We start from the raw sequence: 42,285 nt of genomic DNA, 5'->3' as shown, positions 1-42,285 counted from the left end.
TAGGTCTAGGTATATTTGAAATAATTTATTTTGGGGAAACTCTAAATTCTCTTACAAAAATATTTCGCCAGATAAAATATCCAGCGAAATATTTATAGAATCTTTTCCACTTCTACATCATAATTTCCATCCGGCGACTCAACAGTTGACCTCTGACCTACTTTCATTCTAAATAAAGTTTTACCTAGCGGTGAGTCTATGCTTATCTTCATCTTCTTAACATCTGATTCTACCGAACTTACAAGAGTAATATGTTCAACTTCATCTACATCACAAAACTTTACTTCTGCCGTTTTATTTATATCAAATACATCTTCATCCTTTGAGCTCTCTATTATCACAGCATTCTTAAGCCGCTCCTCCAGTTCCTGTATCCTGGTCTCAGTCAATGACTGATCCTCTTTAGCCGCACTGTAATCGGCATTTTCACTAAGATCTCCCTGTGCACGGGCAGATTTTAAAGCAGCTTTTATCTCCACTCTTTTAACAGTCTTCAAATATTCCAGTTCCTTTTCAAGTTTCTTTTTCCCTGATTCTGTCAAAATTATATCCTGCATAAATAATTCACCTACTATTCTAAATTTTTTACAGGTCCATTGCCTTTCATATTCTTATTCATTCTACTTATTTATTATAATATTACCAATTGAATAATACAAGCCAAAGGAAGAAAACACAAATTACAGAAATCATTGAAAATAACTATGAGAACATATTGACATCACAATATTTGTCAGTATATAATAAAATTATGGAGTATTTAAAAGACATACACACAATAAATTTGTAATTTTTGTATGTATGAGAGCATATGAATCTGAGAGAACATTTACTTGGGTTTTTATATGCTTTTTTTAATGAATAAATTTAAGAACAGGTAACTATAAAATGAAAGGAGGCCATCTATGAAAATAAATCTTAAAAAAGCTCTTTTTATGCTGACTGGAACATTTCTTGTAGCCTTTGGGACCTATTTTTTTTTGGCTCCAAATCACATCGCTGCTGGTGGTACAAGCGGAATTGCCATAATTATAAATGCCGTGTTCCCAAACCTTCCCATAGGACTATTAATGATGGGAATGGAAGTCATATTATTTACTTTAGGAGTCATAATAATAGGTCCCGTATTTGGCGGGAAGACCATATTTTGCAGTTTTTTCATATCTGCACTAATACTTCTATTAGAAAAAATATATCCGCATATAAAACCCTTTAGCAGCGATATTTTGGTACAACTTATATTTGGCATATTGATATGTGGAATGGGAATGGGCATAGTATTCAATACAGGGGCTTCCACCGGAGGTACAGACATAATTGCAAAAATAATAAATAAATATACAAAAATAAGTATAGGTAAATCTGTGCTGATAGCCGATATCACTGTTACCATAATCGCAACTATAGTGCTCGGAGTAAACAAAGGCCTATACGCAATACTCGGAGTGATATTGAACTCCACCATAATAGATAAAGTCATAATAAGTTTAAATTCTTACAAACAGGTTTCCATAATAAGTAATAGTGGAAAAAGCATACAGGATTTTATCATAAATGAACTTGAAAGAAGTGCAACAATTTATTATGCTAAAGGCGCCTACAGGGAAGACAAAAAAGAAGTTATAATCACTATTCTAAACAGAAAACAGCTGTTAAAATTAAAGGAATATATAAAAAAATTGGATAACAGAGCTTTCATCACCGTAAATGACATAAACGAAGTCTTAGGAGAGGGCTTCAGCAACACAATATAAGGAGGATATTCCAAAAGGCAATAAATAGCCTTTAGGATATCCTTTTATTTATTTTTACACTTTTTAAGAATATTAACCAAAATTAATGGCTATAATTTAAAACAGTAACAAATACAAAGGGGATATGTACATGAAATTACCAAATCACATAGGTATAATTCCAGATGGAAACAGGCGTTGGGCTGTAAAACATAAATTGAGCAAGGAAAAAGGTTATATTTTTGGTTTATCCCCTGGCATGAAATTATTTAAATTGTGCGAAAAACTTGGGATAAAAGAGCTAACTTATTATGGTTTTACTACAGATAACACCAAGAGACCGCAAATCCAGAGAAAAGCCTTCACTGAAGCATGTATAAAAGCTGTGAAAATGCTTTCCAAAGAAAATGTCTCTCTGCTGGTGCTGGGAAACACTCACTCAAATATGTTTCCAAAAGCTCTTCTGCCCTACACCACCAGAAAAGACTTAGGCAGCGGTGGAATGAGGCTCAACTTTTTAGTAAATTATGGCTGGGAATGGGACTTGGGGAAATCGGGATATCTTCAGACCACAAATAGAAATTCCATTGTCTCAAGGTTAAATTCCCGCGACGTATCAAGAGTGGACCTTATAATACGTTGGGGCGGTAGAAGAAGGCTCAGTGGTTTTTTACCCGTTCAGTCAGTATATTCGGATTTCTATACAATAGACGATTATTGGCCTGATTTCAAAACTGAACATCTCATGAATGCCCTTGAATGGTACAGCAATCAGGATATAACTCTCGGGGGATAAATATGTCTGATATATTTTTATTCCACAATTTTTCAGTTTTTCCAAAACTGCAATTGTTGGCTGTAATTAGAAAAACTTTTCACTCATATAATATGCCTCTTTCGAAAATACTAAAATGGAGGTGAATGAAGATGTCAAAAAATAAAAAAAGTCATAGAAAAAAAATTATAGAAAACCATGAAACTGCCTCCTGGGCAAATATAGCTAAAACCAAACCGGTTTCTAAAGTGCCCATGCCAGATGAAAATGCGGCTGAAAGTTCCAAAAAATGGGTGGATACCAATGAAAAATAAAGCTTCAAAAATATAGATTAAATAACTGCGGATGGCTTAAGTTAAGCCATCCGCAGTTATTTAATCAGTACTTTATTTGAGATAATTTTTTATATATGTCATATCTGTCCATGGCATTTTTTTCTGACAGCTTAAATAATTTATCCACTCTTTCAGGGAATGTATTTTTAAGAGATGAAAATCTTATTTCCCCTTCTAAATAATCTCTGAAAGATAATTTAGGCGGTCTGGAATCCAAGATAAATGGATTTTTGTTTTCAAGTTTAAGCAGAGGATTAAATCTGTACAAATGCCAGTAGCCGGATTCCACTGCTTTTTTCTCCTCAGCTATACTTGTTCCCATACCGGTTTTTATACCATGATTTATACAGGGTGCATAAGCTATTATCAAAGACGGTCCTCTATAATTTTCAGCTTCCGTTATGGCTTTCAGAGCGTGGTTCATATTCGCACCCATAGATATTTGTGCTATATATACATAACCATAACTCATCACCATAAGCCCCAGATCCTTTTTCTTGAGAGACTTTCCTGAAGCCGCAAACTTCGCCACAGCACCGGTTTGAGTTGCCTTTGACGACTGTCCTCCTGTATTGGAATACACTTCTGTATCCATTACAAACATATTCACATCCTCTCCGGAAGCCAGCACATGATCCACGCCTCCAAAGCCTATATCATATGCCCATCCGTCACCGCCTATAATCCATTGAGATTTTTTTACAAGATAATCCTTCTTATCAATTATCTCCTTCAGCAAAGGATCCCTGTTATAATCATGGGACTCAATGGCTTCTATCACTTTTTTTGATGAAATTTTAGACAGACTTCCATCTTCCATAGTGTTCAGCCATTCGCTGAAAGCCTCTTTTACATCAGCATATTTACAATCTTTTAAATATGAGGTCATAAGGAGCTTAAGTTTTTCCCTCATTTGTCTCACAGCCAAAAACATACCATAGCCATATTCCGCATTGTCCTCAAACAGCGAATTCCCCCAGGAGGGACCCTTTCCATTTAAATTCTTAGTGTAGGCCATAGACGGCGCACTTGCCCCCCATATTGAAGAACATCCCGTGGCATTTGCAATCATCATCCTCTCTCCAAAAAGCTGAGTTAGAAGTCTTATATAGGGAGTTTCACCGCATCCAGGGCAAGCTCCGTTAAACTCAAGGAGAGGTCTTACAAACTGACTGCCCTTCAAGGTATTTCTGCCGATAACATCCTCTTTTGGAGTTATACCAACTGCATAATCCCAGTTTATCGATTCAAATTCCACCTTTTCTTCCAGAGGTTTCATCACAAGAGCTTTTCCCGGAGCCGGACATACGTCGGCACAATTTCCACAACCGGTGCAGTCCATAGGGCTTACCTGTATACGGAAATTAAACTTTTCCAGCCCCTTTCCCAAAGCTTTTTTACTTTTGAAACTCTCTGGAGAATTTTCAACTTCATCCTCATCCAAAAGGAAGGCCCTTATGGTAGCATGAGGACACACAAAAGCACACTGATTACACTGTATACACTTGTCAATCTGCCATTCAGGGATGGTTACGGCTATACCTCTCTTTTCATAAGCTGAAGTCCCAACAGGATAAATTCCGTCAGGCATATTCAAGAAAGAACTTACAGGTAAATTATCCCCTTCATTTCTCTCCATAGGCCTTTGAATGTTTTTTACAAAATCCGGTTCATCTTCTTCTGCCGTACCTTTTTCCTCTGCAGCGTCTTTCCATTTTCCAGGGACTTCCACCTTTACAACAGATCTAAGTCCTTCATCTACAGCCCTGTCATTCATTTCAACTATATTCCTGCCCTTACGGCCATAAGTCTTTTCTATGGATTCTTTCAGATATCCAATGGCATTCTCAATTGGTATAACATTGGCCAGTTTAAAAAATGCCGCCTGCATAACCATATTTATTCTCCCGCCAAGTCCAATTCCCCTAGCAATTTTAATAGCATCCACAATATAAAAATTTATATCATTTTGAGAAATGTACTTTTTCATGGAAGCAGGAAGTTTTTCATCCAATTCCTCCGGTTTCCAGGGACAGTTCAATACAAAAGTTCCTCCCTTTTTCAAACCCTTTAATATATCATAATTATTCAGAAAAGATTTATTATGACAGGCTATATAGTCTGCACTACTTACAAGATACGGTGATTTGATAGGTTCTTTACCAAATCTCAGATGTGAAATGGTAGTTCCCCCTGATTTTTTACTGTCATAGGAAAAATAGGCCTGGGCATAGAGATCTGTATTGTCACCTATGATCTTTACGGCAGATTTGTTGGCTCCCACAGTGCCGTCAGAACCGAGACCCCAAAATTTGCAACTTATAGTTCCCTGAGGTGTAGTCTCTATAGTACCATAATTTTTCAATGAAGTATTGGTCAGATCATCCACTATACCTATAGTAAATCTTTCCTTAGGTGCTTTTTCCCTCATATTTTCAAACACAGACAGTATTTGTGAAGGGGTAGTATCCTTGGAACCAAGTCCATACCTTCCTCCCAATATTAAAGGCGCATTCTGCTCACCATAGAACACCTTGCATATATCCAAATAAAGCGGTTCCCCAATAGAGCCCGGTTCCTTGGTTCTATCCAAAACTGATATTTTTTTGACAGTGCGGGGCAACACATCCAAAAAATATTTTTTTGAAAAAGGCCTGTAAAGATGTACTTTCACACATCCGACTTCCCTGCCTTTTTTCATCAGATAATCCACCGTTTCATCAATAGTGTCACATACGGAACCCATAGCCACAATCACACATTTGGCATTTTCATGACCATAATACTCAAAGGGCTTATAGTTTTTCCCCGTTATCCTGTTTATCCCCACCATGTATTTCTCAACAATTTCGGGAACTTTCATATAAAACTTATTGGAAACCTCTCTGCTTTGAAAATATATGTCGGGATTTTGTGCAGTTCCCTTGATTGTGGGATGTTCAGGATTTAAGGCTCTGTCTCTAAACTCCTGTATCGCCTTGTAATTCACCAGCGGTTTTATATCCTCATAGTCCATAACATCTATTTTCTGATATTCATGGGAAGTTCTAAAACCATCAAAGAAATGTAAAAAAGGCACTTTGGATTCTATGGCACTTAAATGTGCAACAAATCCCAGATCCATAGCCTCCTGTACATTAGAAGATGCCAAAAGTGCAAATCCCGTCTGCCTGCAGGCCATTACATCCTGGTGGTCTCCGAAAATGGAAAGTGCATGGGTGGCAACCGCTCTGGCACTTACGTGAAATACTCCGGGTAACCGTTCCCCTGCTATTTTGTACATATTGGGTATCATGAGCAAAAGCCCCTGAGAAGCAGTATAAGTGGTAGTCAACGCCCCTGCCGCCAGAGAACCGTGTACGGCACCTGCCGCTCCTGCTTCCGATTGCATTTCGGCCACTTTTACAGTCTGACCGAAAATATTCTCTTTCCCATGGGCAGACCATTCATCAACAGCCTCGGCCATGGGAGTAGATGGAGTAATAGGATATATGGCAGCTACTTCAGTAAATGCATAAGAAGCATAGGCTGCAGCCTGATTTCCATCCATAGTCTTCATATTCTTAACCATAAAACTTGTCATCCTCCTTTATTATTTACAGATAGATATGTATAATATTCGTAGAGTCTAAAAGGCTCTGCAAATTCTCTCCACCGACATTTTTCATGTCATTTTCATCAATCTCATGGCAGAAAGTTATATCCTCCTTAATTTATTATTTGAAATATAACAGTTCTCATACATAAATATTTCAAAAATATTGGATTTTCCAAATAATCACATTCAATCGTCTTTTACATATATACATATAATAGATAATAAAATCAGATTATCGGATAATATGAAAATTTTAAGATCGATTCTCTTTATCAATTGATAATATATATTATCTACGTTTTTCTATTGACTTGTACAATATTTTAGCCTATTATAGTAAAGATGCTTAATTATCATTTGATAATTATTGAATTTTAGGAGATGTTTAAAATGGATGAAAGAGTAAAAACTGCTTCGCTTTCCATAATTTCCAACAGCAGTTTAATAATCATGAAATTAATAGTTGGAATATTTACAGGTTCAGTAAGTATTCTATCTGAAGCCATACATTCCACCATGGATTTGGCTGCATCCATAATATCTTTTTTTTCTGTCAAAATATCATCCAGGCCTGCGGATAAAGAACATCCCTATGGTCATGGAAAATTTGAAGATGTATCCGGTGTGCTGGAGGCAGTATTAATTTTCGCAGCTTCCATTATCATAATAACGGAGGCTTTAAAAAGACTAATCAGTGGACAAGAGGTAAATTCCTCCACTCTAGGATTTTTGATTATGTTTTTATCAGCAGCCATAAACTTTTTGGTATCCAGCAAATTACACAAAGTGGCAGAAAAAAATGATTCCATGGCTCTGAAAGCAGATGCTCTTCACCTCAGGACAGATGTGTATTCTTCCGCAGGAGTTGGTTTAGGATTGTTTTTAATATGGATTACCGGTCTTCACTTTTTAGATCCACTGGTAGCTATATTCATAGCTTTTTTTATTTTAAAGGAAGCTGCAAATCTTTTGAAATCTGCTTTCAACCCTCTGGTAGATGTAAAACTATCAGACAGTGAAATTTCAATTATAACTGACACCATATCCAAATACAATCCTGGATACTGTGGTTTTCACAAATTGAGAACCAGGAAATCTGGAAATGAAAGATATGTGGATCTTCATTTGGTATTCCCCGGAAATATGCATATAAAAAAGGCTCATGATATATGCGATGATATAGAAAAGGAAATGAGAAAATCCCTTAAAAATACAGAAGTGATGATTCATTTGGAATCCTGCAACGACGATTGTGCAAATTGTGGACTTCCAAATAAATCAAAATGCAAAAATAGATAGGAATATGATAATTCCTATCTATTTTTGTAAAATTATTTAAATCTAAGAATTGCTTAATTCTGCTTCTGCTTTATTTAATGCCTTGACCAGCTTTCTTACATTTATTCCATGTACCATAGCTGCTTCTTCTACTGTTTCAGCCAATGATGCAGGACAACCTATGCATCCCATTCCAAAGTCTTCCATAAGTACTTCGGCATATGCAGGATTCATTTTAACTACATCGCCTATTGTCATGTCCTTAGTAATTTTAGCCATAATATCAACCTCTCTTTAACTTTTTTATTAAACATTCAGTTTAATCCAATACATTTAATGCTCTCAATAAATTGTCAACATCTATTCCATGTACCATAGCCGCTTCCTCCAGTGTCTCTCCCTGGGCCGCACCGCAAGCTACACATCCCATTCCAAATGCCATCAATGTTTCCACATGCCTTGGATGCAATCTAATTATTTCACCTATCGTCATATCCTTGGTTATCTCAGACATATTTCATACCTCACTTTATATTATACAATAATATAAAATAATTTTAATACTAAAATCATTTTACATCAAGCTTTCTAAAAACATTTATTTGATATTATGAATTAATTTAAAACCTGAATCAGTAATTTTAAAATTATTTTTCAATCCTTCCGTAACATACACTTTTTTGTCTTTAGTTACGAATATGGCATCCAGCCCTTTTATATTCTTTACATATTTTGCGCCTTTATCCAAGCCAAGATAAAATATATTTTTTGTCATGGCATCAGCATTTACAGAAATATCTGTAACCAAAGTTACACTGGCCAAATCATTATTCATAGGATAGCCTGTAAACGGATTTAATATGTGATGATATTTTTTTCCATTTTTTTCAAAATATCTTTCATATATACCAGAGGTAACTACTGTCTTATTAGTTACACTTACAGTTCCAATCGAATTTCCTCTTGCCTTGAAAGGATCCTGCACACCTATATTCCACGGTCTTCCATCAGGAGAATCATTTATAGTCAGAACATTTCCGCCCAAGTCCACAATGGCATGCTGGACTCCTTCTTCCTTCAGCACTCTCCCTGCCTCATCTGCCGCATATCCTTTTGCAATGCCTCCTAAATCCAATGACATACCTGGTTTCATGAGCATAGCCCTTTTACCCTTTTCATCAAGCTTAAGATCTCTATAATTAACCAATGATTTTTTCTCATCAATTTCCTGAATGGAGGGAACTCTCGCATGATCCGTACCTATGCCCCACAATTTTACCAAAGGTCCAATAGTTATGTCGAAAACTCCCGAGGACTGTTGTGAGTAATATTTGCCTTTTTTAAGGACATAAAAAGTATCCGGAGACACTTTGACAAACTTCTTTCCCGCCGCATCTCCCACACCATCTACTTCCGTACCCGATTTATTCACACTCATTTTATTTTCAATTTCCTTTATTCTAGAAAAAGCCTTGCCCAGAACTGCATCAGATTTATGGTCATACACAGTTATCGTACATATAGTACCCAGCATATATTCTGTTTTTGACAACGGTTCTGAATCAGCATTATCACAGGAATACAATGGAATCATACATATTATTGCAATTAAAAAAATAGCTATTCTATTCTTTTTGATCTTCACTTAATTTAACTCCTTTATCGAATTTTAATCACTTCAATTTCAATGGCAAACCACAGACAGTCAGATAAACTGTATCACTATACTTGGCTATGATTTGGTTCGACTTTCCCAAAATGTCCGAAAATACCCTGCCCAGTTTATACTCTGGAACTAAACTCAAGCCAACCTCGTTAGTCACAATCAAAACACATTTAGAACTTTCGTTTGCCGCGGAAATTATATCTTTAACTTCACCTATAATATAATTTTCCAATCTCTCTATTCCCTGGCTGTCTATTTTGTCCATATTAATATTTTTCTCAAAGATCATATTGGTTATCATGGTACCTATACACTCCAGCATTATGTACTGACATTCGCTTTTTCTTATCACATCACCCAGTGAATTATATCCTTCATAAGTTATCCAGCCCGGATCTCTTCTGGATTTATGTTTTTTTATTCTGAGCTTCATCTCTTCATCCGTAACTACAGCTGTTGCAATATAGAGAACTTTTTTCTTTTCTTTCAAGAGCTTTTCAGCAAAAGTGCTCTTGCCACTTCTGCTTCCTCCCGTTATTAAAATTATCTTACCCATATATTCGTACCCTCCAAGCAAATATCACAGGACATCTATTCAACGAATAATTACAGATATTATAAGCATTGTAATTATCTCTGCCATTTCATTATCCGCGCCGAACAGATCACCGGTGAGACCTCCTATTTTTCTATTACAATATAAATTAAAAACAGACGCTAGAATAAGGGAAGCCAGCAGTAATGCAGCTGTATATTCCGGATTTAGACCAACTATAAAGATTAAAAGAAGCGCAGTTATGCACACAGTGATAAAAAGCTGAAGTTTTCCTATATTGCCTATAAAAAGATTGCCCGATCCCGTACTTTTGGCCGTTTTCCCTATAAAAGCTATAAAGACTATAGAAAACCTTCCTATAACAGGTGCCGCTATCATTGCAAGAGAAAACCTGGGGACTATAAAACAAAGCAGGCTGTACTTTAAAAGTAAATCCATAACTATTGTAACACAGGCATAACTTCCTATTCTGCTGTCCTTTATTATCTCAATTATCCTGTCATTGCCTTTAAACGCAAAAAAACCGTCGCACATGTCTCCAAGGCCATCTATATGCAGTGCACCAGTTACCATTATACCCAAAAGCATTGCAATGGCCACGGAAACATTTACCGGCAATACAAGCACGGCTAATTTGTACAGTATCCACTGTATTCCTCCAACTATAAGGCCTATAACAGGCATGAAAATAGATGCTTTTCTGAAATTTTCCTTTTCACAGTGCAAATTCTTGTTTACTGGAATTCTCGTTAAAAACTGAACCATCAAAAGAAAATCATTTACAAACTCCCCCATAAAATCCCCCCTAATACTTTAAAGCCGCTGAAACAGGCAGTATAATCAAGCATCTACATGAGTTATGCTGTCTATATACAAATTACCATATTCATATTTTATCAGCGTAATATCTCCATTTCTGGAAGCAAATTTCCAGAAAAAATCTAGATTCCCACTTAATACATAACAGTAAACAGATCGCACCACGCCTCCGTGGGTGACCACAAGAATATTCTCCTCATTTAATTTTAAAATGTCATCCATAAATTCATGTACTCTCGAATAAAATTTCATGTAACTTTCGCCTTCCGGCGGTGATTCATTTTTCCAGTCACTGCACCATCTATTCCACTGGCTTGGATACATTTTCTTTATCTGTTTATAGTTCTTGCCTTCAAATTTTCCAAAGTCCATTTCATTTATCCTACTGTCTATATTGACTTTTTCAAAATCATGTCCTAAAATTATATGAGCCGTTTCAGAAGTCCTCTTCCTCTCACTTACATAGACATTGTCAAATTTAACATGTCTTAAAAAATCAGCTGCTTTTTTAGCCTGGTTTAAACCCTTTTCATTTAAACATACATCCAGTTTCCCATAATAGTATTTATTGTTATTTTCATTTGTCTGTCCATGTCTTACAAAATAAATATTCATACAAACCTATTCCTTTACACAATCAATGCTTTTATTATATAGCATTAAAATAAAATATACAAATCGAAGGTCATAAATATACAATTTATTTCTATATATTAAAATAATTACTATAAAATTGTTTTTGACAAGTAATAATTTTTATTATATAGTTATAATTGATTATATAATAAGGGTGGTGTCTATGGATAATTTAACTAATATTTTCAGAAATAAAAAATTAAAGCTAACTCCTCAACGTATTGCAGTATATAAATATTTACAATCTACTAAAGAACATCCATCAGCTGAGACGATATACAAAGCTTTACAAGCAGATTATCCCACTATGAGTTTGGCAACGGTGTATAAAGCTCTAAAGACTCTGGTTGAAGTTAATCTAATACAGGAGATCAACGTGGGAGAGGGAAATTTTAGATACGATGGAAACGTTCATCCACATTCTCACATCCAATGTATAAGGTGTGGAAGAGTGGATGACATAGAGGGAATTTGCTTTACAGATTTAAATGACAAAGTCAAAGATTACGTTGACTATAAGGTACTGAGTAATCAAGTTTATTTCTATGGTATATGTAAAGATTGCCAGGAAAAAATGAAGAAGACCAAATAAAAATGATGACAGCTCCAATTAACTGCGGCAGCTGTCATCTATATTTTAATAGGACTTCTCAACCGTTTCATTCCATTCGCTTCCACTGTATTTTCCTGAAAATATATCGTCTATCTCCTTAGATATATTGTATCTGAAATTTTTAGGCAGGTTATATATAATTGCCATATCATTTTCCGTACTATTTTTTAAATGTTCCATTACACTTTTATTTACATTTCCGCCGGATACATTTACTTTCTTGTCTCCCGTTACAAAACCTTTCTTAAATAATTTTTTCTGTACACCGTCACTCAATATAAATTTTATGAAATCATCCACTCCATCAGTATTTTTGTCGTTTACCGGTGTACTTATTATGACATCTGCCATAACTGGATTTTTATATTCAACGCATTTTATACTGGGATTTCTGATATCGCCCAGATAATAAGAGGATGTTATAATTGCAGGTATGTTGTCTTTTTCAAAGTTTTTTAAAGTACTTTTACTTCCAATCTCAAAAGTATCTTCATTTATATAGCCGTTTTTAACCATATTTTCCAAGCTGTCAAAACACCCCTGTATTTCTCCAAGAGATTTATATGCAGAAGGTCCGCTGTCATATATATTTTCCAGTTTTCTTGCAGTAACCAAATTATTTGATACCATAGAAAATAAAATTGTATTTATATCCATATCCTCATTTAAGACAACAGGTACGCTTTTCCCGGTAGAATTTATGACTTTTAAGCTATTCATAAACTCATCCATTGAATTTGGCACCTTTAAATTCAATTCACTAAAGGCCTTTTCATTGCACAGTATCTCTATAGTATATGGAAGCAGTGCAATTCCATAGTATCTGTCATTAAACCTACCATAGTATCTTGACGCACCATAATACCTTTCGTTTAAATTATTTTCCCTATATAAATTTCTCATATCGGACAAAATACCCTTTCTGGCCAAGCTCAACATATCCGTTCTGGAAATAAACGCTACATCAGTATTGCCATTGTCACTCATCCCTCCATCTATCTTTTCCCCTATGGAATTATTTATGTTGAATTTGGTTTGAGGATTGGCTTTCCTGTATTCGTCAACCACATAGCTTATCATATTCAGAGACTCTCTGTCCTTTACTCCAATATATAAATTCACCTGTCTATCATCACGCGTATTATTATTTACTCCACAGGCAGACAAACTGAAAATCAATATCAAAAAAAATACCATTGTTTTACTCTTGTGAAACATATATTTTTCATCTCACTTCCAATATCAATAACTAATATTTTATAAATTTATTTTGTACATAAATAATTAAATATATAATAAATTCATATAATTAAATGGAGGTGAAATTTATGAAGTTTAGAGTAATATTTCTAAATAGAAAACACATTTACTTTTTCATACTGTTATTCTTAATTATAATTTTATCCATAATTTTTATAGTATCTAGAAATTCCTCTCCTGCATTCAGTACAATTTCAAGCAGCAGGAAGATAAGAGCAGATCTCAATGGAGATGATAAAAATGATATACTTTTCATCATGAGGGATAAAGACAATTATTTAATAAAAGCAGATATAGGAGGAAGAACTCTTAATTTCAGCACCAATAAAAATTCACCAGTAATTCAAAAATATTCTCCATATTGGCCTTTGAGGATAACACTTATAGATATATCAAGAAATAAAGTTCCTGAAATATTTATACAGGGTTCAATAAAAGGCAGACCTGTACAGCGTGTTTTTATGTACAATGGTACCGAATTTAAAAATATTATGTCAAATTCCAATAACATATTAGGCTTTATGGACTGCAAAAACAATAGAACTCCAAAAATCATATCAGGCAAATTAAGCAAAAATTCCATCTATCTCTCCAATTACATATTTTTAAATAATGAATTTAAAAATTATAGCCGTGAATATGAAGGCACCCTAGTGGGTCAAGATACTATCTACACATTTGCGAAATTTATACAGAGCCTGCCTGAAAGTGAACCTTACAAACCAAAGGATATTTTCTCATCCAATATATCCAAAGAGGATATGGCTTTAATAGGCAACTTGACAGGTGAAAACAGCTCCTATGTATTTCAGGACGCCCTCTTTATGGAAAATAAATGCGATAAAGAGGGTAAGGCTTCCGAAATTTCCTGGTCTCTAAACTTTAAGGGCATTTCCAGAGTGGATAAAAATATAATAAAAAATTACAAGATAGATCTTATTCTGGTACCTGACAACAGCAGCACCAACAAGTATCACTTCAAAATTGTTTCAATGCATAAAAACAGATAAATAAAAAGGGACCGTATACGCGGTCCCAAGGGGGATGGGGGGTTATCACGTCAAATAATACAAAATATTGTTTGACGCTAAGGAGAATTTTATATCTCCTAGTTACATTTATTATATTGTCCTAATATAAATAATTTATTCATATAAATTAAAATTTTTAATATTTTTTACATAATTCCTCTAATTCCAATTTCATGTTTCTACGCAGTTTTTCAGGTTCAAGTATTTCTGCATCTTTTCCAAAACCCATAACCCACCTTTTTACTTCGTCGACATCATCCACGTAAAAGCTCAGAATTATATTTCCGTTTTCAAGTTCATCTACATGCTGGTCGGCATTCCATTTTATACTTTTTATAAACTGGGATATATTTCTGCTAAATTTTATTGTCACTCTTATTTTATCTCCCGTAAACAATCCCCAGTGATCATCCAAATAATCCTTCAATGAAAATGTATGAGGCCTCATGTAAACATCACTGCTTATCTTCAAGTTCTTAATTCTATCCAATTTAAAGATTTCCACGCTGTCCTTCATATGACAATAGCCTACTACATACCAGTTCCCCTGTTTAAATATCAGGTCATAGGGATCCACTTTCCTCATGGTTAAATTATTTTTATTTACAGAAAAATAATCTATATTAAGGCTCCTCCCCTTGCTCATAGAATAGTTTATCTGTGATATCTTGTCCTCTAAATTTTCCATACTGCCTATTGAATCTATAGAAAAATTACCTGTGTCATTCATATCCTTCAAATCAACATTTGAATTCAAAGAAACACTTTTTATTTTATAAACTGCATTTTTAAGTTCCCTTTCATATACAAATCCATTCTGTCTTGTAAGTACTTCCGAAGCCATAAGGAGTGCATCAAGTTCTTTTTCACTTAGATTTGCAGACTTCATATAAAAATTTTTGTCTATATAGAACCCACCATATCTACCCTTTTTAGTATATATAGGTATGTTAGCTTTACTCAGGCTGTTTATATATCTATATACAGTTTTTTTATCTACCCCTAAACTCTGAGCTAACTCTGAAGCTGTAGTCAATCCTTTATACTGTATAATCATCATTATTTCCAACAAATTAGAAATTTTAGACATGCTTTTAACCTCCAGTGTAAAATTATCATAATATTTTATTATATCGTCATCTTTTATATTTTTTTTAGTAATGCTTCGTATAAAATTAACTTTCACTTATAATTTTATACATTTTGGAGTTACATGTTCCAGTTTTTGTGTCAAATCTGTTTTTTATGAATAGTATATAATATGATTTCAGTTATAGAAACAAAAATGAGGTGAATGTAAAATGTCAAAACATCACAGGAATTATAATAACGGCTTCAATTTAGGTGATATTTTAAATAATATAGATATAACCCAGCTGCTGTCCATATTATCCGCTTTAGGTGGAAATAGAAATTTTTCCAATGAACAACTGGGTTCACTTATGGAAAATTTAAACTCTTTTGATGGAGGATCTCAGGGACATTCCAATTTCAGCGACTCGGATATAAAGACAAAACTGTCAGCATTGGAAAGCAGATTGTCCAAAATAGAAAGTGGAGGAACTATAAAAGAAGATCTTCTCCGTGCAATAAAGGAACTGGAGGATTCACCCGACGCAGCCAAAACAATAAACAATTATTTAAATTCCGTCAATTCCGGCAAAAATACACATAGAAGGTAATGAAAACTACATTAAAAAAGCACTATCAAAAATAATAATTTGCTTTAATTATTGATAGTGTTTTTTATTTTATGATTGAAAAATCAACTTAGTTTTTGTATCAGAAGTGCCGCCACAGTTATGGAATTAAATGCAAAGTGATTAAATACTGCATACCAATATCCTTTTTTATGTATTAAATAACAATTATAGAGTCCAATCCACAATATTATCGGAAAAGCATTTAAACTGAAATGAATAGCTGCAAATAAAAGGCTGCTCAAAAATGCTCCCATATAAACTCCAATTCTCTTCACAAATATCTTTTCAAATATGAGCCACCTAAATACAAATTCTTCTAACACAGGTGCAAATATTATAACTACGGGAATCATTAACATAAATTTACCCAGGGGCATATTCGCCATATGGGTAACTATCTCCTGCTGGCGTAATTCAACTTTGAAATTAGAGAGCACAGCCATTTCAACAGCAGATATAAAAAAAACAGTTACATAAAATATGAATACCATATTAAGGGCTTTAAAGATGTCAAAATTCTTAATATCAAATTCATGGGATTCATCTGTACCTTTCATATACCATAGACTTATTACCACAAAGATAAATGGAATAAGGTTTCCTGTAAATATGGCGAGAACTATATAAAGTACACTTATAATAAGTAAAACTATTTTACTCCTCTTGTCTTTTCTCCAGAACTTAGCAAATATCAAGAGAGGTGGTAAATAAACAAGTACAAAAACTAAAAGATCTTTCACAATATCCAATTTAAACATTACTAATTTCTCCTTGCCAATATTCCCTGCCCTTATCGATCATTGATTTTCAGAAGTTACATCAACTATGGAATCCAAAGTATCCAAAATTTCCTTTCTCCCAGCTTTATTTAAAGCGGAAAAAGTTAAAATTTTATCCTGAGTCTTCAAATTTAAAGCATTTCTTATTATTTTCAAATTACTATTTAATTTTCCTCTGGAAACTTTATCAATCTTGGTAGCTACAATAACAGCCCTGTAGTTGTAGTATTTAATCCACTTATACATAGTTATGTCATCTTCCGTTGGTTTATGCCTGCAATCCAATATAAGAACTATAGCTCTAAGCTGTTTTCTTCCCTGCAAATATTTTTCTATTATTCCTCCCCAGTTTTTCATTTCCATCTTCGAAACCCTGGCATATCCATAACCCGGTAAATCCACAAAATAGAATTTTTCATTTATCAGGAAAAAATTAATCAGCCTGGTTTTACCTGGAGTGCCGCTCACTTTGACCAACTTCTTTTTATTTACAAGAACATTTATAAGAGAGGATTTCCCCACATTGGATCTGCCTACAAAAGCAACCTCCTCTCTATTATCCCTGGGATATTGATGTGGATGTACTGCTGAAACAATAAATTCCGACTTTTTTATTTTCATAATACCCACCTAGTTCCTGTCCAAAAGTGAATTTTTCAATACTACATCTATATTGTCCGCCAATATATATCTTATCTTTTTTTTAACCGTATTTGGAATTTTCACTAGATCATTTTTATTTTTTTCAGGAATTATAACTGTATCTATGCCGGCTCTATAGGCTGCCAGACTCTTTTCTTTTAAGCCGCCTATGGGAAGCACCCTTCCGGTCAAAGTTATTTCTCCTGTCATCGCCACATTATGCCTTATTTTTCTCTTGCTCAAGGCAGACACCATAGAAGTAACCATGGTAACTCCCGCAGAAGGACCATCTTTGGGTACTGCACCCTCCGGAACATGTATGTGAAGATCATAATTTTTGTAAAAATCACTTTCAATTCCATATTTGTATGAATTGGCTCTCACATAACTGTAACCAGCTTTAGCTGATTCTTTCATGACATCTCCAAGCTGTCCTGTCAGCTGCAGTTTACCGCTTCCAGGCATGACTGTAGCTTCTATAGGAAGAGTATCTCCACCATACCCTGTCCATGCCATTCCCATAGCTACCCCAATTCTGTCTTCTTTATCTGCCTTATCATAGATAAACATTTCAGAACCCAGATAGGATCTCACTTTGGTCACAGTTACATTTACGGATTTTTTACCTTTTTCCATCATTTCCGACACAGCCTTCCTTATAATAGCTGCCACCTTTCTTTCAAGGCTTCTTACACCGGATTCCCTGGTATAATTATCTATAAGTTTATATATCGACGAATCGGAAAAGGTAACTTCATTATTTTTGATTCCATTTTCCTTAAGCTCTTTGGGTATCAGATATTTTTTGCATATGTGAAATTTTTCTTCAGAGGTATATCCGGACACCTCAATAACTTCCATTCTGTCAAAAAGTGGTCTTGGAATAGTTTCCAAAGTATTTGCAGTTGTTATAAACATGACATTTGAAAGATCAAAATCAAGTTCAAGATAGTTATCCCTAAAAGTATTATTCTGTTCGCTGTCCAGCACTTCTAAAAGTGCATTTGCCGGATCTCCCCTAAAATCACTGCTCATTTTGTCTATCTCATCCAATAAGAACAGCGGATTTTTTGATTTTGCCTGTTTAATGCCATATATAATTCTTCCGGGAATAGCACCTACATAAGTTTTTCTATGCCCTCTAATTTCCGCTTCATCTTTTATCCCTCCAAGTGACATTCTCACAAAATTTCTATTTAAAGCATGAGCTATGGACTTTGCAACAGAAGTTTTCCCTACACCGGGAGGTCCCACGAGACAGAGTATTGGACCCTTAAGAGATTTGTTCATCTTTTTTACTGCTAAATATTCAATTATCCTGTCTTTAACATCTTTCAGCCCATAGTGCTCCTTTTCAAGTATTTCTCTAGCTGATCTTATGTTCAGATTATCTTTGGTTTCAGTGTTCCATGGAAGACTCAGTATCCAATCCAAATAAGTTCTTATCACTCCACCTTCCGAAGAATAGGATCCCGTACTCTTAAGCCTGCTCAGTTCATAAGACGCCCTATCCTTAACATTCTTAGGAAGTTTGGCCCTGCTTATTTTATTTTTATACCTCTTTATTTCCCTTTTGTCCTCATCTTCTTCACCAAGTTCTTCCTGTATGGCTTTCATCTGTTCTTTCAAATAGTATTCCTTCTGAACCTTATCTATTTTATTTTTTACCTTAGTTCCTATTTTTCTCTCCAGTTTTAAAATTTCTATTTCATTTATCAATATGGAGAGCAATTTTTCAAGTCTTTCTCCGACGTCGTAACATTCAAGAAGTTCCTGCTTTTTTTCATTTTTCAACATAAGATAGGAACTCACAGTATCGGCCAATCTGCCGGGGCTATCCAATCCATCCAGTGAAATCGTTGTTTCAGCCGGTACATTTCCGGATAATTTTATATATTCATTAAACTTTTTTTCTATAATACGCATGAGAGCTTCATAATTTTTATTTTTACCATAGTCTTCATCCTTTATTATTTCAACTTTAACTTTAAAGAAAGGATCCTCACTTATACATTCTCTAAGTACTGCCCTCGATTCGCCTTCTACAAGTACTCTCACTGTATCCCCTGGCAATTTCAATATTTGTTTTATATTACAAACTGTACCTGTCTTAAATATGTCTTCTTTTCCAGGTTCTTCAGTTTTTGCATCTTTCTGGGCAGTCAAAAATATTCTTTGTTCTGCAAGCATAGCATCTTCCAATGCAAGTATTGATTTTTTCCTGCCCACATCAAAATGCAAAACCATATATGGAAATATAGTAATACCTCTCAACGGAATTAGAGGAAGATTCTTTAAATCTTTATCCATATGCCTCTCCTCCTTTTAAAAGATTTTATCCGATAGATTAATCTATTATAAACATAAAATATACTTTTTTCAACAATTCAATGTGAGTTTATTTAAAAAAGAGTACCGAAATCAGTACTCTTTTTTATAAGACCTATGCAGTTTCAGGACCCTTTCGTGTTCTGGATTTTTTTAATTTAATTGGAGGCCTTTTCCCGCTTTCAGCCTTTATGACTTTCGGTTTTCCCTCTAACACTGCATCTTTATCTATTATTACCTTACATATTTCTTCTTTAGATGGAATTTCAAACATAATGTCCTTCATAGTTTCCTCTATAATAGCTCTGAGTCCTCTTGCTCCTGTGTTCCTATCCAGTGCTTCCTCTGCTATTGCCTCTAATGCATCATCCATGAATTCAAGCTCTACATCGTCAAATTCAAAGAGCCTTTTATACTGCTTAACAAGTGCATTTTTAGGTTCTTTTAAAATTCTTATCAATGCATTTTTATCAAGTGCATCCAAAGTTACTATAATTGGAATTCTACCCACAAATTCCGGTATAAGGCCATATTTCAAAAGATCTCCCGGCATTATTTCCTTTAAAAGTTTTCCTATGTCCTTTTCCTTTTTAGACTGTATATTTGCACCAAAACCAATATTGCTTATTCTGGTTCTCTTTTCTATTATACTGTCTATGCCATCAAAAGCTCCACCACATATAAACAATATATTAGTGGTATTAATCTGGATAAATTCCTGATGAGGATGCTTTCTTCCTCCCTGAGGAGGAACTGAAGCCACAGTACCTTCCAATATCTTCAGAAGTGCCTGCTGTACACCTTCTCCTGATACATCTCTAGTTATAGATGGGTTCTCTGATTTTCTAGCTATTTTATCTATCTCATCTATATAAACTATTCCATGTTCGGCTCTTTCTATATCATAATCAGCATTTTGTATAAGCTTTAATAATATATTTTCCACATCTTCACCTACATATCCTGCTTCTGTAAGTGTAGTGGCATCTGCAATAGCAAAGGGTACATTTAAAAACTTTGCCAGAGTCTGTGCCAAAAGTGTCTTGCCGGATCCTGTAGGCCCGAGTAAAAGTATATTGCTCTTCTGCAGCTCTACATCGTCGCTTTCCTTATTGGAATTTATTCTCTTATAGTGATTATACACTGCAACTGCTAGAGATTTCTTTGCATCCTCCTGCCCTATTACATATTGATCAAGATAATTTTTTATCTCTACAGGCTTTGGAATTGAATTCATATCTATTTGTACATCTTCCTCAAATTCATCACTTATTATTTCAGAACAAAGCTCTATGCATTCATCACAAATATATACACCAGGCCCTGCAATTAATCTTCTAACTTGATCTTGTGTTTTACCACAGAACGAGCATTTAAGCTGTTTTTTATCATCATTATTATTCTTTGCCATTTCTACACCTCACTAAAGGTTATTTCTTTTTTGTAATAACTTCATCTATTAAACCATAATTTTTTGCTTCTTCTGCCGACATAAAGTTATCCCTCTCTGTATCATTTTCAACTCTTTCAAGAGGCTGACCTGTTCTTTCGCTTATTATGGTATTTAATTTTTTCTTTATTTTCAATATCCTATTTGCATGAATTCCTATATCGGTTGCCTGGCCCTGAAATCCGCCAAGAGGCTGATGTATCATTATCTCTGCATTTGGAAGTGCGAACCTCTTACCTTTTTCACCGGATGTAAGTAAAAATGCACCCATTGAAGCTGCCATCCCTATACATATAGTTGACACATCCGACTTTATATACTGCATTGTATCATAAATTGCCATTCCAGAGGTTATGGATCCTCCTGGACTATTTATGTAAAGATATATGTCCTTATCTGGATCCTCAGCTTCCAAAAATAGCAGCTGTGCTACCACAAGACTAGCTGTTGTATCATTTACTTCCTCGCTCAACATCACTATTCTATCCTTTAAAAGTCTAGAATAAATATCATAAGATCTCTCTCCTCTATTTGTTTGTTCTACAACTACTGGTACTAAACTCATAAATCTCTCCTCCTTTTATACTATCTTTTTGCAATTACATCTAGTATATATTAAAAAATAATTTATACAACCCTCTGTGAAAGATAAAAACTATTTCAAATTAATCCATAATCATTCCACTGCCTTGCTGCTATCCACCAGTATATTTATTACTTTACTATTTATCACATCAGTCTTTAAATACCCTTTTTGACTGTCCAGAATAAGTTTCGACATCTTCTCAATTTTATCCTCTTCCTTGCCGCCGTACTGCTTAGCCATATCCTTTGCTCTCTCCAAAAGTTCCTTGTCTTCTGCCTTAATGCCTTCAGCCTTAGCTATTTCTGCAATGACTAAATCCGTTTTAACCCTTTTTTCTGCTGTATCTTTCATGTAATCTCTAACTTTTTCCTCTGTATTATTGGTATATTTATAATAAGTCTTGAGATCCAGCCCCTGATATTTCAATTTCATCTCCAGATCCTTGAGCATGTTGTCAACTTCTTTTTTAATCATAACTTCTGGTATGCTCACCTCTGCATTCGAACAAGCTGCATCCACGACTGCTTCCTCATATTCCCTCTGGCTTCTCAACTTGTTTGACTCCTGTTTCTTCTTTTTTATGTCAACTTTTACCTCTTCCAGAGTGTCAAATTCAGATATCTCCTTTGCAAATTCATCATCTAAAGCCGGCAGTTCCTTATTTTTTATCTCCTTAACTGTAACTTTAAACACAGCTTCTTTTCCATTCAAATCATCTCTCCCATATTTCTCGGGAAATTTCACCTTAACATCCTTGGAATCTCCAGCCTTCAAACCAACAAGCTGATCCTCAAAATTATCTATGAAAGTTCCGGAACCAATTTCCAGTTTATAATCCTTTCCCTCTCCACCTTCAAATTCCTTGCCGTCTACTGTCCCTTTAAAATCTATCACAGCTATATTACCTTTTTCTACAGCTCCATCTTCTTTTGTCTCTATTCTAGCATTTTTCTCCTGCATTGTCTTCAATTCTTTTTCAACTTCTTCATCTGTTACGTCATATGTATTTCTTTTCACTTCAAGCCCTTTGTATTTCCCCAGTTTTACCTCTGGAAGCACAGTCACTGTTGCCGTATATATGAAATCTTTATTTTCACCTATCTGAACTATATTGATCTGGGGATAATCCACCGGTTTTATATTATTTTCCTTCAATACCTTAGGATATGTATCATCACAGCAAAAATTTATGGCATCTTCATAAAAAACTCCTTCACCATAATATTTTTTTATTATATTCATAGGGGCTTTGCCCTTTCTAAATCCAGGTATATTAAATTTCTTTACATTTTTGGCAAATGCCTTTTTCATAGCTTCATTAAATTTCGAAGATTCTACTGTAATTTCTAATTTTACAACATTCTCCTCTATCTTTTCCTTCTTAACATTCATTATAAAATTCCTCCCAATACACTAATTACTTGCTCTATACGCTTTACATCAACTATGTTATTATATCATATATCAATATATATTCATATATGGTACCTTTTACTTTTATTTATTGACTACAATTATCAATTATCTCTTTATATTATATATTTTACCACTAAAATTATAATATTCGCATTTTAATTTTACATTCACCAAACAAATTTTAAAAGCTGCCTTCTGCCAATACTTTCATCTTTTCAGCATAGCCGCCCTCAGCTGTTGAAAATACTGCAAATATAGTCCTTTGCCATTTTCAACTGACTATAATCTTTATAATTATCGCTGTACACTTCAATTATACCCACTTTATTATATCCTATTTCCTTTAATTTACAAAGTATTTTTTTATAATCCACATTCCCTTTCCCGGGGAGCAGGCAGGAATTTTTATCATCTCTGTCATTCAAATGAAGATTTTCCAGGGCACTTCCCATTACATCTATATATTCTTCAGGTGTTTTGCCAGCTCTATAGGCCTGCTTTATATCAAGAGTAAAATATATGGGATAAATACATTTATCCCGGAGCTCACGCAGAAAGTCGATATTACTGGACAAACACCAGAATACATTCTCCTGACACAATTTTACACCCTGTTCACCTGCAGTATATATCAACTTGTTATAAACATCAAAAATAAAATTTCTGGGAACTTCTTTCAATTTTCTATACTTCATTCCATGAAAAGTGTAGCACCTGGCTCCCAATAACCCTGCCAATTTACATACTTTTTTAAACTTTAAAAAAGCATCCTCCCTTCTTCTCTTATACTCATCAAATAGATAGGGTTCAAAAGAAGAAGAAAAAGCATGAACTGAATTGATAATAAAATTATTTTTCAATTTTTGCTCTAAAAGCAATCTTCCAAAACTTTCCTCATATTCACTATCACTGTTTAAAAATAACTCTCCCAGTTTAAATCCCAGATTTTTCATTACGGCTACGCTGTCCTCCGTATTGACATTTGGATAAAAACTGGCAGATGACAATCCTATATCCATAATACCCCCACTCAGCTTTTTACTATAATTTATCACTTAAAATACCCAGTTAGAAAGGTGTATATCCTCTCTACTGGGTGATAGATCCCGATGCATTTACATAAACAGTCGTACCATCTTCAACCACTGTAAGTCCCTTTTCAGTCAATCCCTGAAGCTTTACATTTTCTCCCTGTATGCCCTGAACCATAACATGGCTCTTATTTTGTATATTTTCTATCCAAACATACTTTTGAGTTTTTCCAAGCCACGGCAATTGACTTGTATATGCAATATTATTATCATCCAAAAATTTTGGTGAAGAGCACCACATATAGGATGGATTGTTGGATATCTGAGTATTTTTTTCTATTACATTGCCAGTAGTAGATACATACTTGGGATTTGTCAAATCCTGTTTACTTCCATTTATATCCACCAGCAGTATGCTTTGAGATTTGCCGTCAAATAAAACTATATTTTTAGCAGAGGGACTTATATCATAAACTATACTTCCGTCTCCCGGACTAACACTCTTGAATTTTTTCTCACTGTCCTTACCCTCATATGTCAAATTTGCACTCTTACCGTCACTCAATTCTATTTTATAGCTTCCTGCTTTTTCTGTTGACTTGGATTTATTTTCCACAGGGGCTTTTGCACCCTTGCTGCTATCTTTTACCGGTTTATTCTCAGCAGAAATATTACTCTTTATTTTATTTGTTTCCTTTAATACATCTTTAAATGCTCCCCTTATATAAATTACAGCCAGAGCTATTACAAATATGCATACTATCACAAGTATAATCAGGTTTCTCTTGCGTCGTCGCATTTTCTTATCATATTCTTTGCTAAAAATACTTGGCTTAACCACTCAAAAATTCCTCCTATACTCAGTATTAAAATTATGATCTTAAATACTCATGCCCGTAATTTATTATAACTCAAAATCTTAAAAAATAGTACTAATTTTTTGTGAACCTTTCCAGATATACATCAAATTCCCCTACATCAAGAATTACCCTACTTAAAAACCCTACTTCCTGGTTTTACATAATCCATCCCATTCTTACACATGGGACAATCTTTTGGATCATAGGTATTTATATCCAGCTTCACTGCACCGTACACAGGATATGGTATTTTGGCATCTTTTGTTCTTCTGTCCACTATGCAGCATATCCCTGCAACACTTCCCCCCATATTTTCAACAATTTTGGCAACTTCCATGGAAGATTTCCCTGTAGTTACCACATCCTCAGAAATCAAAATCCTTTCTCCCTTTTTTATCTCAAAACCTCTTCTTATAGTCATACTGCCATTTAGCCTTTCTGCAAATATTCCAGGTTTTCCCGTCTGCCTTGCAAGTTCATAGGAAACTATTATTCCGCCCATTGCAGGGCCTACAATTTTATCAAAATGGACATTCTTCAGTTTTTCCACAACAACTGACAATACTTTTGCAGCTCTGTCCGGATACTGCAAAAGTTTAGCGCATTGGCAATATCTGCTGCTGTGTCTTCCTGAAGAAAGTAAAAAATGTCCCTCTAAAAGGGCTCCAGCTTCTTTTAAATTATCTATAACCAAATTATTCATAATTTTCCTCCTATATTATTCCCCTTATTTCCTCTAGATCCTCTATATTCTCCTCAGCCATGTATTCTTCCAGTCCGTCTATTATATCCAAACATACATCGGGTTTAATGAAATTTGCACTACCAACCTCAACTGCACTGGCTCCCGCCATTATAAACTCCACCGCGTCTTCCCAGCTGCATATTCCGCCTATCCCAACCACAGGGACATCGACTGCCTTTGAAACTTCATAAACCATCCTTAAAGCTATGGGTTTTATTGCAGGCCCCGAAAGCCCGGCAGTTACATTGTCAAATACCGCTTTCCTGCTTTTTATATCCACTGCCATAGCTTTAAAGGTATTTACGAGGGATACGCTGTCTGCCCCTGCCTTACAGCAGCTGCAGGCCATATCAACAATATCCTCGGCATTAGGTGATAATTTTACCATAAGAGGCTTGCTGCACTTTCCCCTAACTGCCTTTACCACTTTATAAGCTGTTTCGGATTTTATTCCAAAAGCCATACCTCCGCATTTCACATTGGGACAGGATATATTAAGTTCTACAATATCCACATCAGAAGCACTTAACTTTTCCGCAGCTTCAACATACTCTTTCAAAGTTCCCCCGCCCAAATTAGCTATGACAACCGTACCAAGCTTTTTCATCCCTGGCAGTTCCACTTTTATAAAATGATCTACACCGGGGTTTTGAAGTCCGACACTGTTTAATATACCTCCTGTAGTTTCAAAAATTCTAATACCTTCATTTCCCTCTTTTTTATTCAGCGTAATACCCTTTGAACATATTGCACCCAGTTTTGACACATCATAGAATTCATTGTATTCCCCACCAAATCCAAAAGTCCCGGATGCAGCAATTACAGGGTTTTTCAAATTCACACCGCATATATTCAGCACTGGCCAGACTCCTTTCTAACCCAAAATATAACCGTTCTCGATTTACCACACCAGTTCACCGCCTGAAAAAACAGGTCCATCCCTACAAACTCTTTTATTCCCAGAAATCGTGTTACAAGTACATCCCAAGCAGGCTCCAATTCCACAGGCCATGCGTCTTTCCATCGATAAATACGCAACCGTACCCTTTTTCACACATTCTTCTGCAACTTTTTTCATCATGGATTCAGGACCGCAGCATAACACTCTGTCATAAAATTCAGCTTTAAAATTTTCCGTAACAAGACCCTTTCTCCCGTACTTTCCTGATTCCGTTGTAACAAATATATTGTCAACAGAAGGTTCCAGCTTCTCTATGGAATACACCTCATTTTTAAACCCTGCATACAGATCTATTTTCAGATTTTCAGAACTTTTGCTATTATTCAAATCATAATTTCTCAGATTCAAAATAAGATAAAACATCGGAGCAATGCCTATTCCACCAGTTATCACAGCAATTTTACCCTTTAAGTCATCCAGACAAAACCCGTTTCCCAAGGGTCCCAGCAGACTAATCTCATCACCTTTTCTTAACCTGCACAATCTCCTGGTCCCCCTTCCAACTACCTGATACAGGAAAGTTATCCTATCTTTCTCCAGATTACATATGCTCAGCGGTCTTGACAGTACAGGTTCCCTCTCCCAGCATCTCAGCATGTAGAACTGTCCCGGGCTGCCGCTGAAACTTCCACTTATCTCAAGTTTGTATATACCATCACTTATTTTTTCATTTTCATATACATATTTACATACATATTCCAATATATCTTCCTCATTTCTCTACGCTATTTCACTGATTTCCATATGGCATTCCTCATTTTAATGCACTCTTCCCTGGCACATTCCCCATAATTTTTTTCACCTTTTTCCCTTTTTTTATAGGCAAGCAATATACCTCTCGAGGAATTCACCACGCCGCCATTTCCGTTCTCAAGGTAAACCGAAACATCATCTGCACTTCCACCCTGGGCTCCATATCCGGGTATTAAAAAAAATGTGGTATCCAAATCTTTCCTAAGTTTTGACCCTTCTTCTCTATGGGTACAGCCTATCACACCTCCAAGACTGCTGTAACCGCAGTTTCCAATATATTTTTTACCCATATCGTTTATCTTTTCTCCAACTATTTCATACAGTTTTTTCCCCTTCTGCGTATCCGCATACTGCAGGTCCCTTGCCCCTCTATTTGAAGTCCTTACAAGTACGAACAATCCCTTGTTCTCATTCATGACATAGGGTAAATAAGGCTCTATGGTATCAAAACCCATATATGGATTTAAAGTTATGAAATCACTTTCAAAATCGCCTTCAAAATGGGCTCTTGCATACATTTCAGCTGTCTTTGCTATATCTCCCCTTTTAATATCGGCGATAACTACCGCACCCCTGCTTCTTACATATTTTAAAGTTTTGCTGTAGGCTCTAATTCCATCAATGCCCAGAGCTTCGTAGTAGGCTATCTGCACCTTGTAGCAGGCAGCTACATCACAAGTACTGTCTATTATGTTTCTATTGAATTCAAACACTGCATCCCCCGCACTTTTACAGGATCCTGCCGTACTTTCAGGTACATATCCCAGATCCGTATCCAGACCCACACATACATTTCCCCTTTTCTTCACACTGTCATACAGTTTATCTACAATCATGAACGTCCTCCCTCTTCAAATACAATTTTCCCTGCTTTTATGGTTTCAAGTATCTTTCCGGACACCTTCCACCCTTCAAAAGGAGTATTTTTGCCTTTGGATTCAAATTCAGAACTTCTTATCGTATACTCTCTGTTTAAATCCACTAAAATCAAATCTCCATCATATCCAGGAGTTACAGAACCCTTTTTTACACAAAGTATCTCAGAGGGATTCTTTGACATCAACCTGGAAAGTTTGTTCAACGTTATATGCCCTTTTTTCACAAGTTCCGTATAACATAAACTGAAAGCCGTCTCTATACCCGATATTCCGGCAGCACCCCTGTCCTTGTCTTCTCTGGTATGGGGGGCGTGATCCGTACTTATGGCATCCACCCAGCCTTTTTTTATGCTGTCTACCAGATAATCCACATCTTCTTTATCTCTGATAGGCGGGTTTACTCTGTAGTTGTTTCCTGAAAGAACTATATGATGGGGAGTAACCTCACAGGTTATATTTGCCCTCCTATTTTTGGCATCTATTATATATCTCATGGATTCCCTGGTACTTACATGAGCTATATGTACAGGACACCCCGTAAATTCTGAAAATGCTATGTTTCTCCAGGTCATTATATTTTCTGCCAGCCTCATGTTAATATCGGAAAGGGACTCTTCCTCCGAGTGGCACATAACTATCTTTCCCAAATTTCTGGCTTTCATCATTGCCTTGACCATGACTTTGCCATCCATAACATCTTTGCCATCTTCAGATATTATCTTCACTTCTTCACCGAGCCTATCCAGATGGCTTATATCTCTTCCATCAAAATTGTTGGTTATAGTCGCACACTGGTGTGCATCCACAAGCCCCAATTTTTTTATTTTCTTCAATACATAATCTACAATTTTCATATTGCTGCATGGTGGATTTGTATTTGCCATAAGATTAACCATGGTATACCCGCCCCTGACTGCAGCCCTGCATCCGCTTTCTATATCTTCCTTATCTGTAAATCCCGGATCCCTGAAATGTACATGTAAGTCCACCAGAGACGGCATAAGAACCAAACCTCGGGCATCTATGGTCCTGCAGTCTATATCTAGATTTTCTCCAATTGTGCTTATAATTCCATTATCTATATAAACATCTCCCAGGAAATCTTGACAACAATCCACTATTCTGGCATGTCTTATAAGAAGCTCCACTTATATCAATCCTTTCAAATGTCCAAACTGCCCTCCATATATTTTTTTACAGGGATACATTCTTATTCTTATATATCTGGTCACAGTACTCGCACCTGTATTCTCCCGTTTTTTCATCTACCAGATTAAAAATATGAGGTACATTTTTCTCTATGGAAGTTACACATCTTGGATTTCTACATTTTATTATATTTTCTATTCTAGAAGGCAATTTCAGTTTTATTTTCTTATATATGGTCTCATCTTTTATTATATTAATCGTGATATTTGGATCTATAAACCCAAGTACGGCAAAATCCATTTCAAGGTTATTCTCTATCTTAATAATATCCTTCTTTCCAAGTTTTTTACTCTCGGCATTCATTATAAGGGCCACGGAATAATCAGCCTTATCTAATTCAAGATATTTATATATTTTCATTCCAAACCCGGCCTTTATGTGGTCAATTACTATCCCATTTTTTATACTGTTTATAGTTAGCATTAATTCATTACCTCCTTATTGAATTCCAAGCAGCTTCATCATGAGGGCCATTCTAACGTACATTCCATATTTAACCTGTTTAAAATAGCAGGCCCTGGGGTCACTGTCAATTTCATATGAAATTTCATTTACCCTTGGAAGTGGATGAAGTACAATCATATCCTTCCTCGCTCTGGATATTTTTCCCTTATCCAATATATAACTGTCCCTCAATCTTATATAGTCCTCTTCGTTGAAAAATCTTTCTTTCTGTACCCTTGTCATATAGAGTATATCCAAAGAGCTTATAATATCTTCCAAATTGTCGGTTTCACTGTAGTCAATATTTTTATTATCCATTTCTTTTCTGGTGTAATCCGGTATTTTCAATTCTTTGGGGGATATCAAGACAAAACTGTTTCCCTCATACCTGGACATGGCTTTGATAAGCGAATGTACTGTTCTTCCGAACTTTAAATCTCCACAACATCCTATTTTTAGATTTGACAATGTTCCTTTTATGGATTTGATGGTTAAAAGATCTGCAAGAGTCTGCGTGGGGTGCTGATGTCCTCCGTCACCCGCATTTATAACAGGCACAGGAGAATACATAGATGCAACTTTAGGTGCCCCTTCTTTGGGATGTCTCATGGCAATTATATCTGCATAACAGCCAACCACTCTTATAGTATCTGCTATACTTTCACCTTTGGAGACAGAACTTGAGCCTGCATCCGAAAAACCTATCACCTTTCCACCCAGCCTTATCATGGCCGATTCAAAACTCAGCCTGGTCCTTGTACTGGGTTCATAAAACAATGTGGCCAACAATTTTCCCTCACATACATGGGAAAATTGTTCTCTTCTCAAAATTATTTCATGGGCCAATTCAAATATTTCATTCATTTCCTCTACTGAAAAATCCATGATGTCAATTAAATGTCTTCCTTTTAACATTTTATTCCTCCTTCTCAGTATCTCTGTACTAAAATTAAAGGTTTAAAAAAAGTGTCTCCTAATTTGGAAGACACTTTCACACCGCATACTACAAATATTTCAAAATATTCATGAGGCCTTCCCAGTTTCTCTGAACTAGTTTTAAAGGACTTATAGCATTTAATTTTACTGTAGCTTAGAATACCATAATTTTAACTTCAAGTCAAGAATTAATTGCCATGTTAATTAAATTCCCTGCCACCTATTTTTATTATTATACCTTATTCCAAATTGATCTAAAACTTTCATTACATGATAATTTATAATATCATCTATCGTAGAGGGGTTATTATAAAATGCAGGCATAGGTGGAAGTATCCTTACCCCTATTCTTGAAAGTTTCATCATATTTTCAATATGTATCGGACTTAAAGGTGTTTCTCTTGGACATATCACCAATTTTCTGCCTTCCTTTAGCATGACCCCTGCACACCTGGATATGAGATTATCATCATAGCCACATGCAATGGAACTCAATGTTTTCATGCTGCAAGGAAGTATTATCATACCATCTGTCATATATGAACCACTCGATATTTTAGCTCCAAGTTCTCTGTAATCATAGTTGAAATCTGCAAGATCTGCAATATAGTCAATATTATAAGGCGTTTCAGTTTCTATATTTTTTTTAGCCCATTCACTGGTTACAAGATGAACTTTTACATTTTCAATATTCTTCAATGTTTCAACAAGCCTTACTCCATAGATGACCCCTGTTGCTCCAGTTATACCCACTACAATTTCCATATATCCATCTCCCGCTCAGTTGAAATTAATTGCTGTATTTAAGCTTTTCACAGAGAATTTTAGCCATTTCACAAGAAATATTTTCCACGGACGATATTTCCTCTTTTGTAATATTATCAAAGTGTATTCCACAGCATATTACAAAATGCCCTATAAATCCCCTTATAAATATATCTGATATTTTCTCCGTTATAAATCTTTCCTTGTGACTAGAAAATGTAATAGTTTCAACTTTCCCGTCATGAAAGGCTGTGACTGCTCCTATATGTTCCTTTCCACCAGTTAAAATTATACATAAGTCTTCTCCCATTTTAAAAGCTTTTAATTTAAGATCTATCCTATTTATTTTTTGATTGATCTCTATCATAGGGATTATTTTTCACCATCTACTATTTCCGGCACAGGGGGCATTTTAGGTAGATTTTTTATTTCTTCTCTATTTATTTTAAATTTTTTATTATACTTTTTTGGATCTCTAATATAGCTATCTTCTGTAGATCTCCATGAAAAACAGCAGTCATTGCATATATACACTTCCCAAACATCACCATTTGGTGATTTTGCCATTACTTCCACATTTTCAGATTCACATCTCGGACATATCATTTTCTCATTCCTCCTTATTTAGTTAAATTCTTCATGTAATTGAACCAGTAGTCTGATTTTGGAGGCGGCGTAAGAGGACTTACTTTTCTCCATGTATCAGGATACACAGGAGTTGTAGCATCTATTATAAGTTTTGTATGCATTCCAGGAGGATCAGATGACGGATCAAGCGGCATTCCGGGAGCATTGGGAATTAAAACCACATCTTTATCTGGCCTTACTCTTGTTGTCATAGCCCACATTACTTGTGATAAATTAAAGGGATCTACTGTTTCATCAACTACTATAATTATTTTTGAATATGGCATTCCATGCGGAGTGGACAAAAGTCTCATGGCAACTGCCTTTCCATAACCACCGAATCTTGATTTAGTTGAAATTATAACACCTATTCCATGGGTATACATTGCATTTACAGCAGAAACCTCGGGAAAATCTTTTTTAAGCTGCCTGTACAGAGGAAGGCTTGTATTTAAACCAACTAAATAATCAACTTCTGTCCATGGCATACCTATATAAAGATTTTCGAATATAGGATTTTTTCTGCAGGTTATAGTGGTGATTTTTATCTCAGGCTGAAGCCTCGCACCTGAATAGCTTCCAGGGAATTCTCCAAATGGTCCTTCTATTTTCCTAGACCTTGGAATTATATATCCTTCAAGAACTATCTCACTTCTTGCAGGAATATCTAGATTGCCATTTTCACTTTTAGTAAGTTCTATAGGTTCTCCTTTGAGAGCACCTGCAAATTCATATTCAGATTGTGCATATTCTATAGGAGTGCTGGCCATAAGATTTAGAACTGGATCATTGCCTATACATATGGCTACTGGAAGTTTCTCATTTCTCTGTTCTGCTTTTTTGAGATGAATGGCTATATCGTGAAATTGAAGCGGCTGTATTCCAAGCAAATCCCTGCCTTTTACCTGTATCCTGTATGTTCCTGCATTTTGCTTTTCAAAATTATCCGGATCATCTGGATCTCTCGTAACTGTAAGAGCTTTTGAAAGATAGAACCCACCATCATATTTATTTACTCTAAAAAGAGGCATTATATCAAAAACATTAATATCTTTTGTGATTTTCATTTCCTTAACAGGTGCATCGTCAACCCAGATAGGTTTTACAGGATACTTGGACCACCTTTTGTCAAGTTCAAAGAATTGATCTTTTACGGAAGTATTTTTGGGAAGCCCCATCATTAAAGCGCTGTTTTTCCAGGAACCATGGACATTCAGAACCACACTGTTATTATAACCCTTTATATTTTCGACCATAACTGCAGGGCCGTTGTTCAAATCAGGGGCCGATTTTCCTATGGCTGCAATGTCAGGCTCCGGCATAACTTCTTCTTTTATACGAATTAATTGATTTTCCCTCTCTAATATTTTCAAGAATTCTCTCAAGTCTCTATATGCCATATCTTACTCCTTTCTTATTTTAATACTATATAAATTTATATTTTTTCATTTGATATATAATTTATCGAATTATAATATCGAAGTATAATATATACTATTATATTTTAATTATAATTTAAACTTTATTTAAAATATTTTTATACTGGAGGTCATACTATTGGTAGAAATTAATGAAGATATATTTTCAAATCCATATTTTACAGAAAATGAAGATAATCTACTGTTACACTTTCTCGGCAAAGCTTGCCCAATGTTTCAAGAAGGATTCCCTCTTGACTGTGCCATAGGGATAACCGATAAGGAAAAATTTTTATGTTACTACAATGGCGAGGAATTAAACTGCGGCGATCTTGAAGGTAAAACCATTCCTCCTGGAGGATTAATAACAAAGGCCCTTGAATCAGGACAAGTAGAAAGTGGTACAATGCCAAAAGATACTTATGGCGTTGCATTCAAAGCATCAGTCATACCAATAAAGGGTAAAAAAAATAACATAATTGGTACATTGAACATAGCAATAAATCTAAAAAATCAAGATGCTCTACTTGAAGTAAGTGACACTATTCAATCATCATCGGAACAATTAAGTGCTTCATCCCAGGAAATTGCCTCATCTGCCCAGGATCTTCTAAACAAAATTCTAGAAGTTCAAAATTACACCAATGAAATAATAAATCAAATAAACAATACCAACAAAATATTAGATTTTATAAATGAAGTTTCCCAAAATACTAAACTTTTAGGACTTAATGCGGCAATAGAAGCTGCACGAGCTGGAGAATATGGCAGGAGCTTTTCAGTTGTTGCAAATGAGATTCGAAAGATGTCAAAAAAAAGTGCTGATTCCGTAACAAACATAAAAAAGATATTAAGTTCGATAGATGCTGTTGCAGCAAGCCTTCAACAAAAAGTAAATGAAACTACAGACATATCAAATTCTCAAGCCTCTTCTACGGAACAAATAGCAGCCTCAGCGGAAGAATTGAGTGCATGTACTGCAAACATATCAGAAATTGCTAAAATAATATAAATTTTACCTATTTTAAAACATAAAAAGAGATATAAAATCTTATACATCAAGGTTTTATATCTCTTTTTAAATATTACATATAACTGTTGGTTTAGCCGCTCTATTAACTGAAATTAATAATATTTAGCACAAACTTAACATGAATATGCAATCAAAAAACAACTATAAGAAATATTATTATATTAGGAATACAAAATACGAGGAGGGATAATGTGAAGGTAGCTATTTTTACAGATACTTTTTTGCCCCAGATAAATGGAGTTACAAATACTCTGAGCAGACTTTCAGAATATTATGAAGCAAATGATATCAAATATTTAATATTTGCACCTGATAGTGATGTAGGGAAAAATACAAATTATAATATTCATAGATTTTTCAGCATAAAATTTTTTCTCTACCCGGAGTGCAGGATAGCTTTCCCTAACACATTTAGATTAAATGCCTTACTATTTGATTTCAAGCCAGATATAATTCAGCTCATGACTGAATTCAACATGGGAATGGCAGGGCTGAAATATGGAAAAAATCATGGAGTACCTACTGTATCCAATTATACAACTAATTTTTGTCAGTATTTAAATTATTACAATCTTGGCTTTTTAAAGAATTATATATGGGATTACATGAGATGGTTCCACAATCAAAATAATTTGACCTTATGTCCGTCGGAAGAAATAAAACTGTATCTTAAAAATAAGGGAATATCAAATACAGATATTTTCTCAAGAGGTATAGATTCTGAAAAATTCAATCCCAAGTTGAGAAGTGAAAATTTAAGAAAACGGCTTGGTGTCAATGACAAATTGGTATTTCTATATGTAGGCAGGGTCTCACCTGAGAAAGATTTGGATATCCTGATTGATGCCTACACAAAAGTATATAATAAATATGGAGACAAGATAGCTCTTGTTATAACAGGAGAAGGTCCATATCTGAACAGATGCAAAAATGATCTTCCAAAAGATACTATATTTACGGGATTTAAAAAGGGGAAAAAATTAGCGCAAATTTATGCATCAGGTGACATATTTGTCTTTCCCTCTTCAACGGAGACTTTTGGTAACGTAGTACTTGAGGCCATGGCTTCGGGTATTCCGGTTATAGGTGCTGATGCCGGCGGAGTCAAAAATACTATTGAACATAAAATCAACGGTCTTAAGTTCAAGGCGAGGAATGCCAATGAATTAACCAATTCAATGATAGAACTAATCGAGGACGAAGACTTGAGAAATACATTGAGCATAAATGCCAGAAACACCGGACTTAAAAGATCCTGGAACAAGGTCTTCAGCAGACTTATGGACACTTACGACGACATTTTACTCAATAAAAAGAACAGCATTATCAGTGCTTAATAGTGCCGAAAAATTTAAATTCTGCATAAAGAAAACATCCAAATTTCAACCTGGATGTTTTTTATATTTACTATATTAAATTGCGGTATTGCATATACGGTATATCTACTGTCTGTTTATCACATTTATCTGCATTCCCTCCATAACATCAAGGGCTTTTTCATTCAAGATCTCATCATTGCTGGCAGTACAGGATGCATCAACTATTATCTCAGCCTCCGGGAGTGCCGCTTTAGCCAAAACAGCATTGGATATAACACAGATATTTGATACAACACCAATCAGTTCCACACTATCATACCTATTATTCTCAAGGTATTTCGCAAGTTTCATGGATCCAAAAGTGGGTTTTTTAAATATTCTGGTATTTTCATCACACAAATCGGCAATTTTCCCGTACAGCTTCCATCCTTCCGTATTCACAATACAATGGGGAATCGGGAGATTTTTCCCTTCCTGGGTATTCAGATAGCTGTTACCATGAGTGTCAAAGGTAAATACCACCTCATAATTATTTTTCCTGTACTTTTCAATCTTTTCCTTAATTTTATCCTCCAGCACAACTGCTTTGTCAAATCCCAGACTGCCATCTACGAAGTCCTTCTGATAATCCACAACCACAAGTATTCTTTTCATTGAAAATCTCTCCTTTCATATATTCATATAATTTTCACTTTATAAATAATTATATAATATCCAATCAAGTAATTCCCGAGTCCTCAGACTCAATCGCAAACAAAATCTAGGAGGAGATAAATGAACAAGATAAAATTTGTCTATGACTTACTAGAAACAATCAAGCAGAAGGAGAATCTTAAGGGAAGCCTCAATATGGTAGGGGTAAAAGACAATACCAAGGTATTTGAGATGAACAGCAGCAATGGTTTTTATTTTCACAACAAATCCCTGCTAAATCATGAACACAAGCTAAATAAAGCAAAACTGCTGCTTAGTACATTAAACCACATGAAGATTGAAAAAAATAGAGTAAACGGCTACACACTTTCCCTGATTTCAGATAAAATGTCAAAAGATCTTCAGGATCTGCTATTTGAAATAATAAACAGTAATACAAAGGAGGAAAATAATTTTATAAAACAATTTCATGAATCAAAGGAATTCAAATTCCAAGTAAAATTATCCATAAGCAACAGATATGAAATAAAAAAATCCATTGTTGAAATAGAAAATCCCCAATCCAAGATGAAGCTCAATGTGAACGTAAAGTTAATCTAAAAAACAAATGAGTAATTCATATGCAGGCTATTGCAATTTGCCGATAGCCTGCATGTTTTTATCTGGAAAGAATTTAGTATATTGTGGAATACAAGAAAGATATAATAGCACCAGTAATTGCGGGATCAATTACTCATAAATAATATTTATAAGTGAATAAAAAAACAGTATTTAACATGTAAACCTTTTGAATTTATAATATAAGTAAATTCAAAAATAAATTGTAGAAAGGGGATAAAATTTGTCATGGGGAAAACTACTTCCAATTCTAAAAGCAAATATATAAGACTATTAATATCTGTTGCAGTAGGAGTAATAATTTGGATTATTCCAGCTCCTTCCGGAGTAAAAATCAATGCATGGCATATGTTTGCTATTTTTATTGCAACCATAATAGGATGTATACTGAAACCACTTCCCATTGGCGCTGTATCCATAATAGGATTGACCATAACAGTTGCTACAAATACAACTACAATGAAAGTGGCACTTTCCGGATTCAGTCAAAGCAGTATATGGCTCATAGTTATGGCTTTCTTTATTTCCAGGGGCTTTATAAAAACCGGCCTCGGTTCCAGAATAGCTTATCAATTCGTACGGCTGTTCGGTAAAAAAACTCTTGGTTTATGCTATTCCATTTTATGTTGTGATCTTGCTATAGCTCCAGCAACACCAAGTAATACAGCAAGAGCCGGGGGTATAGTATATCCCATAGTTAAATCTCTTTCAGAATCTTTTAATTCAAGGCCGGAGGATGGAACAGAGAGAAAAATAGGATCTTTCCTTATATTTTCCGAGTTTCAGGGGGACATAATAACTTCGGCAATGTTTCTAACTGCCATGGCTGCAAATCCACTGGCTCAAACTCTGGCAGAAGGTTTAAATGTCCACATAACTTGGTTTGGGTGGTTTTTAGCAGCACTTTTGCCTGGAATCATATGTCTTATATTGGTTCCACTTATAATATACAAGATATATCCACCTGAAATAAAGGCTACACCTAATGCACCCGAAGTAGCCAAAGAACACTTGAAAAAGATGGGACCTCTCAGCAGGGATGAAAAAGCAATGGCATTTATCTTCATTGTAACATTGTTTTTATGGGTGACTGGAACTATAACCAAGATAGATGCAACTTTAACTGCCTTTATAGGATTATCTCTGCTACTGCTTTTCAATGTACTCAACTGGGAGGATATAAAAAGTGAAAAAGGAGCCTGGAATACTTTGATATGGTTCTCAGTGCTCGTAATGATGGCAAATGAACTAAATAAATTAGGGTTTATTCCATGGTTCAGCAAACTGATTGCAGGAAGTGTAAAGGGACTGAGCTGGCAGGTTATTCTCGCCGTATTAATTATAGCTTATTTTTACAGTCATTATATATTTGCAAGTGCCACAGCACATGTAAGTGCCATGTATTCGGCATTTCTGGCAGTGGCCATAGCCGGCGGAGTACCACCTATGCTGGCGGCATTGACCTTGGGATTCTTTGGAAACCTGTTTGCATCCACGACCCATTACAGCAACGGCCCTGCACCTCTTCTGTTTGGTTCGGGTTATGTAAGCCAAAACAAATGGTGGAGCCTGAACTTCATACTGGGAATATTCTATATAGTAGTCTGGCTTGGAATCGGACCTATATGGTGCAATATTATAGGTGTATACTAATAACATAAATGATCAAGAAAATAATTTCAATTCGATAAGGGGTGATTTTATGAAAGAAATCAAACTCAAATATAAAAGCTCTCAGTGTACAGTAGAAATTCCAGATAAAAATCTACATGGCATCTTAAATTCACAGGATCTTCCTGAAGTAAAGAATGCCGAAGAGGAAGTAAAATCTGCAATGCAAAACCCTATAGATTCAGAAACTCTGAGCACATTAGCCAGAGGCAAACACAATATTGTAATACTTGTAAGTGATATAACCCGTCCCTCACCATCTTATATACTGCTTCCTCCTATAATAGAGGAACTTGTAAAATCAGGAGCAAGCTATGACAATATAACTGTAGTTTTCGGACTCGGCTATCACAGAAAACAAACTGCAGAGGAGATGGAAAAACTAGTTGGACATTCCATATTCAATAAAATAAAATGTATCAATCATGATATAGATGACTGCATCAATATCGGCACCACTTCAAGAGGAACCCCCGTAGACATATTCCGTCCTGTTGCAGAAGCAGACTTTATAATAGCTACCGGAAACATGGAATTTCACTACAAAGCCGGTTACAGCGGTGGAAACAAGGCTTTACTTCCAGGTGTATGCAGTAAAAGAACCATTGAAACAAATCATGTAATGATGATAAAACCGGGAGCCATGCCTGGAAAATGTGAGGGAAATCCAATGAGGGAAGATATCGACGAAGCAGGCACTCTTGCCGGAGTGGACTTTATAGTAAATGCTGTATTAAACAGCCACAAAAAAATAGTAAAGGTGGTAGCAGGCAATCCTATAAAGGCCCACAGGGAGGGAACCAAATATATAGACAAAATGTATAAGATAAAATTAAAAAAGAAGGCCGACATTGTAGTTGCTTCCTGCGGTGGTTATCCAAAGGACATAAATTTATACCAATCCCAAAAAGGACTTGAAAATGCCAGTTACGCAGTAAAAGACGGTGGAAGCATAATTCTCCTTGCAGAATGTAGAGACGGCCTTGGGGAAAAACTATTCAAAGAATGGATGATGAAAGCCAAAAATCCTCAAGAACCTGTAGAGTGGATACAAAAAAAATTTATGCTTGGTGCCCATAAAGCAGCTGTTATCTGCACAGTTTTAGAAAGAATCAAAGTATACCTGGTTTCATCCATGAGTGACGAAATTGTAAAAAATATTTTTATGCACCCGGTGAGATCTCCACAAGAAGGATTGGATATGGCACTTAAGGAATATGGAGAAAATTCCAGTGTACTTGTCATTCCCTATGCAAATTCAGTACTTCCATGCGTGGAAAATTAAAAATACAAACTAATTAACAAAAGGAGTGTTTACAAATGCACAATTTGAAAGGACAGGATTTATTGAGAAATCCATTTTTAAACAAAGGAACTGCTTTTACAGAAGACGAGAGAGAAAAATATGATCTGGCGGGTTTCCTCCCGGATGCAGTCAGGACTTTAGAAGAGCAGGAGAAATTTGCCTATAACAGATCAAGGGATTTTAAAAGCAATCTTGAAAAACACCTTTATCTCATGGATATATATGACACGAACAGGACTCTGTTCTACTATCTGGTAGGAAAACATATTGTTGAATTTCTACCTATAATCTACACTCCAACTATAGGAGATGCCGTTATAGATTATTCCAAAAATTATGATACCCCCAAAGATGCTGTTTTTTTATCCATAGATCATCCGGAAAATATAAAAAAATCCATACAATCAGCTCTCAAAGATCTGGACGAAATAAAACTCATAGTTGTGACCGATGGTGAAGGCGTACTTGGCATAGGCGACTGGGGAGTACAGGGCGTGGATATTTCCATAGGCAAATTGGCAGTATATACTGTAGCCGCAGGAGTAAACCCCAGAAATGTTCTACCTATAGTAATAGATGCAGGGACAGACAATGAAAAACTCTTAAATGATCCCGGTTATCTGGGAAATAAGCATAGGAGAGTCAGGGGAAAAAGGTATTATGATTTTATAGATAAATTTGTGAAGATAAGCCTTGATCTATTTCCAGAAGTTCTTCTTCACTGGGAGGATTTTGGACGTGGAAATGCAAGAACCATTTTGGAAAAATACAGAGATAAGATCTGTACTTTCAATGATGACATACAGGGTACAGGAGTAATGATGAACTCTGCCATAAACGCAGTAGCAAGAGTTACGGGCGTACCTGTAAGAGATCACAGAATAGCAATTTTCGGAGCCGGTACCGCCGGAATAGGTGTAAGCGATCAGATATTTCTGGAAAAAATCAGAAGCGGTCTGTCTGAAGAAGAGGCTAAAAAACAGTTCTATCTCATAGATCGCCAGGGGTTACTTACAGACGACATGCAGGATCTTACAGAGGGACAGAAAAAATATGCAAGATCAAAAAATGAATTCAAAAAACCTTTAAAAGATCTGGCTGAGATAATAAGGGAAATCAAACCTTCCGTACTCATTGGAACTTCCGGCACCCATGGTGCTTTCACGGAAGATGTAATAAAGGCCATGGCAGAAATAAACAAAAGACCTGCCATCATGCCCATCTCAAATCCTACAAAACTCTGTGAGGCAACCGCTGAAGATATGATAAAATGGAGCGACGGAAGAGCTCTCGTAGTTACAGGAAGTCCATCGGAACCAGTAAATTACAAGGGCACAACCTATACTATAGGTCAGGCCAACAATGCCCTTCTCTATCCCGGCCTTGGACTCGGAATAATAGTTGCAAAATCAAGAATAGTAACGGACGGCATGCTGTCCGCTGCAGCCCACGGCATTGCATCAATCCAGGATCTTTCAAAACCTGGTGCTCCCATACTTCCGCCCATATCCAGGCTGCGGGAAGCTTCAAAACTGGTAGCAACTGCCGTAGTAGAAGAAGCTGTAAAAGAAGGCTTGAACAGGGCATCTATATCCGACGCCAAAAAAGCAGTGGAGAATGAAATCTGGGAACCCTGCTACAGACAATAAAAAAACCGTACTATATGCATACCTGCATGTAGTGCGGATCTAATTCTTAAATTTTAATAGGAGAAGATTTACTGAAGGCAAAATTTCAAGACAATTCAGTATATTTGATTATATTTGAAAAATCATCAATACCAATATATAATTTGAGGAGGGCTTAGAAAAGTGAAAAAGGGATATATATTTATTATTTTAACTGCCATTTTA

Annotated in this window: 43 protein-coding genes; 13 read left to right on the top strand and 30 right to left on the bottom strand. The window is 35.4% G+C overall.

Annotated elements, in window-relative coordinates:
- Window positions 1–92: 92 nt before the first annotated feature.
- Entirely contained in the window at window positions 93–557 is a 465-nt protein-coding gene (gene greA / locus AB8S09_RS13800) for a transcription elongation factor GreA (protein ID WP_294184908.1), read from the bottom strand.
- Window positions 558–905: 348 nt separating this feature from the next.
- On the opposite strand from greA, the gene AB8S09_RS13795 reads away from it, so the two are divergent.
- From AB8S09_RS13795 to AB8S09_RS13785, 3 genes are all read left to right on the top strand, one after another.
- Window positions 906–1,754: a YitT family protein gene (locus AB8S09_RS13795; protein ID WP_294184906.1), complete on the top strand. Its 849-nt coding sequence runs from the start codon at window positions 906–908 to the stop codon at window positions 1,752–1,754.
- Between the two features lie 130 nt (window positions 1,755–1,884).
- Window positions 1,885–2,529: an undecaprenyl diphosphate synthase family protein gene (locus AB8S09_RS13790; RefSeq protein WP_294184904.1), complete on the top strand. Its 645-nt coding sequence runs from the start codon at window positions 1,885–1,887 to the stop codon at window positions 2,527–2,529.
- 131 nt (window positions 2,530–2,660) lie between these two features.
- The gene (locus AB8S09_RS13785) at window positions 2,661–2,822 is read left to right on the top strand and encodes a CDIF630_02480 family spore surface protein (protein WP_294184903.1); all 162 of its coding nucleotides are present in this window, start codon (window positions 2,661–2,663) and stop codon (window positions 2,820–2,822) included.
- A gap of 64 nt (window positions 2,823–2,886) precedes the next feature.
- Here the strand turns inward: AB8S09_RS13785 and nifJ are convergent, their stop codons facing one another.
- A complete protein-coding gene (gene nifJ, locus AB8S09_RS13780) occupies window positions 2,887–6,414 on the bottom strand; it encodes a pyruvate:ferredoxin (flavodoxin) oxidoreductase (protein WP_294184900.1) in 3,528 nt (1,175 codons plus the stop codon).
- A gap of 417 nt (window positions 6,415–6,831) precedes the next feature.
- Between nifJ and AB8S09_RS13775 the strand changes: the two genes are divergently transcribed.
- A complete protein-coding gene (locus AB8S09_RS13775) occupies window positions 6,832–7,740 on the top strand; it encodes a cation diffusion facilitator family transporter (protein ID WP_294184898.1) in 909 nt (302 codons plus the stop codon).
- A 42-nt stretch (window positions 7,741–7,782) separates the two neighbouring features.
- Here AB8S09_RS13775 and AB8S09_RS13770 read toward each other — a convergent pair whose 3' ends face one another.
- From AB8S09_RS13770 to cobC, 6 genes are all read right to left on the bottom strand, one after another.
- A complete protein-coding gene (locus AB8S09_RS13770; protein WP_294184896.1) occupies window positions 7,783–7,998 on the bottom strand; it encodes a DUF1858 domain-containing protein in 216 nt (71 codons plus the stop codon).
- 40 nt (window positions 7,999–8,038) lie between these two features.
- Window positions 8,039–8,233 carry a DUF1858 domain-containing protein gene (locus tag AB8S09_RS13765; protein WP_294184893.1) on the bottom strand — a complete coding sequence of 65 codons (195 nt, stop codon included), beginning with the start codon at window positions 8,231–8,233 and terminating at the stop codon, window positions 8,039–8,041.
- An 84-nt stretch (window positions 8,234–8,317) separates the two neighbouring features.
- Window positions 8,318–9,313, bottom strand: coding sequence for an FAD:protein FMN transferase (locus AB8S09_RS13760; RefSeq protein WP_369869329.1), 996 nt, complete (start codon window positions 9,311–9,313; stop codon window positions 8,318–8,320).
- Between the two features lie 79 nt (window positions 9,314–9,392).
- On the bottom strand, window positions 9,393–9,941 hold the full coding sequence (gene cobU / locus AB8S09_RS13755) for a bifunctional adenosylcobinamide kinase/adenosylcobinamide-phosphate guanylyltransferase (protein WP_294184889.1): 549 nt from the start codon (window positions 9,939–9,941) through the stop codon (window positions 9,393–9,395).
- 39 nt (window positions 9,942–9,980) lie between these two features.
- On the bottom strand, window positions 9,981–10,736 hold the full coding sequence (cobS, locus tag AB8S09_RS13750; RefSeq protein WP_294184887.1) for an adenosylcobinamide-GDP ribazoletransferase: 756 nt from the start codon (window positions 10,734–10,736) through the stop codon (window positions 9,981–9,983).
- Between the two features lie 45 nt (window positions 10,737–10,781).
- The gene (gene cobC, locus AB8S09_RS13745) at window positions 10,782–11,375 is read right to left on the bottom strand and encodes an alpha-ribazole phosphatase (RefSeq protein ID WP_294184885.1); all 594 of its coding nucleotides are present in this window, start codon (window positions 11,373–11,375) and stop codon (window positions 10,782–10,784) included.
- Between the two features lie 184 nt (window positions 11,376–11,559).
- Here cobC and perR point away from each other — a divergent pair, with 184 nt between their 5' ends.
- Entirely contained in the window at window positions 11,560–11,988 is a 429-nt protein-coding gene (gene perR, locus AB8S09_RS13740) for a transcriptional regulator PerR (RefSeq protein ID WP_294184608.1), read from the top strand.
- Between the two features lie 45 nt (window positions 11,989–12,033).
- Here the strand turns inward: perR and AB8S09_RS13735 are convergent, their stop codons facing one another.
- The gene (locus tag AB8S09_RS13735) at window positions 12,034–13,206 is read right to left on the bottom strand and encodes an ABC transporter substrate-binding protein (protein WP_294184610.1); all 1,173 of its coding nucleotides are present in this window, start codon (window positions 13,204–13,206) and stop codon (window positions 12,034–12,036) included.
- Between the two features lie 131 nt (window positions 13,207–13,337).
- Here AB8S09_RS13735 and AB8S09_RS13730 point away from each other — a divergent pair, with 131 nt between their 5' ends.
- Complete coding sequence (locus AB8S09_RS13730; protein WP_369869328.1) at window positions 13,338–14,279, top strand: VCBS repeat-containing protein; 942 nt, start codon at window positions 13,338–13,340, stop codon at window positions 14,277–14,279.
- Window positions 14,280–14,436: 157 nt separating this feature from the next.
- Here the strand turns inward: AB8S09_RS13730 and AB8S09_RS13725 are convergent, their stop codons facing one another.
- On the bottom strand, window positions 14,437–15,390 hold the full coding sequence (locus AB8S09_RS13725) for a helix-turn-helix transcriptional regulator (RefSeq protein WP_369869327.1): 954 nt from the start codon (window positions 15,388–15,390) through the stop codon (window positions 14,437–14,439).
- A 211-nt stretch (window positions 15,391–15,601) separates the two neighbouring features.
- Between AB8S09_RS13725 and AB8S09_RS13720 the strand changes: the two genes are divergently transcribed.
- Window positions 15,602–15,982, top strand: a complete 381-nt coding sequence (locus AB8S09_RS13720; protein ID WP_294184615.1) for a hypothetical protein — start codon at window positions 15,602–15,604, stop codon at window positions 15,980–15,982.
- An 83-nt stretch (window positions 15,983–16,065) separates the two neighbouring features.
- Here the strand turns inward: AB8S09_RS13720 and AB8S09_RS13715 are convergent, their stop codons facing one another.
- From AB8S09_RS13715 to AB8S09_RS13625, 19 genes are all read right to left on the bottom strand, one after another.
- Window positions 16,066–16,761, bottom strand: coding sequence for a CPBP family intramembrane glutamic endopeptidase (locus AB8S09_RS13715; protein ID WP_369869326.1), 696 nt, complete (start codon window positions 16,759–16,761; stop codon window positions 16,066–16,068).
- Window positions 16,762–16,800: 39 nt separating this feature from the next.
- Window positions 16,801–17,403 carry a ribosome biogenesis GTP-binding protein YihA/YsxC gene (gene yihA, locus AB8S09_RS13710; protein WP_294184619.1) on the bottom strand — a complete coding sequence of 201 codons (603 nt, stop codon included), beginning with the start codon at window positions 17,401–17,403 and terminating at the stop codon, window positions 16,801–16,803.
- Window positions 17,404–17,412: 9 nt separating this feature from the next.
- Window positions 17,413–19,734, bottom strand: coding sequence for an endopeptidase La (gene lon, locus AB8S09_RS13705; RefSeq protein WP_294184621.1), 2,322 nt, complete (start codon window positions 19,732–19,734; stop codon window positions 17,413–17,415).
- Between the two features lie 133 nt (window positions 19,735–19,867).
- A complete protein-coding gene (gene clpX / locus AB8S09_RS13700) occupies window positions 19,868–21,163 on the bottom strand; it encodes an ATP-dependent Clp protease ATP-binding subunit ClpX (protein WP_294184624.1) in 1,296 nt (431 codons plus the stop codon).
- Window positions 21,164–21,182: 19 nt separating this feature from the next.
- The gene (gene clpP, locus AB8S09_RS13695; RefSeq protein WP_294184628.1) at window positions 21,183–21,767 is read right to left on the bottom strand and encodes an ATP-dependent Clp endopeptidase proteolytic subunit ClpP; all 585 of its coding nucleotides are present in this window, start codon (window positions 21,765–21,767) and stop codon (window positions 21,183–21,185) included.
- A 111-nt stretch (window positions 21,768–21,878) separates the two neighbouring features.
- Complete coding sequence (tig, locus tag AB8S09_RS13690; protein ID WP_294184630.1) at window positions 21,879–23,180, bottom strand: trigger factor; 1,302 nt, start codon at window positions 23,178–23,180, stop codon at window positions 21,879–21,881.
- Between the two features lie 254 nt (window positions 23,181–23,434).
- Window positions 23,435–24,223 (bottom strand): sugar phosphate isomerase/epimerase family protein, encoded by a 789-nt coding sequence (locus tag AB8S09_RS13685; protein ID WP_294184632.1) that lies wholly within the window; start codon window positions 24,221–24,223, stop codon window positions 23,435–23,437.
- A 70-nt stretch (window positions 24,224–24,293) separates the two neighbouring features.
- Entirely contained in the window at window positions 24,294–25,076 is a 783-nt protein-coding gene (locus AB8S09_RS13680) for a hypothetical protein (protein ID WP_294184634.1), read from the bottom strand.
- Window positions 25,077–25,225: 149 nt separating this feature from the next.
- Window positions 25,226–25,798, bottom strand: coding sequence for an orotate phosphoribosyltransferase (gene pyrE, locus AB8S09_RS13675; RefSeq protein ID WP_369869325.1), 573 nt, complete (start codon window positions 25,796–25,798; stop codon window positions 25,226–25,228).
- Between the two features lie 10 nt (window positions 25,799–25,808).
- Window positions 25,809–26,699, bottom strand: coding sequence for a dihydroorotate dehydrogenase (locus tag AB8S09_RS13670; protein ID WP_294184637.1), 891 nt, complete (start codon window positions 26,697–26,699; stop codon window positions 25,809–25,811).
- Window positions 26,700–26,741: 42 nt separating this feature from the next.
- On the bottom strand, window positions 26,742–27,503 hold the full coding sequence (locus tag AB8S09_RS13665) for a dihydroorotate dehydrogenase electron transfer subunit (protein WP_294184638.1): 762 nt from the start codon (window positions 27,501–27,503) through the stop codon (window positions 26,742–26,744).
- A 23-nt stretch (window positions 27,504–27,526) separates the two neighbouring features.
- On the bottom strand, window positions 27,527–28,390 hold the full coding sequence (pyrF, locus tag AB8S09_RS13660) for an orotidine-5'-phosphate decarboxylase (protein ID WP_294184640.1): 864 nt from the start codon (window positions 28,388–28,390) through the stop codon (window positions 27,527–27,529).
- Complete coding sequence (locus AB8S09_RS13655; RefSeq protein ID WP_369869324.1) at window positions 28,387–29,580, bottom strand: dihydroorotase; 1,194 nt, start codon at window positions 29,578–29,580, stop codon at window positions 28,387–28,389. Before AB8S09_RS13655 ends, pyrF begins: the two co-directional genes overlap by 4 nt.
- Before the next feature lie 46 nt (window positions 29,581–29,626).
- Window positions 29,627–30,064, bottom strand: coding sequence for an aspartate carbamoyltransferase regulatory subunit (locus tag AB8S09_RS13650; protein WP_369869323.1), 438 nt, complete (start codon window positions 30,062–30,064; stop codon window positions 29,627–29,629).
- A 15-nt stretch (window positions 30,065–30,079) separates the two neighbouring features.
- Window positions 30,080–31,000, bottom strand: coding sequence for an aspartate carbamoyltransferase (gene pyrB / locus AB8S09_RS13645; protein ID WP_294184644.1), 921 nt, complete (start codon window positions 30,998–31,000; stop codon window positions 30,080–30,082).
- A gap of 225 nt (window positions 31,001–31,225) precedes the next feature.
- On the bottom strand, window positions 31,226–31,786 hold the full coding sequence (locus AB8S09_RS13640; protein WP_294184646.1) for a UbiX family flavin prenyltransferase: 561 nt from the start codon (window positions 31,784–31,786) through the stop codon (window positions 31,226–31,228).
- Between the two features lie 25 nt (window positions 31,787–31,811).
- A complete protein-coding gene (lpdD, locus tag AB8S09_RS13635) occupies window positions 31,812–32,153 on the bottom strand; it encodes a prenylated flavin chaperone LpdD (RefSeq protein ID WP_294184649.1) in 342 nt (113 codons plus the stop codon).
- Between the two features lie 5 nt (window positions 32,154–32,158).
- A complete protein-coding gene (locus AB8S09_RS13630; RefSeq protein WP_294184652.1) occupies window positions 32,159–32,392 on the bottom strand; it encodes a non-oxidative hydroxyarylic acid decarboxylases subunit D in 234 nt (77 codons plus the stop codon).
- A gap of 14 nt (window positions 32,393–32,406) precedes the next feature.
- Window positions 32,407–33,813: a non-oxidative hydroxyarylic acid decarboxylases subunit C gene (locus tag AB8S09_RS13625; protein ID WP_294184653.1), complete on the bottom strand. Its 1,407-nt coding sequence runs from the start codon at window positions 33,811–33,813 to the stop codon at window positions 32,407–32,409.
- 157 nt (window positions 33,814–33,970) lie between these two features.
- Here AB8S09_RS13625 and AB8S09_RS13620 point away from each other — a divergent pair, with 157 nt between their 5' ends.
- Together AB8S09_RS13620 and AB8S09_RS13615 are read left to right on the top strand one after the other, a co-directional pair.
- Window positions 33,971–34,843 (top strand): methyl-accepting chemotaxis protein, encoded by an 873-nt coding sequence (locus AB8S09_RS13620; RefSeq protein ID WP_294184655.1) that lies wholly within the window; start codon window positions 33,971–33,973, stop codon window positions 34,841–34,843.
- A gap of 212 nt (window positions 34,844–35,055) precedes the next feature.
- Window positions 35,056–36,201: a glycosyltransferase family 4 protein gene (locus AB8S09_RS13615; RefSeq protein WP_369869322.1), complete on the top strand. Its 1,146-nt coding sequence runs from the start codon at window positions 35,056–35,058 to the stop codon at window positions 36,199–36,201.
- 105 nt (window positions 36,202–36,306) lie between these two features.
- On the opposite strand, the gene AB8S09_RS13610 is transcribed toward AB8S09_RS13615, so the two are convergent.
- Window positions 36,307–36,837, bottom strand: coding sequence for a cysteine hydrolase family protein (locus AB8S09_RS13610; RefSeq protein ID WP_369869321.1), 531 nt, complete (start codon window positions 36,835–36,837; stop codon window positions 36,307–36,309).
- 120 nt (window positions 36,838–36,957) lie between these two features.
- Here AB8S09_RS13610 and AB8S09_RS13605 point away from each other — a divergent pair, with 120 nt between their 5' ends.
- The 4 genes from AB8S09_RS13605 to AB8S09_RS13590 all read left to right on the top strand — a co-directional run bounded on the left by AB8S09_RS13605 (window position 36,958) and on the right by AB8S09_RS13590 (window position 42,081).
- Complete coding sequence (locus AB8S09_RS13605) at window positions 36,958–37,437, top strand: hypothetical protein (protein WP_369869320.1); 480 nt, start codon at window positions 36,958–36,960, stop codon at window positions 37,435–37,437.
- A 246-nt stretch (window positions 37,438–37,683) separates the two neighbouring features.
- Window positions 37,684–39,108 (top strand): anion permease, encoded by a 1,425-nt coding sequence (locus AB8S09_RS13600; RefSeq protein ID WP_369869319.1) that lies wholly within the window; start codon window positions 37,684–37,686, stop codon window positions 39,106–39,108.
- Window positions 39,109–39,157: 49 nt separating this feature from the next.
- Window positions 39,158–40,411, top strand: a complete 1,254-nt coding sequence (gene larAH6, locus AB8S09_RS13595) for a nickel-dependent malate racemase, LarAH6 family (protein ID WP_294184666.1) — start codon at window positions 39,158–39,160, stop codon at window positions 40,409–40,411.
- A 35-nt stretch (window positions 40,412–40,446) separates the two neighbouring features.
- Window positions 40,447–42,081, top strand: coding sequence for an NAD-dependent malic enzyme (locus AB8S09_RS13590; RefSeq protein ID WP_294184668.1), 1,635 nt, complete (start codon window positions 40,447–40,449; stop codon window positions 42,079–42,081).
- Window positions 42,082–42,285: the final 204 nt, after the last annotated feature.

Origin of the sequence: Clostridium lapidicellarium (assembly GCF_041224415.1) — a bacterium.
In the GTDB taxonomy this organism is placed as follows: domain Bacteria; phylum Bacillota; class Clostridia; order Clostridiales; family Clostridiaceae; genus Clostridium_B; species Clostridium_B lapidicellarium.
This window is presented reverse-complemented; position numbering and strand designations above follow the sequence as displayed.

Bases quoted from the DNA above. Each gene is read 5' to 3' on its own strand.
- greA (WP_294184908.1), bottom strand. From the start codon at position 557: ATGCAGGATATAATTTTGACAGAATCAGGGAAAAAGAAACTTGAAAAG.
- AB8S09_RS13795 (WP_294184906.1), top strand. From the start codon at position 906: ATGAAAATAAATCTTAAAAAAGCTCTTTTTATGCTGACTGGAACATTT.
- AB8S09_RS13790 (WP_294184904.1), top strand. From the start codon at position 1,885: ATGAAATTACCAAATCACATAGGTATAATTCCAGATGGAAACAGGCGT.
- AB8S09_RS13785 (WP_294184903.1), top strand. From the start codon at position 2,661: ATGTCAAAAAATAAAAAAAGTCATAGAAAAAAAATTATAGAAAACCAT.
- nifJ (WP_294184900.1), bottom strand. From the start codon at position 6,414: ATGGTTAAGAATATGAAGACTATGGATGGAAATCAGGCTGCAGCCTAT.
- AB8S09_RS13775 (WP_294184898.1), top strand. From the start codon at position 6,832: ATGGATGAAAGAGTAAAAACTGCTTCGCTTTCCATAATTTCCAACAGC.
- AB8S09_RS13770 (WP_294184896.1), bottom strand. From the start codon at position 7,998: ATGGCTAAAATTACTAAGGACATGACAATAGGCGATGTAGTTAAAATG.
- AB8S09_RS13765 (WP_294184893.1), bottom strand. From the start codon at position 8,233: ATGTCTGAGATAACCAAGGATATGACGATAGGTGAAATAATTAGATTG.
- AB8S09_RS13760 (WP_369869329.1), bottom strand. From the start codon at position 9,313: ATGATTCCATTGTATTCCTGTGATAATGCTGATTCAGAACCGTTGTCA.
- cobU (WP_294184889.1), bottom strand. From the start codon at position 9,941: ATGGGTAAGATAATTTTAATAACGGGAGGAAGCAGAAGTGGCAAGAGC.
- cobS (WP_294184887.1), bottom strand. From the start codon at position 10,736: ATGGGGGAGTTTGTAAATGATTTTCTTTTGATGGTTCAGTTTTTAACG.
- cobC (WP_294184885.1), bottom strand. From the start codon at position 11,375: ATGAATATTTATTTTGTAAGACATGGACAGACAAATGAAAATAACAAT.
- perR (WP_294184608.1), top strand. From the start codon at position 11,560: ATGGATAATTTAACTAATATTTTCAGAAATAAAAAATTAAAGCTAACT.
- AB8S09_RS13735 (WP_294184610.1), bottom strand. From the start codon at position 13,206: ATGGTATTTTTTTTGATATTGATTTTCAGTTTGTCTGCCTGTGGAGTA.
- AB8S09_RS13730 (WP_369869328.1), top strand. From the start codon at position 13,338: ATGAAGTTTAGAGTAATATTTCTAAATAGAAAACACATTTACTTTTTC.
- AB8S09_RS13725 (WP_369869327.1), bottom strand. From the start codon at position 15,390: ATGTCTAAAATTTCTAATTTGTTGGAAATAATGATGATTATACAGTAT.
- AB8S09_RS13720 (WP_294184615.1), top strand. From the start codon at position 15,602: ATGTCAAAACATCACAGGAATTATAATAACGGCTTCAATTTAGGTGAT.
- AB8S09_RS13715 (WP_369869326.1), bottom strand. From the start codon at position 16,761: ATGTTTAAATTGGATATTGTGAAAGATCTTTTAGTTTTTGTACTTGTT.
- yihA (WP_294184619.1), bottom strand. From the start codon at position 17,403: ATGAAAATAAAAAAGTCGGAATTTATTGTTTCAGCAGTACATCCACAT.
- lon (WP_294184621.1), bottom strand. From the start codon at position 19,734: ATGGATAAAGATTTAAAGAATCTTCCTCTAATTCCGTTGAGAGGTATT.
- clpX (WP_294184624.1), bottom strand. From the start codon at position 21,163: ATGGCAAAGAATAATAATGATGATAAAAAACAGCTTAAATGCTCGTTC.
- clpP (WP_294184628.1), bottom strand. From the start codon at position 21,767: ATGAGTTTAGTACCAGTAGTTGTAGAACAAACAAATAGAGGAGAGAGA.
- tig (WP_294184630.1), bottom strand. From the start codon at position 23,180: ATGAATGTTAAGAAGGAAAAGATAGAGGAGAATGTTGTAAAATTAGAA.
- AB8S09_RS13685 (WP_294184632.1), bottom strand. From the start codon at position 24,223: ATGGATATAGGATTGTCATCTGCCAGTTTTTATCCAAATGTCAATACG.
- pyrE (WP_369869325.1), bottom strand. From the start codon at position 25,798: ATGAATAATTTGGTTATAGATAATTTAAAAGAAGCTGGAGCCCTTTTA.
- pyrF (WP_294184640.1), bottom strand. From the start codon at position 28,390: ATGATTGTAGATAAACTGTATGACAGTGTGAAGAAAAGGGGAAATGTA.
- AB8S09_RS13650 (WP_369869323.1), bottom strand. From the start codon at position 30,064: ATGCTAACTATAAACAGTATAAAAAATGGGATAGTAATTGACCACATA.
- pyrB (WP_294184644.1), bottom strand. From the start codon at position 31,000: ATGTTAAAAGGAAGACATTTAATTGACATCATGGATTTTTCAGTAGAG.
- AB8S09_RS13640 (WP_294184646.1), bottom strand. From the start codon at position 31,786: ATGGAAATTGTAGTGGGTATAACTGGAGCAACAGGGGTCATCTATGGA.
- lpdD (WP_294184649.1), bottom strand. From the start codon at position 32,153: ATGATAGAGATCAATCAAAAAATAAATAGGATAGATCTTAAATTAAAA.
- AB8S09_RS13630 (WP_294184652.1), bottom strand. From the start codon at position 32,392: ATGATATGTCCGAGATGTGAATCTGAAAATGTGGAAGTAATGGCAAAA.
- AB8S09_RS13625 (WP_294184653.1), bottom strand. From the start codon at position 33,813: ATGGCATATAGAGACTTGAGAGAATTCTTGAAAATATTAGAGAGGGAA.
- AB8S09_RS13610 (WP_369869321.1), bottom strand. From the start codon at position 36,837: ATGAAAAGAATACTTGTGGTTGTGGATTATCAGAAGGACTTCGTAGAT.
- AB8S09_RS13605 (WP_369869320.1), top strand. From the start codon at position 36,958: ATGAACAAGATAAAATTTGTCTATGACTTACTAGAAACAATCAAGCAG.
- AB8S09_RS13600 (WP_369869319.1), top strand. From the start codon at position 37,684: ATGGGGAAAACTACTTCCAATTCTAAAAGCAAATATATAAGACTATTA.
- larAH6 (WP_294184666.1), top strand. From the start codon at position 39,158: ATGAAAGAAATCAAACTCAAATATAAAAGCTCTCAGTGTACAGTAGAA.
- AB8S09_RS13590 (WP_294184668.1), top strand. From the start codon at position 40,447: ATGCACAATTTGAAAGGACAGGATTTATTGAGAAATCCATTTTTAAAC.